At 41.7% G+C, this 57671-nt stretch carries 59 protein-coding genes, 2 tRNA genes, 1 other RNA gene and 1 pseudogene; 27 read left to right on the top strand and 36 right to left on the bottom strand.

The window, feature by feature from the left end; translation table 11 throughout:
• On the top strand, positions 1-176 hold a 176-nt coding region (locus DU53_RS12105), incomplete at its 5' end, for an integrase core domain-containing protein (RefSeq protein WP_153020808.1).
• 168 nt (positions 177-344) lie between these two features.
• On the opposite strand, the gene DU53_RS02915 is transcribed toward DU53_RS12105, so the two are convergent.
• From DU53_RS02915 to DU53_RS02965, 11 genes are all read right to left on the bottom strand, one after another.
• Positions 345-1553 carry a nickel-dependent hydrogenase large subunit gene (locus DU53_RS02915; protein WP_012745069.1) on the bottom strand — a complete coding sequence of 403 codons (1209 nt, stop codon included), beginning with the start codon at positions 1551-1553 and terminating at the stop codon, positions 345-347.
• A complete protein-coding gene (locus DU53_RS02920; RefSeq protein WP_012745070.1) occupies positions 1546-1986 on the bottom strand; it encodes an NADH-quinone oxidoreductase subunit C in 441 nt (146 codons plus the stop codon). The genes DU53_RS02915 and DU53_RS02920 overlap by 8 nt, the downstream gene beginning before the upstream one ends.
• Before the next feature lies 1 nt (position 1987).
• Positions 1988-2401, bottom strand: coding sequence for an NADH-quinone oxidoreductase subunit B family protein (locus tag DU53_RS02925; RefSeq protein ID WP_012745071.1), 414 nt, complete (start codon positions 2399-2401; stop codon positions 1988-1990).
• A 2-nt stretch (positions 2402-2403) separates the two neighbouring features.
• Positions 2404-3315 (bottom strand): complex I subunit 1 family protein, encoded by a 912-nt coding sequence (locus tag DU53_RS02930; protein ID WP_012745072.1) that lies wholly within the window; start codon positions 3313-3315, stop codon positions 2404-2406.
• A complete protein-coding gene (locus DU53_RS02935) occupies positions 3312-3812 on the bottom strand; it encodes a 4Fe-4S dicluster domain-containing protein (RefSeq protein WP_012745073.1) in 501 nt (166 codons plus the stop codon). Before DU53_RS02935 ends, DU53_RS02930 begins: the two co-directional genes overlap by 4 nt.
• Positions 3809-4630, bottom strand: coding sequence for an FAD/NAD(P)-binding protein (locus tag DU53_RS02940; RefSeq protein WP_012745074.1), 822 nt, complete (start codon positions 4628-4630; stop codon positions 3809-3811). The genes DU53_RS02935 and DU53_RS02940 overlap by 4 nt, the downstream gene beginning before the upstream one ends.
• Entirely contained in the window at positions 4627-5634 is a 1008-nt protein-coding gene (locus tag DU53_RS02945) for a 4Fe-4S dicluster domain-containing protein (protein ID WP_012745075.1), read from the bottom strand. The genes DU53_RS02940 and DU53_RS02945 overlap by 4 nt, the downstream gene beginning before the upstream one ends.
• Positions 5635-5717: 83 nt before the next feature.
• Positions 5718-6125, bottom strand: coding sequence for a hypothetical protein (locus DU53_RS02950; RefSeq protein WP_012745076.1), 408 nt, complete (start codon positions 6123-6125; stop codon positions 5718-5720).
• 549 nt (positions 6126-6674) lie between these two features.
• Positions 6675-7328: an HAD family phosphatase gene (locus DU53_RS02955; RefSeq protein WP_012745077.1), complete on the bottom strand. Its 654-nt coding sequence runs from the start codon at positions 7326-7328 to the stop codon at positions 6675-6677.
• 5 nt (positions 7329-7333) lie between these two features.
• The gene (locus tag DU53_RS02960) at positions 7334-8389 is read right to left on the bottom strand and encodes a transcriptional regulator (RefSeq protein WP_063727386.1); all 1056 of its coding nucleotides are present in this window, start codon (positions 8387-8389) and stop codon (positions 7334-7336) included.
• On the bottom strand, positions 8389-9447 hold the full coding sequence (locus DU53_RS02965) for a helix-turn-helix transcriptional regulator (RefSeq protein WP_063727388.1): 1059 nt from the start codon (positions 9445-9447) through the stop codon (positions 8389-8391). The genes DU53_RS02960 and DU53_RS02965 overlap by 1 nt, the downstream gene beginning before the upstream one ends.
• Positions 9448-9958: 511 nt before the next feature.
• On the opposite strand from DU53_RS02965, the gene DU53_RS02970 reads away from it, so the two are divergent.
• Positions 9959-10399: a hypothetical protein gene (locus DU53_RS02970; protein WP_012745081.1), complete on the top strand. Its 441-nt coding sequence runs from the start codon at positions 9959-9961 to the stop codon at positions 10397-10399.
• Positions 10400-10417: 18 nt separating this feature from the next.
• Entirely contained in the window at positions 10418-11194 is a 777-nt protein-coding gene (locus tag DU53_RS02975; RefSeq protein WP_063727389.1) for a PfkB family carbohydrate kinase, read from the top strand.
• A gap of 487 nt (positions 11195-11681) precedes the next feature.
• On the opposite strand, the gene DU53_RS02980 is transcribed toward DU53_RS02975, so the two are convergent.
• The 3 genes from DU53_RS02980 to DU53_RS02990 all read right to left on the bottom strand — a co-directional run bounded on the left by DU53_RS02980 (position 11682) and on the right by DU53_RS02990 (position 13430).
• Positions 11682-12254 (bottom strand): hypothetical protein, encoded by a 573-nt coding sequence (locus DU53_RS02980; protein ID WP_041288847.1) that lies wholly within the window; start codon positions 12252-12254, stop codon positions 11682-11684.
• A 248-nt stretch (positions 12255-12502) separates the two neighbouring features.
• Entirely contained in the window at positions 12503-12772 is a 270-nt protein-coding gene (locus tag DU53_RS02985) for an acylphosphatase (protein WP_063727391.1), read from the bottom strand.
• A 16-nt stretch (positions 12773-12788) separates the two neighbouring features.
• Positions 12789-13430 carry a lactate utilization protein gene (locus tag DU53_RS02990; protein WP_063727394.1) on the bottom strand — a complete coding sequence of 214 codons (642 nt, stop codon included), beginning with the start codon at positions 13428-13430 and terminating at the stop codon, positions 12789-12791.
• A gap of 239 nt (positions 13431-13669) precedes the next feature.
• On the opposite strand from DU53_RS02990, the pseudogene DU53_RS02995 reads away from it, so the two are divergent.
• The 6 genes and pseudogenes from DU53_RS02995 to DU53_RS03015 form a co-directional block, all read left to right on the top strand.
• Positions 13670-15456: pseudogene (locus DU53_RS02995) on the top strand (glycoside hydrolase family 31 protein); the annotation flags it as partial.
• 27 nt (positions 15457-15483) lie between these two features.
• Entirely contained in the window at positions 15484-15834 is a 351-nt protein-coding gene (locus tag DU53_RS12110; RefSeq protein ID WP_161484737.1) for a DUF5110 domain-containing protein, read from the top strand.
• A 46-nt stretch (positions 15835-15880) separates the two neighbouring features.
• Positions 15881-16621: an ABC transporter ATP-binding protein gene (locus DU53_RS03000; protein ID WP_063727395.1), complete on the top strand. Its 741-nt coding sequence runs from the start codon at positions 15881-15883 to the stop codon at positions 16619-16621.
• The gene (locus tag DU53_RS03005) at positions 16618-17574 is read left to right on the top strand and encodes a SufD family Fe-S cluster assembly protein (RefSeq protein WP_012745088.1); all 957 of its coding nucleotides are present in this window, start codon (positions 16618-16620) and stop codon (positions 17572-17574) included. Before DU53_RS03000 ends, DU53_RS03005 begins: the two co-directional genes overlap by 4 nt.
• A gap of 17 nt (positions 17575-17591) precedes the next feature.
• Entirely contained in the window at positions 17592-18626 is a 1035-nt protein-coding gene (locus tag DU53_RS03010) for a M42 family metallopeptidase (RefSeq protein ID WP_012745089.1), read from the top strand.
• 120 nt (positions 18627-18746) lie between these two features.
• Positions 18747-20051: a hypothetical protein gene (locus DU53_RS03015; RefSeq protein ID WP_012745090.1), complete on the top strand. Its 1305-nt coding sequence runs from the start codon at positions 18747-18749 to the stop codon at positions 20049-20051.
• A gap of 50 nt (positions 20052-20101) precedes the next feature.
• On the opposite strand, the gene DU53_RS03020 is transcribed toward DU53_RS03015, so the two are convergent.
• On the bottom strand, positions 20102-21754 hold the full coding sequence (locus DU53_RS03020; RefSeq protein ID WP_063727397.1) for an HD domain-containing phosphohydrolase: 1653 nt from the start codon (positions 21752-21754) through the stop codon (positions 20102-20104).
• A 192-nt stretch (positions 21755-21946) separates the two neighbouring features.
• Between DU53_RS03020 and DU53_RS03025 the strand changes: the two genes are divergently transcribed.
• On the top strand, positions 21947-22546 hold the full coding sequence (locus tag DU53_RS03025; RefSeq protein WP_063727399.1) for a hypothetical protein: 600 nt from the start codon (positions 21947-21949) through the stop codon (positions 22544-22546).
• Here the strand turns inward: DU53_RS03025 and DU53_RS03030 are convergent.
• From DU53_RS03030 to DU53_RS12735, 16 genes are all read right to left on the bottom strand, one after another.
• Positions 22536-22745, bottom strand: coding sequence for a chemotaxis protein CheB (locus DU53_RS03030; RefSeq protein WP_161484738.1), 210 nt, complete (start codon positions 22743-22745; stop codon positions 22536-22538). The two genes, DU53_RS03025 and DU53_RS03030, sit on opposite strands and share 11 nt — an antisense overlap.
• A 17-nt stretch (positions 22746-22762) precedes the next feature.
• Entirely contained in the window at positions 22763-24172 is a 1410-nt protein-coding gene (locus tag DU53_RS03035; RefSeq protein ID WP_012745093.1) for a diguanylate cyclase, read from the bottom strand.
• 188 nt (positions 24173-24360) lie between these two features.
• Complete coding sequence (locus DU53_RS03040) at positions 24361-25203, bottom strand: ATP-dependent Clp protease proteolytic subunit (RefSeq protein ID WP_012745094.1); 843 nt, start codon at positions 25201-25203, stop codon at positions 24361-24363.
• An 18-nt stretch (positions 25204-25221) separates the two neighbouring features.
• Positions 25222-26031 carry an L-serine ammonia-lyase, iron-sulfur-dependent, subunit alpha gene (locus DU53_RS11835; RefSeq protein ID WP_082853779.1) on the bottom strand — a complete coding sequence of 270 codons (810 nt, stop codon included), beginning with the start codon at positions 26029-26031 and terminating at the stop codon, positions 25222-25224.
• The gene (locus DU53_RS11840; protein ID WP_082853780.1) at positions 25982-26491 is read right to left on the bottom strand and encodes a hypothetical protein; all 510 of its coding nucleotides are present in this window, start codon (positions 26489-26491) and stop codon (positions 25982-25984) included. The genes DU53_RS11835 and DU53_RS11840 overlap by 50 nt, the downstream gene beginning before the upstream one ends.
• Before the next feature lie 173 nt (positions 26492-26664).
• Positions 26665-27321, bottom strand: coding sequence for a 3-oxoacid CoA-transferase subunit B (locus DU53_RS03050; RefSeq protein ID WP_063727436.1), 657 nt, complete (start codon positions 27319-27321; stop codon positions 26665-26667).
• Positions 27321-27974 carry a CoA transferase subunit A gene (locus DU53_RS03055; protein ID WP_063727403.1) on the bottom strand — a complete coding sequence of 218 codons (654 nt, stop codon included), beginning with the start codon at positions 27972-27974 and terminating at the stop codon, positions 27321-27323. The genes DU53_RS03050 and DU53_RS03055 overlap by 1 nt, the downstream gene beginning before the upstream one ends.
• Positions 27975-28046: 72 nt before the next feature.
• Entirely contained in the window at positions 28047-29252 is a 1206-nt protein-coding gene (locus DU53_RS03060) for an acetyl-CoA C-acetyltransferase (protein WP_063727404.1), read from the bottom strand.
• A gap of 201 nt (positions 29253-29453) precedes the next feature.
• Positions 29454-29969 (bottom strand): cob(I)yrinic acid a,c-diamide adenosyltransferase, encoded by a 516-nt coding sequence (gene cobO / locus DU53_RS03065; RefSeq protein ID WP_063727406.1) that lies wholly within the window; start codon positions 29967-29969, stop codon positions 29454-29456.
• A 162-nt stretch (positions 29970-30131) separates the two neighbouring features.
• A complete protein-coding gene (rbsD, locus tag DU53_RS03070) occupies positions 30132-30530 on the bottom strand; it encodes a D-ribose pyranase (protein WP_012745100.1) in 399 nt (132 codons plus the stop codon).
• Positions 30527-31429, bottom strand: coding sequence for a ribokinase (gene rbsK / locus DU53_RS03075; protein ID WP_063727408.1), 903 nt, complete (start codon positions 31427-31429; stop codon positions 30527-30529). Before rbsK ends, rbsD begins: the two co-directional genes overlap by 4 nt.
• Positions 31430-31480: 51 nt before the next feature.
• Positions 31481-32359 carry a ribose ABC transporter substrate-binding protein RbsB gene (gene rbsB / locus DU53_RS03080; RefSeq protein ID WP_012745102.1) on the bottom strand — a complete coding sequence of 293 codons (879 nt, stop codon included), beginning with the start codon at positions 32357-32359 and terminating at the stop codon, positions 31481-31483.
• Positions 32360-32400: 41 nt separating this feature from the next.
• Positions 32401-33330, bottom strand: a complete 930-nt coding sequence (locus DU53_RS03085) for an ABC transporter permease (RefSeq protein ID WP_012745103.1) — start codon at positions 33328-33330, stop codon at positions 32401-32403.
• Positions 33331-33335: 5 nt separating this feature from the next.
• Positions 33336-34829 carry a sugar ABC transporter ATP-binding protein gene (locus DU53_RS03090; protein ID WP_153020811.1) on the bottom strand — a complete coding sequence of 498 codons (1494 nt, stop codon included), beginning with the start codon at positions 34827-34829 and terminating at the stop codon, positions 33336-33338.
• The gene (locus DU53_RS12730) at positions 34816-35532 is read right to left on the bottom strand and encodes a LacI family DNA-binding transcriptional regulator (RefSeq protein WP_369816068.1); all 717 of its coding nucleotides are present in this window, start codon (positions 35530-35532) and stop codon (positions 34816-34818) included. The genes DU53_RS03090 and DU53_RS12730 overlap by 14 nt, the downstream gene beginning before the upstream one ends.
• Positions 35426-35812, bottom strand: a complete 387-nt coding sequence (locus tag DU53_RS12735; protein ID WP_235599678.1) for a LacI family DNA-binding transcriptional regulator — start codon at positions 35810-35812, stop codon at positions 35426-35428. Before DU53_RS12735 ends, DU53_RS12730 begins: the two co-directional genes overlap by 107 nt.
• Positions 35813-36249: 437 nt before the next feature.
• On the opposite strand from DU53_RS12735, the gene DU53_RS03100 reads away from it, so the two are divergent.
• Positions 36250-36852, top strand: coding sequence for a DUF2202 domain-containing protein (locus DU53_RS03100; RefSeq protein WP_063727410.1), 603 nt, complete (start codon positions 36250-36252; stop codon positions 36850-36852).
• Positions 36853-36903: 51 nt separating this feature from the next.
• Here DU53_RS03100 and DU53_RS03105 read toward each other — a convergent pair whose 3' ends face one another.
• Positions 36904-37539 carry a hypothetical protein gene (locus DU53_RS03105; RefSeq protein WP_063727412.1) on the bottom strand — a complete coding sequence of 212 codons (636 nt, stop codon included), beginning with the start codon at positions 37537-37539 and terminating at the stop codon, positions 36904-36906.
• On the bottom strand, positions 37530-37739 hold the full coding sequence (locus DU53_RS03110) for a helix-turn-helix transcriptional regulator (RefSeq protein ID WP_063727414.1): 210 nt from the start codon (positions 37737-37739) through the stop codon (positions 37530-37532). Before DU53_RS03110 ends, DU53_RS03105 begins: the two co-directional genes overlap by 10 nt.
• 261 nt (positions 37740-38000) lie before the next feature.
• On the opposite strand from DU53_RS03110, the gene DU53_RS03115 reads away from it, so the two are divergent.
• From DU53_RS03115 to DU53_RS03160, 10 genes are all read left to right on the top strand, one after another.
• A complete protein-coding gene (locus tag DU53_RS03115; protein WP_063727416.1) occupies positions 38001-38423 on the top strand; it encodes an RbsD/FucU family protein in 423 nt (140 codons plus the stop codon).
• Positions 38423-39070 (top strand): transaldolase family protein, encoded by a 648-nt coding sequence (locus tag DU53_RS03120; RefSeq protein WP_063727418.1) that lies wholly within the window; start codon positions 38423-38425, stop codon positions 39068-39070. Before DU53_RS03115 ends, DU53_RS03120 begins: the two co-directional genes overlap by 1 nt.
• Before the next feature lie 9 nt (positions 39071-39079).
• Positions 39080-40054 carry a carbohydrate kinase gene (locus DU53_RS03125; RefSeq protein ID WP_063727420.1) on the top strand — a complete coding sequence of 325 codons (975 nt, stop codon included), beginning with the start codon at positions 39080-39082 and terminating at the stop codon, positions 40052-40054.
• 11 nt (positions 40055-40065) lie between these two features.
• On the top strand, positions 40066-41547 hold the full coding sequence (locus DU53_RS03130; RefSeq protein ID WP_063727422.1) for a rhamnulokinase family protein: 1482 nt from the start codon (positions 40066-40068) through the stop codon (positions 41545-41547).
• 115 nt (positions 41548-41662) lie between these two features.
• Positions 41663-43141 (top strand): FGGY-family carbohydrate kinase, encoded by a 1479-nt coding sequence (locus DU53_RS03135; RefSeq protein ID WP_063727424.1) that lies wholly within the window; start codon positions 41663-41665, stop codon positions 43139-43141.
• A gap of 319 nt (positions 43142-43460) precedes the next feature.
• The gene (locus DU53_RS03140) at positions 43461-43967 is read left to right on the top strand and encodes a transcription repressor NadR (protein WP_063727425.1); all 507 of its coding nucleotides are present in this window, start codon (positions 43461-43463) and stop codon (positions 43965-43967) included.
• A gap of 25 nt (positions 43968-43992) precedes the next feature.
• A complete protein-coding gene (locus DU53_RS03145; protein WP_012744560.1) occupies positions 43993-45270 on the top strand; it encodes an MFS transporter in 1278 nt (425 codons plus the stop codon).
• A 154-nt stretch (positions 45271-45424) separates the two neighbouring features.
• Positions 45425-45997, top strand: a complete 573-nt coding sequence (locus DU53_RS03150) for a pyruvate kinase alpha/beta domain-containing protein (RefSeq protein ID WP_012744561.1) — start codon at positions 45425-45427, stop codon at positions 45995-45997.
• A 4-nt stretch (positions 45998-46001) separates the two neighbouring features.
• Complete coding sequence (locus DU53_RS03155; protein ID WP_012744562.1) at positions 46002-47171, top strand: phosphopentomutase; 1170 nt, start codon at positions 46002-46004, stop codon at positions 47169-47171.
• A gap of 36 nt (positions 47172-47207) precedes the next feature.
• Positions 47208-47283, top strand: a tRNA-Ala gene (locus DU53_RS03160).
• A gap of 64 nt (positions 47284-47347) precedes the next feature.
• Here DU53_RS03160 and uvrA read toward each other — a convergent pair.
• Both uvrA and glmM read right to left on the bottom strand, forming a co-directional pair.
• Positions 47348-50176, bottom strand: coding sequence for an excinuclease ABC subunit UvrA (gene uvrA / locus DU53_RS03165; protein ID WP_012744563.1), 2829 nt, complete (start codon positions 50174-50176; stop codon positions 47348-47350).
• On the bottom strand, positions 50169-51482 hold the full coding sequence (gene glmM / locus DU53_RS03170; RefSeq protein ID WP_012744564.1) for a phosphoglucosamine mutase: 1314 nt from the start codon (positions 51480-51482) through the stop codon (positions 50169-50171). Before glmM ends, uvrA begins: the two co-directional genes overlap by 8 nt.
• A gap of 89 nt (positions 51483-51571) precedes the next feature.
• Between glmM and DU53_RS03175 the strand changes: the two genes are divergently transcribed.
• From DU53_RS03175 to ssrA, 4 genes are all read left to right on the top strand, one after another.
• Positions 51572-51662 (top strand) — tRNA-Ser (locus tag DU53_RS03175).
• A gap of 43 nt (positions 51663-51705) precedes the next feature.
• A complete protein-coding gene (gene rsmA / locus DU53_RS03180) occupies positions 51706-52524 on the top strand; it encodes a 16S rRNA (adenine(1518)-N(6)/adenine(1519)-N(6))-dimethyltransferase RsmA (protein WP_012744565.1) in 819 nt (272 codons plus the stop codon).
• Positions 52517-54229 (top strand): sigma-54-dependent Fis family transcriptional regulator, encoded by a 1713-nt coding sequence (locus DU53_RS03185; protein ID WP_082853783.1) that lies wholly within the window; start codon positions 52517-52519, stop codon positions 54227-54229. The genes rsmA and DU53_RS03185 overlap by 8 nt, the downstream gene beginning before the upstream one ends.
• 25 nt (positions 54230-54254) lie before the next feature.
• Positions 54255-54607: a transfer-messenger RNA gene (gene ssrA / locus DU53_RS03190) on the top strand.
• 56 nt (positions 54608-54663) lie between these two features.
• Here ssrA and fabG read toward each other — a convergent pair.
• Positions 54664-55410, bottom strand: a complete 747-nt coding sequence (gene fabG, locus DU53_RS03195) for a 3-oxoacyl-[acyl-carrier-protein] reductase (protein WP_063727429.1) — start codon at positions 55408-55410, stop codon at positions 54664-54666.
• A gap of 639 nt (positions 55411-56049) precedes the next feature.
• Between fabG and DU53_RS03200 the strand changes: the two genes are divergently transcribed.
• Positions 56050-56979, top strand: coding sequence for a hypothetical protein (locus DU53_RS03200; RefSeq protein ID WP_063727431.1), 930 nt, complete (start codon positions 56050-56052; stop codon positions 56977-56979).
• A 188-nt stretch (positions 56980-57167) separates the two neighbouring features.
• Positions 57168-57563 carry a hypothetical protein gene (locus DU53_RS03205; RefSeq protein ID WP_063727432.1) on the top strand — a complete coding sequence of 132 codons (396 nt, stop codon included), beginning with the start codon at positions 57168-57170 and terminating at the stop codon, positions 57561-57563.
• The last annotated feature ends 108 nt before the right edge of the window (positions 57564-57671 follow it).

Below are 57671 nucleotides of genomic sequence, written 5' to 3' on the forward strand. Positions count from 1 at the left end.
KAACATACAAAGAAGAAGTTGCATGGGTATTGGACAATCCGAGTTACGAAGAGCTAATCGAAAAGACGAAAGCTTTTGAAAAGTTTTATAACGAAGAATATCCCCATAGTGCTTTAGGATACAAAAGCCCAAAAGAGATATTCGAAGAATCCATGAGTCTACACAAAATTGCTTGATTTTTTGTCCAGTTTTTCGGGGAGCATTACAATCTCTGACAAAAAACAGAGTGTTTGCAAAGAGAGAAGCGATAGTTATTATGTTAAGCCACCGCACGATTTTTACCGGAAAAACAAGATCTAATAGAATCACAACTAACGGCAAAAAAAGCATAAAAGAAATCGGAGTCATAAGGATTTCCATAATTTATACTCTCCCATGTTTTTAATGAGTCTATCAGTCTTATCCTGGGATAGTTTCAACAGGTTGCTGGTTATTTCCATCCCTTTTTCGGTCTGAAGTCTGACGGATCTTTCGGTGCAGCAATAACAGGGATCAACAGAAGCGAGGGTAATCAATACGTCGGCAAGATTTTCGCCGATACAGGAAGCTTTGTAAGTCGGGATATTAACGTAACTTGGTGCTCTTATTTTGTGCCTGACAGGGCGGTTAGAACCATCCGTTCTTATATAGTGGAAAACCTCTCCTCTTGGAGCTTCGTGCCGTCCTATCCCCTCGCCGGCAGGTATTTCCTTAACGTCATTGTATATCGGCCCTTTAACCTTCCTCAACTTCTCTATTATTTGCCTGATCATCTTTATGCTTTCAAATACCTCTAAAATCCGTACCACTGTTTTGGCAAAAATATCGCCCTCTTCCCTTACAACAACCCCAAAATCGAGCAGATCATAGGCCGCGTAAGGTTCATCTTTCCTGACATCGATAGCAACACCAGAAGCTCTCGCGGTGGGACCAACAGCGCAATAGCTTATTGCCTCTTCTTTGGTGAGTACTCCAACTCCACACAATCTGCTCCTTACCACCGGATCATTCGCTACGGCTTTGGCAACCATAGTTAGTTTTTTCTCGAGAAAGTCAAGTTTTTCATGAACAACAGAATTCAAAGAAACATCGTAATCTCTTCTCACACCACCGATTTTGAACGTCCCATAATGGTTTCTGTTCCCGGTTATCATCTCAATAACCTCAAGTACCGGCTCCCTGTATTTCCATGCCCACATCCACAAAGTATCGTAACCAATGAAATGTCCCGCGAGTCCCAACCACAGAAGATGACTGTGAACCCTTTCTAACTCACCAATAAGAGATCTTATATAGCGGGCTTTAAGTGGGACTTCAATCTCTCCAATATCCTCAAAAGCGTTTATACAGGCAAAGGGATGGGAAGCGGAGCATATACCGCAAATTCTTTCCACCACAAATATAGATTGGTCAAAGGTGCTTTCTTCAGAGATTTTTTCTATACCCCTGTGCATCCATCCGGTTTCCATCTCAATGTCGACTACCCGCTCTCCGTCGAGTTTTATTTTGAAATATTCTGCTTCTTCGAGTAACGGATGAAAGGGTCCAACCGGTAGATTAAATTCTTTACTCATGTTTTCTTCTCTCCACTCTCAAAGGTTTTTTTGGTATCTTCTCATTATTCTCCGTCAGAAGCGGTTTCAATCCGGGATGGTCTATAAACCCAACACCAAAAAGTTCATGAATTTCCCTTTCGATCCAGCTAGCTCCTTCAATAATTTTTGCAATGGAGGGAACAACTGGTTTTTCGACAGGAACAAAGACCTTAGGACAGTAATAACAGCCCGTAAGGTCATCTGAAAAATGATAAATTAACTCAAAGGTTTCTATATTCTCAATAGCCGTTATCGTTGAGAGCCGCACCCCTCTTGTGAAAAGAATCTTTGCAACATTTGTTATGTTTTTAGCATCAACTTTGAAGTAAATACGCTTTCGCTTTTCAGAAAGAAGCTCAATATTTTCCTGGATCGCCGCAAAAAGCTCTTTTTTTCTTTCAATTGGATTCATTTCACAGCCTCCCAAGCAGTTCTGATAATCCGGCTATCATGGTTTCTGGCTTTGGAGGACAACCTGGTATGTACAAATCAACAGGAACAAATCTATCTAAAGGTCCACACCTCGTATAACTCTCCTTAAAGGTTGCTCCAGCCACCGGGCAGGTTCCTACTGCGATCACAAATACAGGCTTAGGAGCTTGGTTATAAATCCTTATAACCCTTTCAGAAACCTTACATCCCCCCATCCCAGTTACGAGCAGAACGTCAGCATGTCTTACTGAACCGACAAGTTTTATTCCGAAACGCTCGAGGTCATATCTCGGCGTTAACATATCGAGAATCTCTATATCGCAGTTATTACATGGTGACGCGCTGACATGAAACACCCAGAGTGATCTTTTCAGAATCTTCGTGTAAAATCCCATATTCATCCCCCCAAAAGTGCTATGAGAAGCGCTATAAAAGCCATAGGTGCCAGTTTCTTCCAGAAAAAACCGAGCATTTTTTCAATTGTTACCCTTGGGTTTATGTTCTTAACCACCACAACGATCAGGAAAGTGATCAGATAGAAAGCTACTATCCACAGATACCTGACTATCGATATCTCCTGAGGAACACCGAAAAAAAGAACGCTCAACAGCAACGGAACAACCAAAAACTTCATTCCTTTTGAAAGCTTCCATAAACCAAGCAACACGCCCGAATACTCGATTTCTACACCACCCGCAAGTTCCGTTTCTGCTTCAGGTAAATCGAAGGGTTGGATTGCTAACTTAGCTTGAATGCAGACCAATCCCAGGATATATGCGATTACTCCAGAGATAGAAGTTATTGCCGGAGAACCGTAGATCAGTCTTAACAGATTGAAATCAAACCCCGATTTCACAACAGGCACCAGAATGACCATAATAAGAACTAGTTCATCAGCAAGAAGCATCTTCAGTTCTCTGGAAGCACCTATACCGGCGTAAACATTCCTCGAAGCAGCGGCTCCAAGAAACGTAGCCATAGAACAAAGGATAAGCAGGTAAATTATCAGTATCACATCCCCTGCGATTCTTATTCCAAGAAAGACAGCACATCCCAGAACAGTAGAAAGGGTTGTAACAGTTGAAAATGAGACAATCGGGGCAAGGACATACACTACAGAGGCTGAGAGTTCAGGGACAATGCTCTCTTTCCCGAACAACTTGAAAACATCCAGAAAATTCTGATACCATGGTGGCCCCACCCTATGCTGGAAAAGAGCACTAAGCTTGCGTTCCAGCCACCATATTATTAAACCTGCAAAACCGGTAAAGAGAATTCCCGGAAATACAATGGTATAAAAAACAATCAAATTATTCTGCCCTCCTTATAACGCCAATTCGGCGCGCGTATCGCAAGATACTTTCCGGCAAAATAAAATCCATTCTCAGGTTGTTCTCTTTCAACATCTAAAACCCTTATTGTGTTACCACTACAGGTTTCAGCACATAAGGGAACATAATTAGAATCAGCATTCATTTGAGAAAGACAGAAATCACAATGTGTGGTCACGTAACTTATCGTTTCTGGAAATAGTGTTCCAAAAGGACACGCAAGGACACAGGATTTACAACCGACACAAAGCAGGTTGTAACGTTTTACTGTTCCATCCGGTTGTCTCTCTAAAGCATCCTTTGGACATGCTTTCACACAATGAGCGTTCTTGCATTGTCGGCAATAAACCGCAAATTCCGCGACCTCTACAATCGAAAGAACGCCATTATTTTTCCCGTGATACAGGTATTCACATTTGATTCTGCTTATATCGCTCTTAATAAGTTTCTCAATATCTATCAGTAGTTTCTTCATGCCCAGATTTCCCCCGGATTCTCAAATTGGTCATAAGTAAATACTGGCCCATCTTTACAAACGAAATAGTGTTCTATGGTGCAATGTCTGCAAAGTCCAACTCCGCAATACATCTTGCTTTCCATCGATAAATAAAGATTCGACGGTTTTATTTTCTTTTCGAGAAGCATTAAAGATGTGAACTTCATCATTATTGGCGGTCCACAAACAGCGGCAACTGTATTTTTCGCATCGAATTCTAAAGGCTTAAGGAGCGTTGTTACGACGCCTATATTACCTTCCCATTTTTGATTTTCTGGAACCCTATCCACTGAAAGGGTTATTCTGACTTTTCCAGTTTCTTCCCATTCTTTCAGCTGATCTTTGTAGATTAAATCTTCCGGAGTTCTCGCACCAAAGCAAGCGGTGATACTTCTGTAATCATCTATATCGTGCATAAGCGTCAGCAGCAGGGAACGAAGAGGGGCGAGCCCAACACCGCCACCAACAATAAGAACATCCTTTCCTTTGAACCTGTCTAGAGGATATCCATTACCATAGGGGCCTCTCAAAGCCACCGTTGCCCCTGGCTTTATTTCATGCATTTTTTCTGTCATGTAACCAACTTTCATTATCGTTACCTCAATAGGGTTTTTCGCGTACTGAGAGGATGATGGAGTAAATGGCCCCTCACCAATACCGGGTAACCCCACCTCAACAAACTGCCCCGTTTTGAATTCAAAATCCTCACCGCACTCTAAAACAAAGGTTTTAATAACTGAAGACTCCTCTACAATCTCTATACACTTTGTCTTTATCGCTTCAAAAACATTGGTCATTTTTTCACCTTCATTTCTTCTCGCATAACCCTCATTGTATTTCTGATGTCTATACCCGCAGGGCAAACATCGATACATCTTCCACAACCAGTGCAACCACTCATACTAAGCTGCTTCACCATGTAATTGAATTTGCAATTATACCTATGATTAAAACGTTTATAGAGCTCAGGTCGAGGATTCCCGCCGCCAGCAACGCGAGCATACCCCTTCAACTGGCAGCTGTCCCAGGTACGAACCTTTGAGAAGGATTTATTTTTACTCTCATCACTCATAATGAAACAGTAACAGGTAGGACAGACAAAATTACATCCCCCACATTCTATGCAGCTGTCAACAGCACTGGTATCGAAAATATTTAACTTTTCGCCTTTGTCCTTGCTTCCCAACGACCACTGTGAATTTATTTCACATACTAGGGTTCTAATCTTTTCCCTTTGATTTTTGAGAACATCAACGACATCAGGTGTCTCTTCAAATGCCGTTAAATTCTTCGACAGTAATTTGAGAAATCTTTCTCCTTTTTCACTTCCAGAGCGAAGTAATAGACGCTTGCCGATCGATGAAAGCGAAACATCATAGTGTTCCTCCGGATACGGATTTATTCCCTGAAGAATGCAATGACAGCTACTTTTCGCTTCTGTGCAATCTGAAGAGATTATCAAAGTTTTTTCCCGAAACTCTTTATAAACAGGATCAACATAATCCCCTTCAAGAAGTGCGATGTCTAAAAGTTGTATCGCTCGAAGATCGCAGCTTTTAACCCCCAGAAGAATTCGTTCCCCACTCTCAAGATACGTCAAAACATCATTTCTTGGTTGGAACAGCAAAATCTTCAAAGGATCAATGGGGTGATATTTATCGAGCACAGGAATCCCATCGCTATCCATGCTTTTCCAGCATTTTAAGAATATTTCTCCATTTTCCTTGACCGGAGCGAATAGTTCGGTTCTTTCGGCCAATCTCTCGAGAAATTCAACAAACTCCTCAAAAAAGACGAGCATTTTGGTATTCCCCTTTGTGATAAAATTCACAACAATTTTTAAACGATAACCCTACTAAACAATGGTTTCGAAATCAAATAAACTTACTCCTCTGAATCTATATACGGATAATGCTTGTAAGCCTCATCAATTAAAGTTTCACTCTTGTTGTATTCGATATAATGTCCCTTACAGCCCTTTCGAGGACAAAAATGAACGTATCCACCAGCTTCAAGCATTAACCGGACCATTTTTTCTCCGCACTCTGCACACTCAAGTTCACCTAACAGTTCTTCGCTACAATGTGGACAAAAAAATTTAGCAGTAACACCATCTGGTATATTGAAAGTTATTTTGTAGTTGTAGCTTCCGTAAACAGAGCTAAGCCATATTATTCCGTGATGTTTTTCATGTACAACTTCTAATTGAATACTTGGATGTTTATCAATAACTTCAGTGGTATTCATGAGAGAACGCTGACAATAAGGACATTTAATGTCAATGGCAAACATAAAATTGCCCCCAATATTCGGATTGGAAACATCAGCTTTGAAGAAACATCTAAAATAAACGAAAGATTAAAGGAAGGAGATTTTAGGACACAACACATTTCCTATGCTGATAAAAAATCCTATCAACTTTTTGATCTAAATACCAAGGAAAAGATGTGTATGAAAAAATAATTTTTGTGGGCAAAATGAAGTAATGTAATGATGTGGAAACTTTTGAAGTCAATCGAGAACCGAGATCCGAGAGTGCTGCTTCGCGGCAGATACGAATCCCTCCGGGATTGTCACGAACTCCTGCGAAGTTGACCCGAACTGCTTCGCAGTGGCTATGCTGGCTCAAAAGAGAAGCGTTGTTTTTATTCTCGTCTTCTCGGGTTCTCGGCTCTCGGGTTTTATACAGCATGCTGTGCCCTTACAATAATCTTGAATCTAAACTCCAATCTATAACACCCAATCTCACTCTGTAATTTTAAGTCACCAGATCCCGGTTCTCGAATCTCGGATCTCTGTCTTTAACACCGTCTACAAGCCTTTTGGGCGTAGCCCAGCACTTCAGTTGCTTTGCAACTTCTCAACCATAAACCCTTTAAGCTGTCTTAACCCATCAAAAACCTTATCAGCCTGACTCAGGTCTAAACCTTGGTTTTCTTTGTGTCTTATAGCATAAACAATCATTCCAGAAGTTTTCGCACTTTTTATTCCAACTGGTGAATCTTCTATGGCAATACAGTTTTCTGGCTCTACTTTGAGATGCTCAGCACATTTAAGATATATGTCGGGAGCTGGTTTGGCATTTTCTACCATATCTCCCCCGATGACGTAATCGAAATAATTAAGGACATCGATGGTTCTTAAAATATCGTAGACAACATTACTCACAGTTGATGAAGCAACACCTAATTTAACTTTGCTGTACAAAAAGTCCAGCAATTCCAGAAGGCCATCGTTTGGTTTCAGCTTGCTTTTTGCTCTTTTCAGAAACTCCTCCATGTATTCTTTTCCGAAATCCTCAGGAGCCAATGGAAGTTTCGCAAGCTCCACAACGATCTTTTGTGCTTCTTTCATTCTCAGTCCCATCTGACGAATAAACAGTTCTTCTGTAATGATTCCACCGTATCTCCTGACAACCTCTTTGCAGGCTTCTCTATACAATCCTTCCGTATCAACGATAACCCCATCCATGTCAAATATCACTGCATCGATCAAGAAAATCACCTCAGATTGAGAATGGATTTGAGATTCTTCACAAGTTTTTTTATCGTTTCTCTTCTAAGCATAACGATGTTATTGAACACATCGATGTCTACAAGAGAGGCTTTGAAAAGAAGACTGATATGATATGAAATAGTGGATTTGCTTAATCCTGTCACTTCTGCCAATTCCTTCTGTGTCGCCGGTTTGTCAAAAAGGTACTGTATTATTTTGAATCTTGTCTCATCTCCTATAACCTTCAAAACATTTCTAACACGATCCTCTAGAGGTATGCTCTCTGAAAAATCTTTTGTTATCTCTCCAAGTCCCATTATGAGCAGATGAAAACTCGGATAAGTCATAAGACCAGAGTTTGTATGGGGTACAGAGTTCTGAAGTGCTACATAAAGCGGTTTGGATTCATCAGGATGTATATCATAGTACTCAAAATAATTCCGTATCGAGTTGTTTATCATTTCAGACTGATAGCTCTTCATAAACTTCCCGATTTCAGAAAAATTGACCGATCTGAGGCCACTTTCTTCGTATATTTTCAACATCTTCCATGTGTTCGATTCAAGAAAGTCCAGTGCCGTTCGCGGGAAAAACAGAAGCTGATTTATGAACCATTTGGAATCTCTGCTGATACCTTCGATTTCTTCTACTCTTCTTGTAAGCTCACCGGGTTTTTCTTCTATCATCTTTTTTACATCATCTGGAGGAATCTTTAAACGTCTTACAGAAAGAACCTGTATGAATCTTTCACGTATGATTTTCAACGTTTCATCATTGAAGTCAAGCGAATCTTCTATCTTCACAATCGTTTTATCAACCATTTTTACTCTGACAGGGAAAAGTATAGGAGCTATGACTCCCAGTTCGTTCATAAAAGTAGTATATATCCTTGTTGACCAATCAAGGGATTTTAGCAGTTTGTCTCTGAATGACAGCATTTCTTTTGACGGAGTATATTCAACTCCAAGTATTTTGAGAACACGCGTAACATCCGTGTTGAAAGAAAAATATATAGCCATCGTAAGATCGTATATTTCAAAATATCCGGTAATGATTTCCATCAATCCTCACCATCCTCATGGAACATGCTTTCCAGAAGGGCTAACAGATTAGAAATGGCATCTTTTTTGAGGGAATAATACATCTTTTTACTCTCCCTCTTTTTCTCCAGCAAACCAAGAGATTGTAAATATGAAAGATGGTGGGAAATTGTGGCCTTTGATAACCCACAAAAAGCTGCCAGTTCATCTACATATTTCGGGCGTTCTGATAGCGCCTTTATTATCATAAATCTGGTAGGGTCAGATAATCCCTTCAAAAGTTCCTTGACAGTGTTTACTGAAAACTCAGAAAATCCTTTTCTGGTGACACTTTCGATATCACCGTATAGCACGACGTAGCGCTTCCCAAATATCTTTATCGGCAATGTACCAAAATCAGGTAAAGCAAACTGAAGGTAAATGTAAAACTCTTCCTCACTGTCAAAATTTAAAACATGTGAACCATAAAAGTAATTGAGAACTTTATTCAAACTATTCTCAGTTATATTTGAAACCTCTCTCCGGCACATCTCATTAATATAGCTTCTCAAACCGGATGATTCGAAATACCTCTTCAGCTCATTCAAGGCGCTCAATGTAATCTCTCGCAGGTGTTCTGGAAAAAGCACAAATTGTGAAAGAAACCAGATGGAATTTTTGGAAAGTTTGTCGGTGTTCTGTAAAGCGCTTAACAGTGTCTTACCGTCCTTCAGGAGTTCTTTTGCTTTGTCCTCAGAAACAGCTAATTTATTCGTTAAAACCACAAACAACAGCATCTCAAAGCGTTTAACAAATTCTTTGTCCAGCTCATCTATGGTTTCCTCGAGTTCGACGAACTTCGAACTGAGGGGAAACCCCGAAAGCACCGGAATTTCTTCCCTAAGATCGGCAAAAACACTGGCAACCGTTCTGACATCCCAGCTTGCTTTGCTTTCAACTTGTTCAACAAAGGAGAAAAGCTCATCCAAATTGCGTGGTTCGGAGCGTAGTTGAGCCTTTTCTGCTTGTTTATCGGAATTCACAGCTGTACACGCCAAAACCAAATCCACAAATTCAACCTGTCCTATAACCAATCTCATTCTGAACCTCCTCGGTTCGAACTTTATCGAATTATAGCATATAACATTTACGATTATTTTCCATAAAGTGACGCTCAATCTGTCTTCTTAAAACTCCTTAAAACACCTGTTTACCATCATCAAGTTAGACCGTCATCGAATAGTAACAGACAATATTTGACAACCATCGAACTCAGTGTTAATATATTGATGGACATCGAAATAAAATCTAAAGCGAGGAGGGGGATGGATATGAAGAAAAATATGAAAAGAGAACCGGTTAATTTGAAAAGTGTCTTTGAAGAAATTGAAAAAATGAAAGTATCTGTTATGTCAAAGAACGGCGCGTTGAACATATAAATTAACACCCCTTCGGCAACAAGTGAGAAACCGCAACCCCCATATGCAACACCCCCCCTTTCCCCACGGAAGAAATGGGATGACACTGGGCCTGAAAAGGCCCCTTTTTTTTTAATAATGTTATTGGTGATAATGTTATAATCTTTCTAGTATTTTTCAAGGAGGGGATTTGGTGAAGACTCTTAAACGGCTTGAACTTTATCTCTTGACAATAGCTGTCCTCCTTGGGATCATAGCATCGTTATTAGCCTACGATATTGTAATAAATCCCATGATAAAGAGTTATCAGATAAATAGACAAAAAAAACAGGAAATGAAAGAGAGAACATATGACGTTCTTGAAGAAATTTCTAGAATAATATTCGCTATTAAAGGCTATTATTATCTTAACCGCTCTCTGCCAGATCCGAACGAAATTCTTAATGATACTGAGCATACCTACAACTATTCCATCGATTTCGAAGAAATGGATGCTGCTTATCGTATAAGCATCCGGGGAAACTTCCCGCTCCTGACTAACCAAAAATATCTCGATGAATTCAGACTTGAGGGAAAGCTTTATTCTACTGAAAATAGCTTTTTGTATGTTGTTTATCTGGACAAGTTTATGTAACACTTGAGAGTGAAGGATATGAATGTAGTCGTTTTTGGTGGAACATTTTGGGATGTTTTCATATATGGTAACAGACCTCATGATGTTGAGATATTAGAACTACCCGGTGGATCCGGTTTGAATATAGCTTTCGGCCTTTATAAACTAGGTCACAGTGTCTGCTTTTTCTCCAATATAGGTAGTGATTGGCGGGGTACAGAGCTTCTTAAGAAACTTTCAGAAAACGGACTCTCCACCTATGGATTAACAATAAGAGAAGGAAAAACAGGTCATCATATCGCTCTCAACGATACCCCAATCGGAGTCGATAGGGGAGTGAACCGTTTGAATATAGAATTTGATAATGACACCTTAAAAAATGCTGATATAGTAGTAATAAACTCCGAAATTCCTGTAGAATCTATCTATAAAATCTGCTCTAAAGCTGAAAAACTTTGTTTTATCGATCTTGGTCCCCGATTTGTCATAGATACCAGCAAACTCAGAAAGTTGTCAAAAGCGAAACTGATCCTCATAGGCAACGAAAAAGAATGTGAAAAAGAGGGTTGTGATGTTATAAAAATGGGATCAAAGGGTGCTTCATGGAAAGGGGTAACTGTTGAAGGAGACCTCCAAAACTATCCTTTTAAAGTGGGTGCCGGTGACATTTTCGATGTAGTTCTCATAGATAGTTTCCTTAAAGGCCTGGACAAAAGAACCTGCCTTGAAAGGGCTGTAACTATATCCCAAACAGCAGCAAAAGAAATAAAGGGCGCTTTTTCGAAGATGATGATATTGGAACAGCAGAGCGGCTGAAGTGCTGAGCTGCGCTCCGGACACTTGCAAAGGTTGATCTGTCATCCTGAACTTGATTCAGGATCTCGTACTTAAAAAAAACAGATTCTGGATTGAACATCTCCAGAATGACAGTGGGGGGTTAAGATTCTGGATTAAACATTTCCAGAATGACGGTTTTTACAACCGCGAAGCGGTTCGGGTCGACCACGCAGTGGTTCGAGGCAACTCCGCGGAGTTCGTAACACCGGCACAGCCGGTCGAATCGACGATTTTTTGTACACCCGTCATCCTGAACTTGATTCAGGATCCCGTACTTAAACCCAGATTCCAGATCAAGTCCAGAATGACAATCCTTTGTCTGTGGTCTTATTTCAAGTAACGTCAACTGCGAAGCAGTTCGTGACAACTCTGAAAGAGTTCGCAACAATCCCGAAGGGATTCGTATCGCTGCGAAGCAGCGCACAGCGTGCTTACCCGCCGTGCAGCGGTCCTTTCAAATCTCAATTCAATACAAAAAAGAATACTCAACCTCCGCATCATAGCGGGTTCCTTCCGATACTTCATAATCCTTAATCAACAACATTTCTTCTAATTCGAAGGAGGGATCAATTCCAAACATATGATTCCATGTGTTTACGCATATTACTGGTCTTCCATCTCTGAATACAACTTCATTGAAAGGAATAATCGCATCACCATGCAAATCTTTCGTATCCTTGAAATGATGCTTGCCGGAAAAAGTACCGAAAAATCTTAATTCTAAAAGCTTTCCATTTTTATCAGTTATGATATGAAAAGTCTCGATATCTTCGATTCGCCCATATTTAAAGAATCTGTAAATGTCATAAATCACATTTATGAAACAATCGGGGTGATCTTCATCCTTAAAGACCACTGTTATCTCGTAATCTATTCCCCTGACACATTCCTTTTGAGACACGAACACCTCTACAATTCCGTTGCTTTTATCGTATTCAGGGATAGCAAATATAGGAAGAATTTCTTCAGGTATGCCCTCCGCTAAGGCAAACCTCAACAATAACACCATTAAAAACATCACGGCAATAAACTTTTTCATACCATTTATCACCCCTTATTACAATAATCGTTGTAGGTTGTTCGAAAAACATCGAGAATCCGAGAAGGCGAGAACCCGAGAAGATGAGAATAAAAACAACGCTTCTCTTTTGAGCCCGCATAACCACTGCGAAGCAGTTCGGAACAACTCTGAAAGAGTTCGCACCACTGGCGCAGCCAGTCGTACCAATCCCGAAGGGATTCGTACCCACGACAAAGTCGTGCTTACCAAATCTTGGACTCTCAATTCTAATACCGTATTTCAAAAGAATCGAAATGCACCGGTGATAGTTCTTCAAGTTCGACTTTACTAACATACGCAAATGGTGGTCCATTCTCAATCTCATTGATAAAATCCTTGAGAACAGAATCCTCAGCCTCGGCTACAACCTCAACACGGCCATCAGCAAGATTTCTTACATAACCAGTGACTCCCATCTTTTTCGCTTTTCTATAAGCAAAATAACGAAATCCAACACCTTGAACAATCCCTGAAAGAAGTATCCTGACTGTTTTCATTGTGTGTTCCACCTCTTCAAAGCCCCAGGTCTTCTCCTACCAGCAAAACGGTGTATCTGCCTTTGCGAGCCGAGCTATCGGTTATCACAACATATGTTTCACATATACGTTGAGTCGAATGACAATCCATACAAATTCCGGTAGAAGTACATGGGGTATGAAGGTTCAATCTTTTAGCGTTCATCGGAGATATATATTTTATGCGTTTTATTGCCTCATCCATATCGGAAACGATTTTGTTCATACCAGCAATGATTATTACTTTATCCGGTCCGAAAATCATCGGTGCTACCCTTGTGCCATGACCATCTAACTGGACAATCTCTCCTCTTATGGTAATCGCATTAGCACTACACAGAAAATAGTCAACTTCGAACATCTCTTTGAATATTTTCCTTTTTTCTTCGGGCGTTTTAGCAGCATATCTGTCTTTAAAATCGTATCTTCCATTTCTGAGAAAATCAAGAACGCCACATTGAGAAAGAGTTATAGATCCACCAACAGCGGCACTGGAACCAGCTGGCATCAGTTCTTCTAATTTAGGAACCACTTCTTCCGGGGTTGAGAGATACACCGCATTGATCCCTCTTTTTGCAAAGTTCTTTACGACAATACTTGCAAGATTATCGTATTTCCATTTCAGAAGTTCTTTTCTCATACACACCCTCCCATAAAATGTTGTTAAATGCTGGTTGTTATAACTTCCCGGAGGAAAACCGAAATCTGATTTAAGTCTACCATCATAGGTGTTACAATGTGAAATGTAGCACACAATGTATTGGAGGGGTACTAATGTTCACAACATATAGAAAATTTCCCAGCAGGATCCTGGAGATAACGTTCAAAAAAGATGGGGAGTCTGTTTTGCCAGAAAGCCCTGCTGTTGTCATGAAACCCATGGCTACTGTGAATAACCTTATTTCTTTCAACTTTTTCAATTCCTGGTTGAAGAAAGATTCGGAAAATCATTATTCCTTCAGTAGTACAAACGGATTATGGAGCGAAATGGAAATTCGAGAGAAACCGAAAGGATTTGAAATAAAAATAAGAATTGATCCGGAAGACGGCATCTTTGGTTTCGGTGAGGAAATCGGAGCTTTGAACAAACGGGGTAAGGTGTATGAGATGTACAATACAGACGAACCAGACCATTCACCAACCAAAACTCGTCTCTACTCATCTTTTCCGGTTTTCATGATCCTGTCACCAAAGAAATCTCTCGGATTCTTCCTCGACCACCCTGGTTACAGCAGATTTGATCTGGCTTTCACCAAAGAAAACGAAATAATCATCGACGTTGAGGGTGAAGGGTTCAAACTTTATCTCCAGGGAACAACTCCTGATGAGATTATTAAAGCTTTTACTGAACTTACAGGAAAACCTCACTTCTTCCCGGTATGGATACTCGGATACCAACAGTCACGCTGGTCTTATCCTAACGAAGAAACTATAACTGATCTCGCGGAAAAGTTCAGGGAGAAGAAAATCCCCTGTGATGTTCTTTATCTTGATATAGATTATATGGAGGATTTCAAGGTCTTCACATGGAATAAAAGAAGCTTCCCAAATCCAGAGAAACTGCTGGAAAAATTAGAAAATCAGGGATTCAAGGTCATAACAATAATCGACCCCGGGGTAAAGATTCAAAAAGGTTACGAAATTTATGAGCAGGGGATTAAAAGAGATTATTTCTGCAAAAAACCGGATGGTTCACTGTTTGTCCCGTACGTATGGCCAGGACCATCTCACTTCCCTGATTTCATGAATTCTAAAGTTCGTGAATGGTGGGGAAAGCTATGCAGTGATTTTACAAAAACGGGGATAGCGGGCATCTGGAATGACATGAATGAACCATCTATTTTTATGACAGCAGAATCTCTTCGTGAATTAAAAACGATTGTGAATAACATCGAAGAAGATATGGGAATAGAAGCAGGATTTATTTTAAGCCAGCTTGATGGTCGAAAACGTTATAGAGACTACGGTGTGGAATTTCAACATACCGATGACACAGGCAAAAAATTTCTGAACAGACAGGTTCATAACCTCTTTGGATTCAACATGTCACGCGCAACTTACGAAGGTTTTCAAAAAAGCGATCCCGATAGAAGGCCAGTTGTGATAACCCGTTCCGCTTATCCGGGAATTCAACGGTATGCGATTTTGTGGACGGGTGACAATGCCAGCCTATGGGAACATCTGTTAATGGAAATTCAAATGGCTCAGTCTCTTGCACTCGCTGGGGTGAATTTTATCGGTTGTGATGTTGGAGGATTTGGCGGTAATTCTTATGGGGAGCTTTTGGTAAGATGGACCCAGTTTGGTGCGTTTCTGCCTTTCTTTAGAAATCACAGTGCCATAGGCACACGAAATCAGGAGCCATGGGTTTTCGGCGAAGATGTTGAAGAGATTGTACGTAATTATATTGAACTCAGATATTCTCTAATGCCATACATTTATTCGATACTCAGAACAGCAACAGTAACGGGAATACCGATGGTCAGGCCTCTATTGCTTGAATGGCCTGACAACCCCCAGACTTATGAAACCGATGACGAATATCTATTTGGTCCAGCGCTTCTGGTGGCTCCTGTTTATCGTCCCAACGTCAGGGTAGGTATGTTTACCTACCAGATGGAAAATGGATGGACTTTTTCAATGAAAAAATTTTGGATAGCGGCCATCACTACGTTGAAGCGCCTCTAGATAAAATGCCTCTATTTATACGTGAAAATTCGTTGATCCTGACAACAGAAGTCAACCAGTATCTTTCTAATGCAGTATGGAAGACAGTAAAAATAAAGGGATTTGTTACCACAGCTGCAAGTTTCGAGCTTTATGAAGATGATGGAATCAGCAGGAAATATCTTGAAGGTGAATATTCGCTGAAAAAAATAGAAGTCTGGAAGTCTGAAAACAAATACCTTGCAAGGATATATCCTCAGGAGGGAAAACTTGAGATTCCAGCAAGAAAACTGAGTATAGAGATTTTTGATGGGAAGAGGTTCTGGAAAGGTGAAATCGAAGACAGTAAAGAGGGGTTGTGCATAGAATTGCATTAAAAAACTAAGAAAAACGATAAAAGATAGATGGATTGGAGGTATCAGGGTGCTGGAGTTGAAAAATGTTTTTTTAGAAAGAGAGAATAGGGTTATTATCAAAAACATGTCAGTAGCTTTTGAAGATAACAAAGTGTACTCTATTCTTGGAAACAATGGTGTTGGAAAATCCACTCTGGCATACATAATCATGGGTCTGGAGAATTATCGTGATCACAAAGGCGATATTATATTCAACTCAAAAAAAATCAATGATCTCTCCGTTTCGGAAAGATCCAAACTTGGCATCACCTTGGTCTGGCAGGAGCCTGTTCGTTTTGAAGGAATAACAACAAGAGAGTATCTAACTTTAGGTGGAAAATTAAAACTATCAAATAAGGAGCTCCTGAAGATATTGAATCTGGTAGGCTTATCCGAAGCCTATCTCGACAGGGTTGTTGACTCTTCACTAAGCGGCGGAGAAAGAAAACGAATCGAACTGGCTTCTGCACTTATCCTCAAACCAAAACTTGTTATACTTGATGAACCTGACTCTGGAATAGACATAATGTCAACAGATATGATAGAAGCCGTCCTCAACCATTTCAAGTCCAATGGTGCAACAGTGTTGGTAATAACCCACCGTGAGGAAATAGCACGGATGACCGATGAGGCTTATCTCATGTGTGGCGGTAGAATGCTTGCTAGCGGAACCCCAGATGAAATAATAGCATTCTACAAAAGGCTGTGTGATAAATGTTCACACACAAATCAACCTGTTGAGGAAGAGAAAAGGGGAGTCGGAAGATGAAAGGGAACCTATATGAAAAGGAATTTGAAACTATTGCCAAATATTATGAGCAAAGTGGTGGAGACGCGTCAAAATTCCTAAGAAAGGATATTGTCTCAATCATTGTAAGTGGTGACAAGGTGATTGGGAGAAATACAGTCTCAGGAGTTGAGCTAAAAGCAAAAGAACTCGAAAACGGTGTGGAACTCTGGATAAACGTTGCAGACAACGTTCAACTCAACAATCCGATACATCTGTGCACTGGTTACCTCAAACCTGAAGGAACTCAGCGGGTATTTATACACACCAAGATCGGAAAAAACGCAAAGGTAGATTTTATCTCTCATTGCGTCTTTCCAAAAGGCACAAACTTCACACATAAAATGATCGCAGATACTGAGATAGGAGAGAATTCAAAAGTGTCTTACAATGACACTCATTTTCATAGTCCAGACGGAGGTGTAACGGTCGAAGCTGTCTACAATACCAGAGTAGCAAAAAATGGGCTATTTGAAAATGTATTTCACTTAACAAAAACTCGTGTCGGTAAGCTATTTGTGCAGATGAAAGTGGTTCTTGAAAAAAAGGCAAGTGCCTTTTTAGAATCTAAGGTTTTCGAGAAAGAAGATGATGAAGTCGAAATAATCGAGGAACTTAACCTGGACGGAGAAAGCTCATCAGGTATTGCAAAGACGGTAGTTTTCGCAACTGACAGAAGCAGAGCAAAAATCATCAACAGAGCTTTCGGGAACGCTCCCTTTGCTAAAGGACACATAGAATGCAAGGAAGTTGTCAAAGGAGATAACGTAAACGTCGGAACTATACCGGAATTATACGTTAAAGACGAAAAAGCTGAATTAACTCACGAAGCCTCAATAGGAAGAGTCAACGTGAAACAATTAGAAACACTTATGTCAAAAGGCCTCACAGAGGATGAAGCCACGGAACTGATTGTTAGAGGAATGCTCAAATAGATTTAGGGGGGACTAAAGTGGATTACAAAGAAAAATACGTTGTCAAGAAACTCGTGGATCTTGTCAAAATTCCCAGCCCTTCGGGTTTCACTCATAGGGCCATTGAATATGTTCGCAAGGAACTCGAAACACTTGGTTTCGAACCTAAACTAACGAAAAAAGGCGCATGTTACGTGTGCCTCGGCGGTGAAGGTAATCCAGTCGCTTTCACAGCACATGTCGATACTCTCGGTGCCATGGTTAAATCCTTGAAGTCAAATGGGAGACTGGAAATCACCCCCATAGGCGGCTATATGATGAACAGTGTTGAGGGTGAAAACTGTGTGGTTCATACAAAAGATGGAAGAGAGTACACGGGAACGATTCAAACTATCGCACCATCTGTTCATGTGTTTGAGAACGCAAGAACTCTAGAAAGAAAACCTATAAATATGGAAGTACGGATCGATGAAAAAGTGAAAACCAGAGATGACCTCGAAAAACTCGGTATCGAACCGGGCGATTTCATTTCTTTTGACCCGAGGATAGTCGTTACCGAGAAAGGGTTCATAAAGAGCCGCCATCTGGATGATAAAGCAGGCGTAGCTATACTATTGACAGTAGCAAAAGACTTAAGCGAGAAAAAATTCTCGCTCAACAGAAAAGTCTACCTTTTCTTTTCAAACTATGAAGAGGTTGGACACGGCGCTTCAAGTGGTATTCCCCAAGATGTTGAAGAACTGATATCCGTTGATATGGGAGCTGTTGGTGGCACCCTTTCTACCAATGAATTCGTGGTTTCAATATGTGCTAAAGATTCCGGTGGACCCTATGACGCTCGATTGGTAAGGAATCTAGTTGAAACTGCTAAAAAGTCTGATGTAAATTACAGCGTAGATATCTATCCCTTCTACGGCTCTGATGCCGATGCTTCTCTCAGAGCAGGTTACGACATTGTTCACGGCCTCTTAGGACCAGGTGTTGAAGCTTCACATGGATATGAGAGAACTCACTACGATGGTTTAAAGAATACGATTAAATTGATTGAAAAATATCTCAAAAAAATAGTCTAAAATACGTTTAACCAACAACACCGTGTTTTTTTGGTTGAAAGACCGTGATTTTTTCTTTTGGAAAATTGAGTTATCAGCGTATAATTATATTGAAGCATTACAAAAACAGGAGGTGAAAGTATGAGAAAAGTGATCGTTTTGAGTTTGCTCCTTCTTACCACTTCATTGTTCTTTGCGTTCGGCCCAGAACTTAGTTTTGGCACAGTAACGCTTGGAGCTACCGATAGCTATTTCGTTTACATGTTCCATTATCCTGTCACAGACATAATACCTGGAATCGATCTGGATTTTGGCTTTGACATGTATCAAACCGAGATAGGCGGTCAGATGTATTTTGGTAAACCTTCACTGGACGCCACACCATCTACAAATGTTCTCAACGGGTTCTCAATCTACGCTGTAAGTCTCCGCACCAAATTGCTAGATTTGCGCTATGGCAAAATGGGATTCTACTCAAAAGGTATAGGCCTTCTTCTCAATTCTTACACAAAACCAAGAGCATGGGCTTTTGACGCTAACATTAAATTCTTCCAGCCCGGGTTGTCTTTACACGTTCCATTTGAAATTGTCTCACTAAATCCGTTTGTAGTCGACAAGACCTCTTCACTCTGGTTCGGAGGCGTTTTCTTCGATCTTCCTCTGAACCTCAAACTGGATACAACCTTCGTATGGGAATCAAATTCGGCTATAACAGACAGTGGTGAAATACCTGCTTATGGATTGACAGCTTCACTCGATTTCCCGATAGTTAACTGGAAGCTTATACGGTTGATCCCTTCTGCTGAGACAGCGATACTCGCTACCAAAGATTTCAGTCATATTGGATTCGGTGCTGGTGTTGGAGCCAGAGCTGCTATTCTCGATCTGCTGCGCATAAGGGGAGGGCTCGTTTACTATTCAGAAAACTTCATACCCGGTTATTACAACGCAGACTATGAATACAAGAAAATGATGGAACTGTATGAAGGTCAATCATGGCTTCCGAGAATCACCGATGCAGCAACTCCTGCTCTCGGCTGGTTCATAAGAGGTGACGTTGGAATAGGTGATATGCTTATTCTCAAGGTCAACGTGGATAGCTACAATACACTGCCAAATTCTCCTGTTGTTAAAGGATATTTGCGGGTAAGAATTCCTGAGGTTAACCTTGGCAAATTCGGTGGAGTTCCAGAATTCTTTGCTGAAGCTGGTTACTACCAGGATAATTTCCCGGTAGCTGAATTGTTTGGCGAGAATTGGAAAAACGCTCTTCTAAACGAAAACACCAGACTCAGCTTTGGTGCTATATATCCTCTCGCAGGAAATATGGCAGCCCACTTCATCGTGAATTACAACCCCGCAGCCAAAGATTTCGATTACCTCATAATGTTCGAATCACTCTCAGATAGAATGCCCGGAGCATGGCTCGATCCTAGCGAAGATTAATCTTTAATACTATATAGAAGACAGGGCTCCAATGATATGGAGCCCTGTCTTCATTCTACAACTTCAAACAAATCTTCTATCGTTTCTCTCCAGATTTCTTCAAAAGCGATACGATAGTTCCTTGGTTGGATCATCTCCGCCATCTTAGCAAAATTATTCAGCAAGTGATCTTCAACCAGTTGCCCGCGAAGGCTCAATAGATACTTTACAGCCTCTTCTTTGGATAACGCCTTCCTGTAAGGCCTATCTGTGGTCAGAGCATCAAAAATGTCGGCAATGGCCACTATCTGAGCAACTTCAGGTATCTCCCCATTCTTCAGGCCAAGTGGGTATCCTTTGCCATCTATCCGCTCATGATGCATCAAAACTACGTGGCGTATTAAATCCGGAAATTTCAACCCTTCAAGGAATTCTGCCCCATAAACCGGGTGCTTCCGTATCGCTTTCAATTCTTCAGGGTCAAGCTTTCCTTTCTTGTTGAGTATTTCAAGAGGAACTTTAATCTTTCCATAATCGTGAAGCATTCCGCCAATTATCAGATAGAACAAATCGGTTGTAGAATAATTCATATGACGCGCTAACGAGTAAGCAAAATACGAAACTCTGAGAGTATGGCTGGCTGTATAATCATCTCTTTGTCTCAACTCATTTACCAATTTCTTGAAAATGTCCCATAGTCTGAACAAAGCGGATTTAAGATATTTTCTAACGTGGGGAGATAATATCTTCTCTTTCCGAAGTATTTCGAAAGCTTCTATCATTACCTCTATCGCCTTAAAGCTCTCTCCTTGAGCGTTAAGGATCTCAGCTTTTAGCGCCTGACTCTCTCCATAGAGATAAGGAGTGTATTCTCTCTCCAGTATGCGATCTATCCACCGAACATACTCTTCGGCTTTGTCAATATCTCCCCGACTAACATAGTAATAACCGAGAAAGACCAGAGATATTCCCATATCCAAACGCTCAGGATTCTCAGAGTTCATTTTTTCGAGTTCTTTAACGACATTCTCAGCTTTTTCTATCTCAGAGAGAGCAAGAAAACATTTTAACTCCATAACAGCACATTTGGAAAGAAGATAGTCAAAGGCCTTCTTTTTAAGAGAGGTAACAAGGTTAAGCGCTTTTTCAAAGTCACCACGATAATAGTAATACTCCGTAAGGTTGTAGGGAGCAAGCAATGAACCGGCAAAATCTTCCGGGTACTTCATTGCCTTTTCAAGAAGTTCAACAGGGTCTTCTCCGATTTCAAAATAAGATGCCACCAGACCAAGATCATTATAATACGTAGCTCTGAGGTCCTCCGGTACAAACTTTTCTATGCCGAGTAATTCCTTCGCCTGTTTTATGACCTCCGTTCTTTTATTGAGCTCGTAACTGATCATCATATAAAAAAGCCTGAAAGAAATCTTCTCCCGGCTGTTTTCAGGAAACTTTTCGGCTATTTCCATAACTCTCTTCACAATATCATAGGCTCTTGTCAACTTTCCACGTTTCGCATTGAAAGCAGCAAGTTTTCTAAACCATTCTAAATCATAGCTACTGAGAGTATCCCTTCCCTCTGCAGTGGTACAAAGTTTTTTCAAAGCGTCAAGGTAATCTCGCTCTTTTTTATCTTCAATCTTTTTAAGAATCTCACATATTTTAGGAATACTTTTCTCAGAAATTTCTAAACCTAAAAGTAACTCCTCAACGTCCTTTTTCATAAAAACCTCCAGAATCTGCGGTTGAACAGTTAATTTCTTGCTTAATTATATCATTCAAAGCTGTTATAAAGTCTGAGAAAGACTCACAAAAAACCTTGTCCAATTTGGATTTTAATAATACAATATCTCTGTAGTCAATTAAATTCCGTTCTTATTTTTTTATTGACTAAACATTCCGCGGAGGTGTTGCAAATGCTGAGGAATATTTTTATCGTCATTTTTGTTATTCTTTCTTCAATTCTACTTGCCGAAGTATCAGAAACTACCAGTGCTACTGAAGTTACTGTTCCATCTGTTGAAGAGGAGGTTGCAACTGCTACAGTTGTGGGAGAAGAAAAAGCTACGACACCTGAAGAACTTTTGGCACGTAAAGCAGCATTAGAGGAAGAGTTGAACAGAATAAATCTACAGCTCATGGATCTTCTGACAGAATCGGTTAGTGCGGGAATGAACTTAAAAGAAAATCTCGAAAAACTGCAAACCGAGCTACAGCAATTGAAAACCCAATTATTAGGTCTTTCCAATAACTTATCGAGTTTTAAAGGTGATCAGGAAAGCTTTAACAAAGAGGTTTCCACGGCTCTCACCAGAATTGATGCACTCGTTTCACAGGTTGATCAACTCAATTCATCAATTGATCAGCTCAAAGAATCCCTGCAAAAAATCGAAACAGAGAGTATCAACATCTTTCTGGCTATCCATTGTAGCAATACTTGTCTCAGTGACCATTGCTGTACTAATTGCTTTTCAGATTATCTGAAAATGTTTTCTCAAGATCTTCCTATTTCCTGATGACACCAACCTTTTTGATTATCTTCTCAACAACGCTGTAAGATGGGAGAACAATGGAGGCACATTCGCGCTCAATAACTTTTGCTAGCATTCCATAAATGATATCTGTATCTTCAGACTCAGTAATGGTATAACCTCCGGGGTTTTTGATTTTTACAATTGCATTCGCTCGATCGTCACCCACAAGAACCCTGATCATCACCGCACGTCTATCTCCTAATTCTCCCTGTAGACACTTATTCTATCTTTTCCAGAACGTTTAGCTTTGTAGAGCTCGTTATCAGCCTTATTTACCAGTTCCCTCAAAGTCGTATCATCGGAAAATTCGGCGACTCCCGCGCTGACAGTTACCTTTATCGGCTTGCCCGTTACCGCTCTCCAATCGTAGTTTCTCAATTCATCAAGAACTCTTTCAAGAGCTTCAACTGCCTCTGCTGCTTTTATGCCCGGAAAAATTATCAAAAATTCTTCCCCGCCATATCTACCCACAATATCACTTTTTCTCATAGAATTTCTGAAAATCTTTCCTATCTCCTTCAGAACCGTATCTCCAAAGAGATGCCCATAAGTATCGTTGATTTCCTTGAAGTCATCTACGTCCAGCATAGCTACAGTTAAGGAAAGCATTCTTCTCTTTGCCAGCTCTATGTACTCCTTCAAACGACTAAGTGTAGCTTTTCGATTGAAAAGGGAAGTTAGAAAGTCGATTTCCGTAGCAATTCTTTGATCACAAAAATTGTTTACGGTTTTTGCAATTATTCCAAGCGTCTCTCCTATGCTATCCATGAAATAATAAAGGCTTTCTGCGTTCCGCGGCCTTTTGAAAGACATAACACCCAATTCCTGATCTCCAAATGATATGACAAAATTTTTGACATTATTCGTATCAAATCCATCTTCTGAAGCATCCGAATCAAACTTCAAAAGCCACTCAGATGGAGTAACAGGTTTTTCCATAGCCCTCAATAAATTGCTTTTAACATATTCATGAGGCGTAGTATCAGAATAAAATCCAAAGGAATATACTCTTCCTATACTTGAAGAGATTAATAAAATACACAATCCATCAGCGCGTACAAAGTCAAGGATCAAGCTTTTTAGTTTTCTCATCATGTATTCTTCATCATCCACGTACTGAACCAGCGAAAGAAGTTCTTTATTTATGACCTCGGTTTTCAGGGTTTCTTCTATTACATCCACAAGTTCGCCAAATGGTTCAGTGCGGGTTTTATATACCTCTTTTGACCAACCCGAAATATAATTCCCTTTCAAAAAGTTAAGAATCTCTTTTGTGATCGATTCCACATCTCCTGATTTCTTCAGGAATTTATTTGCACCACTCTTTTTGGCCCAAAAATCATTTATCGCCTCATCCGCTCCGGTTAAAATTAGGATACCAACATTCTTAAAGCTGGTATAGCTTCTTATTAGCCGGCAAAGATGTACTCCATTCATCCTGGGCATAACGTAGTCAGTTATTACCACATCTGGAAGAAAATCAAAAAACTTATTAAGACCGTCTATTCCATCGGCTGCAGTTTCAACAGTAAACCCGTATTCTATCAGTACTTTTTCCAGCAAAGTTCTCCAAGTATCACTGTCATCAACCACTAACACTTTATCCATAAACTTTCCTCACTTTCGTATTCTCATTACTCTAAAAGAATCCCCCTTCCCAGCAAACATCGTATATCAACTAAGCTCTGATTCCTCAATTAACCAGTATTAAAAACATCGCCTCTATTAAGGTAAGTTTAACTCACTTTAACTCTAGCGCCGCAGTATCACAAATCTCTACTATCATTTCTTTTGGATCATTTTTCACGCTCAGACTTCCTGTAAGAGATGGGTATATACTGCACCGACGGTCTTCTTTGCTCGGTTTGTTTATAAAGGTTCATGAGGGTGTATATCTCATCCGGTACTTCCGTGCTAACATTCAACCCGAATTTTTTAACCTCTTCTACGGTAAGGGGATAATCATGTGTCCAGTATCCTGAACAAAGTTTATCAGCAAGCTCCTGAGCTTTTTCAAACCCGAATTTATCCTTCAAAAGTTCCGTAACAAATTCCTTCATCTGGGCTATCGCTTTCTTCGAAATATCTGCCAGAATCAGTGTTTGGTCGTCAACTTTATTTATGTCCTTCTCCTTGACAACATTGAGGATTGAAGCTGCTGGATACTGTCCAATCTGAGGATCGAGCGGACCAAGAACAGCGTTTTCATCCATTACTATCTCATCAGCTGCTATGGCTATAAGTGTTCCACCAGACATAGCATAATGAGGAACGAAAACGGTGACCTTTCCCTTGTGCTTTTTTAATGCTCTGGCTATCTGTTCAGCAGCAAGCACTAAACCTCCAGGGGTGTGAATTATAAAATCAATCGGCATATCGTCGGGGGTCATTTTAATGGCCCTAAGAACCTCTTCTGAATCTTCGATGTCTATAAATCTTCTCATACTCAAACCGAAAAAGTTAACGGCCTCCTGGCGATGAATGAGGGTTATTACCCTGCTACCTCTTTTCTTTTCAATACTTCTCAGCAATGCTTCCCGGGAACTTTTGACTGATGCTGATCTCATAAATGGAATGAACATTGAGAATATCAGTATCATCCAAAAGAGCTGAAATATAAATGTTGCTGGATCGAACATTCTTTCATCCTCCTTTCGCTATTTGTTATACTTCTCTAAAATATCGATTATAGTATTTTCCAATTCTAACGCTGTTCTTGTACTGATCTCTCTAATATTTTCTATTGTTTCCTCAATGGTTTTACCAACAACACCCTGAGGACCAGCGACACAAGATTTATCCAGAGCGAGCATAGCTGAATTATACGCTACTTCACCTGAAAAACCCACTTTGTAAGCACAGGCTTCTTTCGCACCGTCACAGATCATTCCAAGGGTGCTCGAGAAAACAGTGCTCATTGCTTGAGAGATCTGCTCTGTTGAGCCGTTGAGCATATACACAATTCCCGCCGCAGCCGACGGACCCGCCGCATTTGCCGCGCCGCAAGTCGGAGTAACCTTCCCTAGCCTGCTTTTAATATACCCTAAAACCAGATGACTCAATGCAATGGCTTTGGCGATTTCTTCTCGAGTCTTCCCATACGATTTCCCGGTAATTGCGACAGGCAATATCGTAACTATTCCTTGGTTGCCGCTTCCTCCACTGCTCATTACTGGCAATGGAACCCCAGCCATTCTTGCATATGAAGCCGCTGCACAGAAGCGTTTTATCCTTATAGCAAGCTCTTCCTCTGAATTGTTGTTTTCTTTAACTGGCTTGCACAGTGATATTCCCTCATTCATAGAATACGTGGCTATTTCGAGGTTCATTTTTACTCCTTCGAATATAAAATCTACATCCTTGGCGTCTATGCGTTCGACAGTCTCTATTATTTCATCTATTGGAAATTTTTCCCCTTCAAAAAAAAACCGGCTCTTCCCGTTCCCTTTGTGAACCTTTGAAAACAATCACACCATCTCTTGCAACCAGAGAGATAGCGGTGTGATCGCCGTCTATAACACACCTTGCAGCATGATTCCTTGTTTTAACCGTTACGTCTATATAAACTCCGGGTTTATCCCTGAGACATGATAGCTTCACTTTACCTGAAGCTATCATTCTTTTCGCTTTTTCTATATGACTATCATTGCATGATTTCAACGCTCGGAGCTTCAATGAAGGATCACCACAAATAGCCCCAAGTGCCGCGGCAATCTTGTTTCCCCTTGCTCCATTAGTTCCCGGGATTACCACATACATTCCATTCTTATAAATGTTTATGCTGGTCTTAACTTCTATGCTCTCCAAAATCTCATCTTCAGGCAAATCTTTACAAGCTCTTGAAACAGCAAAGGCTATCGCACCGGGTTCCGTACATCCTAGAGCAGGCTTTACACCAGACTGTAAATACTGTGTCAATCTGATCACCGTTATTCTCCCCTCTATACTTTCTGTTTTTATGGATTAGCGTCATCTATCTATAAGAAACCCGACTTTGGTATCATTCTAACACGTAGAACCAGGTTAAAATGAACTTTTCTTTCAGTGAAAGCCTATATAATAAAAAAGGGCCTGGAGGCCCCTTTTCATTCTTGACGCGTTTAAACTTTTATTGGCATCTCACTGACGTTATCCGGAATGATCAATTTTGCCTCTGTCTGTTCAAGCACCTGATCAACTGTAACACCGGGAGCAACTTCTTTCAATAACAGTCCATCTTCTGTAGGTTCGATAACTGCTAGATCCGTTACCACAAGATCGACGGGTCTAACGGAAGTTAACGGCAGAATGCATCTCTTAACCAATTTTGGCCTTCCTTTAGCTGTGTGTGTCATAGCGACGATAACACGTTTGGCCCCGGTAACGAGATCCATTGCTCCCCCCATACCGGGAACCATTTTGCCAGGAATCATCCAGTTGGCGAGCATACCCTTTTCATCTACTTGGAGAGCACCAAGGACAGTCACGTCAAGATGACCTCCCCGTATAAGCCCAAAAGACATTGCACTATCGAAAGTCATAGCCCCGGGGAGGGCTGTTACGTATTGTCCGCCCGCGTCGGTAAGATCTTGGTTTTCCATACCCGGTTCTGGAACGGGCCCCATCCCAATAATTCCGTTCTCAGATTGGAAAAAAACCTGTATTCCTTCAGGAATATAATTCGCAACCAGTGTTGGAATGCCTATACCAAGATTAGCGAGATTTCCATCTTTCAATTCAAGTGCCACACGCCTTGCTATTAATTCCTTAGGATTCATCATTTACACCCCCCAACGACAATATAATCTACAAGTACCCCAGGGATGTGCACTTCATCAGGCGGAATAGCACCTACAGGAACAACTTCCTCCACTTCCACTATGACAACACCCCCTGCCATTACCATGAGAGGATTGAAATTTTTAGCCGTGAGAGAGAAAACGAGATTGCCAAAATAATCAGCTTTTTTTGCCTTTATAAGCGCAACATCCGCCCTAAGTGGAAGCTCGAGCAGATACTTTTTGCCATCGAGTTCGATGATCTGTTTGCCTTCTTCCACAACCGTTCCGACACCGGTTGGAGTTAAAATGCCCCCCAGTCCAACTCCACCGGCGCGAACTCTTTCTGCAAGCGTCCCCTGTGGGATGAGTTCTACTTCCAATTCCTTTTCTATCATTTGCCGCTGGGTTTCAGGGTTTGTGCCGATATGCGAAGCAATAACCTTTTTCACAAGCTTGTTAACGATGAGTTTTCCGATTCCTTTGTCTGGAAACGCTGTATCGTTGGCTATAACGGTAAGACCACCCTTTTTCGCTTTGATTATTTCATCTATCAAAGTTTCCGGACTGCCGCAACCAAGAAATCCCCCTATCATCACAGTCGCACCCTCTGGAATTAAATCAACCACTTCCTTACTTTTGATGACCTTCACCTTAGATCCTCCCTTCGGATTCCAAGTCATGGTTAGGACTACTTAGATCCTTATCAGGAACAACGGACTAACTCAGATTCTCTTTATAATAATGGCTGTTCCCATTCCACCACCAATACACAGCGTGGCAAGGCCGAGTTCAACTCCGCGTTTCATCATTTCGTAAAGCAAGGTCACAACTATTCTGTTTCCACTACAACCTATCGGGTGTCCAAGAGCTATGGCACCTCCATTGACGTTTGCTCTTTCAATTACATAATCTTTGCTGACTCCATACATTTCATTCCATTTACGGATAACCCCGAGTGTTTGCACAGCAAAAGCTTCATTTGCCTCGATAAGATCGATATCTGTGAACTTTAGACCTGCATATTTGAGGGCATTATCGGTTGCGGGAACCGGCCCAAGCCCCATAACCATCGGATCGACTCCACCCTGTCCCCAGGCAATAACTTCCGCCAGAGGTTTCAAACCGTGAGCTTTTACGTAATCCTCGCTTGCGAGAATAACTGCACTGGCTCCATCGTTAATGGTAGAGGAATTTCCAGCGGTTACTGTTCCATCTTTCTTGAAAGCAGGTCTTAACCTTGCAAGTTTTTCAATGCTGGTTTCTCTGGGACCTTCGTCGGTATCAAAAATCCTGGTCTGTTTTTTCTCAACAACCTCAACGGGTACTATCTCGTCTTTGAATTTCCCTGCAGCAATTGCCGCACGAGCGCAATTCTGGCTTTCAAGGGCATATTCATCCTGTTCTTCACGAGATATTTCGAACCGGGAAGCGATTTCTTCGGCGGTTATACCCATGTGAACCTGGTTAAAAATATCAGTAAGACCGTCAAACACCATGTGGTCAGTCATCTTCATATCGCCAAATTTAGCTCCAAACCTCGCCTTATAATCGACCAGATACGGTGCCTGAGACATGTTTTCCATACCGCCTGCTACCACAAGATCGGCCTCACCATAAGCGATATCTTTAGCACCAATAATGATAGACTTCATACCGCTCCCACAAACCATATGAACTGTGTAAGCTGGAACTTCCACAGGAATTCCCGCATAAATAGAAGACTGTCTGGCCGGACCCATACCCTGACCTGCCATAAGAACATTACCAACGATAACTTCATTAATATCTGAAGGTTCAACACCGGCCTGGTCGATAGCCGCCTTAATCGCTATAGAACCAAGTTTTGGTGCAGAAATACTCTTAAGGCTTCCACCGAATACACCAATAGCCGTTCTTTTAGCTCCAACAATAAAAACTCTTCTTTTCACGTGTACCCCTCCATTTGTTATAGATACTTGAAAAGTTTTATTCAATTTATTCTATCAGGGCGTTTTTGTACATGACAAAATCAGGTTTACGGAATGAGAAACCGTTAATTGTGTAAATCTTGAAAAAACAGGTTTTTGTTACCGAATTTACACGAATACAAAAACGAGAAGACTACATAAAAGATCTTTTGGTTCTAAAAACTAAAATTCAATCCCTTTTCGAGCAATAATCCCCTTCTGGTAGTAATGCTTCACTTCTTTCATTTCGGTAACCAGGTCTGCAATCTCAATAATCTCCTGAGGAGCGTATCTTCCCGTAAGAACCACTTCTACATGTTCGGCACGGTTATTTACAGCTTCAATAACCTCAGAAGAGGTTATCAGTTTGAAATAGAGCGCTATATTAACCTCATCCATTACCACCAGATCGAAATTCCCTTCTTCCAGCATATTCTTAAGTTTTCTTAGGCCATCTTTGGCGGCTTTTACATCTTCGTCGCTGGGCTCACCGTGTATGAAACATCCTCTCCCAAATTGCTCTATAACAAAGTTTGGGAGAAAGTCAGCAGCCTTTAGTTCACTGTAATCCATTCCTTTAACAAATTGCCCAAAGAAAACCTTTTTCCCGGCGCATACCGCCCTTAAAGCTAATCCCAATGCCGCAGTAGTTTTACCCTTTCCATTTCCTGTATAAACATGAACATATCCTTTACCCATCTTTAAGCCCCCTAACCAGGTAAGTATCTCTCTCTCAAATATATCATTAACGATGGTATAAAAATCATAAGCTTTAAAATGAGGATTAAAGAAAGCAAAAAGAAAGGTTCGTCTGAACCTTGGGGAAGTTGCTCAAATTTTGAAGATATGATTTATGTGTATCTAAAAGTCCACGCCTGAAGACAATATAACGTTGGAATATGGAGTAGCTTCTCCCGTTCTAATATACGCTTTCGAACTCACAGCAGCGATTTTCTTAAACTCCGAATGTTCAACGTAATCAACTGCCGCGTCCGAAAAAAGCTTTAATATAGCATTGTGCATTTCCGGGTTTTTATCCACGATTTCTTTCGCTAAAATTATTTTCTCTATAATAAGTTCCTCTCGCAACGCTTTGAGAACATCGATCAACCTGGGAAAACCTTTGATAATCGACAAATCTACGACTTTAGCGCCGTCAGGTATTGGGAAACCACAGTCACAAACTGTTATTCTGTCCATATGCCCCATTTCCGCAGCTATTCTGGCAATCTCCCTGTTTATAATTCCGCTGCGCTTCATATCTTCACCCCGCGTTCATCAAGGAAGAACCTGACCTCTTCAAGTGTTGGACAGGACGGTTGTGCCCCCATCCGTGTAACTGAAATTGCAGCAGCGGCACTCGCAAATTTAACTGCTTCAATCATGTCGAGCCCATTTTCGATAGCCACCGCGAGAGCTCCATTAAACGTATCGCCAGCAGCGGTTGTATCCACTGCATCAACCTTGAAAGCATCAAGAGAGAATTCACCAAGTTCTCCAGAGAAGATAGTTCCTTTCTCACCAAGTTTCAACAGTACATTTTTACAGCCAAGTTTCTTCAATTCCTTAATCAGCATTTCTGGCGGCAAATCACCTACCAGTGAAACTGCTTCCGACTCGTTCGGAGTGATTATGTCAACGTACTGAAAAATCTCTTTCGTTATACCTTTCGAAGGTGCTGGATCGAAAATAACGAGTTTTCCCGCTTCATGAAACAAACGAGCAACATGAAAAGTTGCAGAGAATGGAATCTCATTCTGCAACAAAAGCACGTCTGCTTTCAAAAGCTCATCTCTCGCAGCTTCTACAACACTTTCAGTAAGATAATCGTTTGCACCGGGATAGATTACTATCCGGTTGTTACCCGAAGCTTCAACTTCAATTATCGCCATGCCATTGGAAGAATCAACTCTCTTAATTCCTTTCTCTAAGCCTGCTTTTTTCAAGCTTCCAACGGCAAACTGCGCATTTCCATCATTGCCTACACATGTCAGGAAATAAACCTCTGCTCCTAACTTTTTAGCAGCTACTGCTTGATTGGCTCCTTTTCCACCAGGAAAATAATTCAGTGTTGTGCACTTTTGAGTTTCACCAGCGCGCGTGAAATGGTCAACCGTGAGAACTACATCAACATTGTTGCTTCCGACTACTGCTATCATACGAATCCCTCCACAAAAAACGGAGGGGGGGACATTCCCCCTCCTTTTTCATTATTCATTCACAACAAGTTTTAGATCAACAGGGATATAAATAGAGCCTGTTGTTAAGTACTCGAAGGCTTTGAGAACTGCAAGCTCTCCCATCTTGTAAGGTTGCTGGGCAATGGTCGCAGCCATTTCGCCTTTTTTGACTGCTTCAACAGCATCATCGATGGCATCAAAACCAACTACGTAGATCTTTCCAAGCAGTCCGGCTGCTTTGATCGCCTCAATCGCTCCAAGTGCCATTTCATCGTTCTGGGCAAAAACGGCGTCGATGTCTGGATGTGCCTGAAGAATGTTTTCCATAACTATTAACCCTTCCGCTCTGTTGAAGTTAGCGGTCTGTTTTGCTACCAGCTTTATCCCGGGGTATTTTGCTATAGCTTCTTCAAAACCTTTTCCGCGATCTCTCGCAGCGGAAGTTCCAACTATACCTTCCAGTTCAACGACCTTACCTTTTCCACCAAGAAGTTTCGCCACAAATTCACCGGCCATCCTTCCACCGGCAACGTTATCAGAAGCGATGTGGCAAACAACCTTTCCACCATTGGAAGCTCTGTCAACTGTTATCACAGGAATGCCGGCATCGTTTGCTTCCTCAACTGCCGTTACGATTGCATCACTGTCAGTTGGGTTGATGATTATCAGATCTAGACGTTGTTGAATGAAGTCTTCGATATCGCTGAGCTGTTTCGCCGGGTTGTCCTGAGCATCTGCAACGATAACTTCTACCCCCAATTTACCTGCCATGTCCAGCGCACCGTCTCTCAACGTAACAAAGAACGGGTTGTTGAGTGTCGAAAGAGACAGACCTATTCTGTAAGTTGCTCCCAATGCGAAGACTGACACCAAAAGCAATAAACTGAATAACACCAGTACCTTTTTCATACTTAACCCTCCCCTATCAGAATAGGGGCATATAGCCCCTTTTATTTCTGACCCGCACGTTCAGCCATAACGGCGAGCAGTATTACTGCACCTTTTACAGCTTGCTGGTAGAATGGTGAAACATTCACCAGGTTCATCCCGTTGTTTATAATCCCCATTACCAGAGCCCCAAATAGTGTTCCAATTATCGAACCCTTACCACCTGAAAGGCTTGTTCCTCCCAAAACGACCGCCGCTATCGCATCGAGTTCGTACCCCATTCCGAATATCGGTTGAGCACTATTCAACCTTGCTGTTAAAATCAGTGCACTCAATGCTGAAAGAAGACCGCTAATCATATAAATAATTACCTTGTAACGGTCAACCTTGACGCCGCTCAGCCTTGTGGCTTCTTCATTCCCACCTATTGAATACGTATATAACCCGAGTTTTGTATTTGTCAAAATGTAGAATCCCGCGACGAAAACCCCTGCCATTATATAAATTGGAATCGGTACTTGGAGCCATTCACCTCTACCAAATTCTCTGAAAGCAGCGGGTAACCCGGTTATTGGTCTACCCTGCGTGTAAACCTGTGTGAAACTTCTCGCAATTGCCATTGTGGAAAGTGTTACAATGAAAGGCTGAAGCTTCATTCGTGCGATTATAAAACCGTTGAATGTTCCCATAGCGGCTCCGACACCGAGGGCGGCAAGCACACCCCAAAGTATCGAACCGCCCTTCAAAATCGAAGCTCCCACAACTGCCGAAAGGGCAAAAACAGAGCCTACCGAAAGGTCTATCCCACCAGACAATATCACGAAGGTCATACCAAAAGCCATGATTGCATTTATGGAAATCTGCCTGAGAACATTCAGAAAGTTTGACAGCGTCAGGAATCGGTCAGACAAAATGCTGAATAAAATCACGATTCCTAGAAAACCTACTATTATGGGGAATTTTCTGAAAAAGTCAATGATTTTCTTCAACATTCTCTTCAGCCTCCCATAGCAGCAGCTATAATTTTTTCCTGACTCATTTCTGAACGTTCAAAAACTTCCCTTTGCTTTCCCCGGTGCATAACAAGCACCCTATCACTCATTCCCATAATTTCTGGAAGTTCTGAGGAAATCATTATAATACCAACCCCCTGGTTTGCCAGTTCATTCATGAGCTTATAAACCTCGACTTTGGCTCCAACATCTATTCCTCTAGTGGGTTCAACAAAAATGGCCAATTTTGGTTTCCTTAAAAGTCCTTTTGCGAGAACAACCTTTTGCTGGTTACCACCCGAAAGATTCGATACTCTTTGCTTAATAGAAGGCGTCTTCACTTCAAGTCGATTTACCATATCATTCGTGATCCTCTTACCCTCTTTCCAATTCAAATGCCCTAACTTGGAGATAAACTTTGTATTCTGGAGGACAACATTCTCCAGTATATTCAGGACGAGCACCAAACCCTGACTTTTTCTATCTTCCGGTACGAGGATCACTCCTTTTTCGAGAGCGATATCCGGTCTGCTTGGAATCGGATAATCTTTTCCAAGAAGTTTACATTCTTTCGCAGTTGCCTTTAAGCCCCCATAGATCCCCATTGCGATCCCGCTTTTACCGCTCCCGACAAGCCCGGCGATCCCGAATATTTCACCTTTCCTGACATTGAAACTCACATTATGTACATAACCCGGTACATTGAGCTCCCGAACCTCAAAAATGATTTCATCAGAAACTTTGTTTTCTTTGGGGAACATATTTTCAATCTTTCGTCCTACGACATCCGTAATGAGACGTTCTCTGGTGTAATTGGAGATTTCGTCGGAAGAGATCCTCTGACCATCTCTTAAAACAGTAACCGTATCAGCAATTTCAAACACTTCTTCCAATCTATGGGATATAAAAATTATCGAAACGCCTCTCTTTTTAAGATTCCTCACATGATCAAAGAGCATTTTTGTTTCATGGTCAGTAAGCGTTGCCGTGGGTTCATCCATAACTATGATACGTGCGTTGGTTGCGAGGGCTTTTGCGATTTCAACTAACTGTTTTTCCGAAACATTTAGGTCTTTAACAAATTCCGTTGCGGATATAGAAAAACCAAGCTTTTTTAGTAACTCGGAAGCCCGTCTGTAAATATTTTTCTTCCGTAAATTGAACCAGCTTCCTCCTTCATTCCCAAGATATATATTTTCCGCAACCGTAAGATCCTCAACGAGATTCAATTCCTGATAGATCACCGAAATTCCCGCCCTGATAGCCTGAATTGGGCTGGTAAAATTGATAGGCTTTCCATCAAGAATTATTTCCCCTTCATCTGGAGTGTGCACTCCACTTAAAATCTTTATTAAGGTAGATTTCCCCGCTCCATTTTCACCAACAAGAGCGTGTATTTCCCCATGTTTTAACCGGAAATCTACCTTATTTAGAGCAAGTACACCAGGGAAACGCTTTGTAATTCCTTTCATTATCAGGATGGGCTCATTTTCTTTCACGGGTACTCCCCCTAATCTCAAGGGTTGTTTCCAAAAGAACTACATCATTCTTAATCTCCTCGTTGATCGCGCTGATTAATAATTCAGCCCCGACACGCCCCATTGAATAAGCGTCCTGCCTGACTGTTGTCAAAGGCGGCCGACTCATCCTTGAAAACAGTATGTCATCAAATCCCGTAACAGAAACGTCTTGCGGTATCCGAAATCCCCGCCTTTCAAGTTCAACCATTGCCCCAAAAGCTATCATGTCATTTCCGCAGACAACAGCATCTGGAATATGTTTTAGCTTTTTAACCATTTCAACGCCGCTTTCATAAGTGTACTCTCCAAAAACAATTTCAAAATTGAGGTCGTTTCTGCCTTCAACAGTATCTTTAAACGCTTTGAGCCTTTCTTTGGCTGAATGAATGATTGGATCACCACTTAAAAAGACGAAGGAACGATGCCCGGTCTCTATAAGGTAATTCATTAATTTCTTGATACCGCCATAGTTATCAGAAGCAACGCATGAAATAGTTGGACGATTTACAATGTTATCCATCAAAATAGTTGGGATCTTTTTGGAGATCGCAGAATCTATCAGTGGATTGTTCTCTTCAAGGGTTATTGCGATTAACCCATCTATCTTCCTTGAATAGAATGTGGCAAGAAGCTCGTTTTCTTTTTCTCTCGTCCCCGGAAGAACTGCAGAGTAAAATAATATACCCGAGAGACTTCAAAAAATCTTCTGCCCCTTTCACCATAGAGGAAAAGAAAGGATTAACAATATCCGGAATCAAAAACCCTATTGTTTTTGTTTGGCCTTTTCTAAGGCTTTGAGCAACTCTATTGGGATGATATCCGAGCTCTCTGGCGGATGTTAGAACTTTTTCTACCAACTCTTCGCTAACAAAGGAAGTTTTGTTGAAAACCCTTGAAACGGTGGCTATCGATACTCCTGCATGCTTTGCAACATCCCTGATACTCACATGTTTTGACTTCATTTTCCCCTCCTGAAAACGTTTACGTAAACGTTTACATGAAGTATTTAAGCATACCCATGGATTCAAAATCAACTTTGTTCATCTTCATTAGTAGCTAATTTTTTCTATCCTGGGAGATTTATCCTTAATTAAATGAACCATCCTCATTATCTCAAATTAAAAGAAGAGTACCATTGTTGACTGTATTCACAAGTTGCTGTGCTATATTTATATTGATAATAACAATGTTTTAATCGTCTGCTGATATGTATCGGTTTTACACTTTCTAAAAACCATTATTTGTTAACCTGAAATACACATGTTGAATGTTGAAACTATAAGAATATCTCTCAATTCTAAGGAAGTTCTAAGCTCTTTATAAAGCTGTTCTAAGTTTTAATCTGTAATCTATAAGTGTAGCAAGGAATTACAAACTTTAACCCAGGGAGGTTGATAGTATGAAAAAAAGTATTCTAGTTTTGTCACTTGTGATAATAGTTGTAGGAGTAAGTTTTGCAGGAATTACTCTTAATGCTTCTGAAGTAGACAGTGTTTTATTCATGGTTGAAGAAGAGAAATTAGCTAGAGACGTTTATCTAACACTCTACGACAAATGGGGGCTTATAACCTTTTCCAACATTGCCAGAAGCGAACAACGCCACGTAGATGCTGTTAAATACATCATTGAAAAATACGGCCTTGAAGATCCAACTATTGACGAGATAGGCGTCTTCAAAAATGAAGAACTGCAGGCACTTTACACCCAGCTGGTAGAAACAGGAAGCAAATCACTCGTAGATGCAATAAAAATTGGACTTCTCATCGAGGAACTGGATATAAAAGACTTGAAGGAAAGAATCGAAGCCACAGACAATGGAGATATAATCACTGTGTTTAACCTTCTCATGGATGGATCAGAAAATCATTTCAGAGCTTTCTACTCACTGTTGCAGAGATTCTCAACTGAAGATTACACGCCTCAGTACATAACGATTGAAGAAATGCAGGAAATCCTCTCCGGCACAAATGAAAGAGGAGGAATGGGGTATCGCCCGTTCTGAGAGCAGGTAAATAAAAAACGGGAACGCTAAAGGCGTTCCCGTTTTTTCATTTTACTCTACCTTTAGACTTCTTAACCCTAAAATTAAAAGCGGTATTGAAAACAAAACGTACGTTACAAGAATACCCGGATTTTCCATTCTTTGAACATAAAAATACGTCACGACACCAAGAAAAACGAAGAAAAAGATTCCAGGCCAACGCCACTTTCTTGATAACTCAGTAAACAGAAGAATCAACAAACCCGGAATCGATTCCATCAGGGTTTCGAACGAAAAACCATGCGAAATCAAAGCAAAGAGTACGAGTATAAGTCCCATTATCCTTCCTACATACGTTATTACCCCTTCTCGCGAAAACGTCAGGGAAGCAAACAATGCGGCTTTGGTTACCAGCGGGACAATCACAAAAATTATTAACAAATCCCAGCTCAGATCTATTTTCATCGTAAACAACAGCATCGCAAGGAGTACCGTTATTATAAGCGTTATTGTAGAAGACAAACCATCGTTAGCTAGTTCCCGTTCATCGAGATCTTTAAGAACACCAAAGAATCTCAGAATGGGACGGATAAAAATTCCAACTCCCAGGAAAACGAACCACGGATTCACTTCCAGCGCCAACCAGAGCATCAAAACAAGAACCCCAATATTGAAGAGAAGGGTATAAACCTTTGTTCTCATATCCAATCACCTTCCTCCAATTCAAATAACTCCTCAACGGAACAGCCAAGAACCTTCGCTATCTTCAGAGCCAGTTTAACCGAAGGATTAAACTTTCCTTTTTCGATATAAATGATCGTCTGTCTGGTTACCCCTACCCTTCTGGCAAGTTCCTCTTGAGTTATTTTCCCTTTTGTAATCCTGACTTTCTTGATATAGTTCACCATAATATCCCTCCCGTATCATCGTACATTTTTCTTTACTTTAAGTCAAGTATTGTTTACACAACAATCATTGTCTAGACTGTACAAAATTGTTTCTTTTGATGATATGACAGCAGATTACAAAATTTTCTCTTTATCTCGTAGAATTTTTATTTTGCTGTACTCTTATCGTATAATTTCTTTATATTTAACAGCAATGGTTTAAAGAAGAATGAAGTTAGACACGAATTTCTTATTCTAAATGAACTGTTGGAGGTGTGAGCTATGTTGAAGAACATCCCAAGAGTAATTTCTCCAGATCTAATGACTGTACTCATGAAAATGGGACATGGCGATGAGATCGTTTTGGTAGATGCGAATTTTCCGGCTGAATCTTTAGGCCCACAAGTTGTTAGAGCCGATGGTCTTGGCATTCCAGAACTCCTTGAAGCAATTCTAACCTTTCTCCCATTAGATACCTTTGCAGATATAAACGTTGTTTTTATGGACAATGGAAAAGAGGAAAAACCACCCATATGGAAAGAGTTCACGAAAGTTCTTGAAGCTTCTGGCGAAAAGGTAAAACTGAAAGCAGTAGATAGATTCGAATTTTATGACCTGGCAAGAAAAGCATATTGCATAGTGGCCACTGGTGAAACTGCATTGTATGCAAATATCATTCTCAAAAAAGGAGTAGTAATATTTTAATGCTGTTTATCGATGACTTCAGCGAAGAAGCTGTAAAACTGGTAGAAAATCCTGTCTTTTCCGGTTTGACCACGAATCCAACGATTTTGAAAAGGGACAGGCCAAATCTTACCATGCTGGAAGTCGTGGTTCTACTGGAAAAAATCCCGGGAACAATGCACTTCGTTCAGGGAAGCGTAAAAAACACTGAATGGATACAGTTTTTAGCAGAACTGATTGAAACCGGAAAGATAACCGCTTCCAAGTTTGTAATTAAACTTCCATGGGAGCCGAGTATCGCAGCACCTATCTCCAAACAGTTGAAGAAGATGGGATTGAAAACCTGTGCCACTGCCGTTTACTCTCTCAGACAGTACTACACAGCTTTAGCCGCTGGTGTGGATTATGTCGCGGTTTATTTTGACAGGATGAAACGCTCCGGAATAGATCCTGTAAAATGGATTCAGGAAATGTTGAAAATAGGTGCTAACACCAATAGTTCTCCAAAGATTCTCGCAGCGAGTATCAAGGAACTTCAGAGTGCTTATGAACTCATTACTATCGGGGTCGATTCACTCACCATACCTTTGAAGCTTGCTAAAGAATTCATCAAAGGTGATTTCCCGATGAACGATCTTGAGATCTTTGAAAATGAATTCAGGATGTGAGGCTGGGCTATGGTGAATCCTGTATTATGCGCTGGAGAAGTTTTGCTTGACTTCTTATCCAAGAACCCCGGAGCCGGTCTTGGTGAAACCACACTCTTTGAAAAAAGGCCCGGAGGTTCTCCCTTCAACATCGCGGTGGGATTGCGAAGACTCGGGGTACCCGTGGCATTTCTTGGAAAGGTGGGAACAGACGAATTCGGAGACGCGCTTTTCTCATACCTTGCTTCTGAGGGAATCGAAACCCGTTTCGTTGTCAGAAGCCCCGGTACAAAAACCTCTCTTGCCTTCGCTGCGATAGACAAGCACGGAAAACCCGTATTCAGATTTTACCGTGACAACGCCGCGGATGTGAGCTTAAAGATAACGGAAATCCCGGATATCAATCCACAAGATTTCTCTCTGTACCACTGCGGATCAATATCCTTACTGGAGGAACCTTCAGCGAGTACTTACCTGGAAATCTTCAGGCGATTCGTAAAATCCGACGTAAAAACATCTTTTGATCCAAATATAAGAAGAAGCCTTATAAAGAACGAAAAGAACTACCGAATGTTATTGAATGAAATTATTTCCAATGCCGATATTATCAAATTGAGCGATGAGGATCTGGAATACATAACAGGCGAAAATAACCCGGAAAAAGCTGTCAATAAACTTCTTACAAAAAACGATGCCGTTATATTCGTGACCCTCGGAAGTAAGGGTTCGTTGGTTTGCAAGGACAAAGAGATTTCCCATGTTCCCGGTTATAACGTCAAGGTTTTAGAAACAACAGGATGCGGGGATTCATTCATGGCAGCTGTTTTATCCCATATATACAAACTAAACAGTGAAGAATTTGTGCGGTTATCTATCATGGAGCTTGAAAAAATAGCAAAGTTTGCCAATGCCGAAGCTGCCATTGTAGCTACCAGATATGGTGCCGCAAATTCAATGCCGTATAAACAGGAGGTCGAAACATTCCTTTTTGAACAAAAAAGCTGAGGTGGAAATTTATGAAGGGCTTTCTCGCGATAGACATAGGAGCGTCCGGTGGAAAAAGTCTCCTTGGTGTCTTTCATCGGAAAAAATTAGAGTTGATAGAAATTCATAGGTTTCCCAACATTCCTGTCGAGATAAATGGTTATACATACTGGGATGTACTTTATTTATACAATAATGTACTTGAAAGCATAAAAAAAGCAGCAAAAGTTTCGGAGGTGGAACTTGAAACTGTTGGTATCGATACATGGGGAGTTGATTTTGGCCTTTTGGATAAAGCCGGTTTTTTAGTGGGTAATCCCTTTCATTATCGTAATATGTTCAAAACCGATGTCATGGAACGTGTTATAGATGAAGTGGGAAAAGAATGGATTTTCAAGCGTGCACCTGCACAGTTCAAGCCATTCAATACGCTTTATCAGTTGATAGCATTAAAAGAAATGTCGTCTCCTTATTTGAAGAGTGCACACACATTACTTATGATTCCATCTTTGTTGAGTTATTTTCTTACCGGGAAAAAAGTCATAGAATTTACCATTGCAACAACAACTCAGTTATACAATCCGCATCACAACACCTGGGATAAAGAAATCATGGAGGTTTTTGGAATTCCAGATATTTTACCCCGGGTTGTTTCATCAGGAACAATCCTCGAAATCATCAACTCGAAAAACTTCAAATGGCTGAAAAACAATGTAAAAATAGTTCTTCCGGCTTCTCACGATACTGGTTCTGCGGTTGCTTCAATACCGGATGATAAATACAGAATGATGTTTATCAGTATCGGTACCTGGGCTGTAGAAGGGGTTTTTCTTGACAAACCTATGATAACCGAAAAGGTAATCCAGTTAAATTTTGCAAATGAAGGATGTTATGATGGGCGTTATAGGTTGTTGCAAAATATAACAGGATTGTGGTTAATTCAGAGATTATTGAGAAAATGGAAGGAAAAAAGGCACAATCTAAATTATAAAACTCTAGAGGAATTAGCGAGAAACGCATCTCCGTTTCAAGGTATGATTGATCCTGATTCTCATGAATTTCAAAATCCAGATGATATGGAAGCAGCGATTATAAAAAATTCCAGGAGATTTTCAGGCAAGACTCTTCAGAGTGATGGTGAGGTAGTTAGAACAGCTCTGGAAGGAATCGCATTAAAAACGAGACTAATAAAGGACCAGCTTGAAATGCTTACGGGTAAGAATTTAGATAAGGTCCACATGATAGGAGGTGGAGTAAGAAATAGATTGTTGTGTCAGTTAATCGCCAATGCAACAAACTTACCTGTTGAAACTGGTCCGATTGAAGGTACAGCTACTGGAAGCATAATTGTTCAAATGATTGCTGCTGGTCATCTTAAAAACCTGGAAGAAGGTCATGAAATAATTCGTAGATCCTTTGATTTCGAAATCTTTGAACCACAGCAAGAGCAATATTGGAATGATATGTATGAAAAATGGAGGGAACTAAGAGCGGCTTCGAAACAGATTCTTTAGTATACAAAAGACACTATGGTTCAGCTTAAATGAGTCCTTTAAATAAAGACAATCCAGGTTTTTCGATCATCGAAGGCCTTCAAGAACGAAGTTTTCCATAAATGGGAGGGATTGTATGGATCTTTTAATGGGGATAGATATAGGAACCAGCTCAACAAAAGCCATTGTGACCGACTCTAATGGAAAAGAAATTGCCTCTGCAAGTACAGGGTATTCTATAAGAACGCCAAAACCTTTATGGGCAGAATGTGACGCAGAAACCTGGTTTGAAGCAGTTATAAAAGTAATGAAGAAAATAGGAGAAACGATTGATGCCGGAACTATTAAGGCAATTGCGATAAGTGGTTTATATGGCGGAGCGGGAGTACCGCTTGACCATGAAATAAATCCCGTTTATCCAACCCTTATCTGGATGGATAAACGTGCCGTCGAACAAACGAAGTGGGTTAAGGCAAACATAGACAATAACAAACTATTCGAAATTACCGGTAATACAGTCGACCCATACTATGGCTTCACGAAAATCATGTGGATACGAGACAACGAGCCAGATGTATGGAAAAAAATTGCTTTATTTTTGCCACCAAAAGATTACGTGATTTACAAACTTACAAACCAGATTTCGACAGATTTTTCTTCTGCGGGTAATATTGGCGGCATTTTCGATTTAAAAAAGCGAGCCTGGTCAAAAGAACTTTTGGAAGAGCTGGATATCCCGGAAAATATAATGCCGGAGAGAATTGAGTCCTCTGAAACAACTGTAGGTAGACTCACAAAGGAAATGGCACAGGTAACAGGTTTTAAAGAAGGAACTCCAATTGTATCTGGTGGTGTTGATGCAGCTGTGGCTACGCTGGCGTCTGGAGTTTGCAAAACAGGTGAGAATACCGCGATGATAGGAACATCTATGTGCTGGGGCACAATTCATAACGGCGACCATCTTGATTGGCATTTTGTGAATTTTCCTTATGTTGTTAGAGGTAAAGAGCTCGTGTATACCTTCGGGGGTGCTACAACCGCTGGTGCGATAATAGAATGGCTCAAAAAGAGTTTTAGCGGGAAAGATTTAAAAGAACTTGAAGCGATGGCTGAAAAAATTGAACCAGGTTCGGAAGGCCTAACCGTATTACCATTCTTCATGGGTGAAAGGGCCCCACTGTGGGATATGGACATTCGTGGGTGTCTCTACGGACTCAGCTTGAGCCACGGTGAAGGTCACCTTTATAGAGCGTTCTTAGAGGCGATTGCCTATATATTAAGGCTCAATATTGAAGTGGCAAAAACCGCTAAAATACCGATAAACAACAAAACGGGAGTAGTCGGTGGAGTTGCCAGCAGCTCTCTGTGGTTGAAAATAGCCGCCTCCGTGTTGAATCGCGAGGTTCTTTCATACCCCATATCTTTCGATGCTCCTTATGGAGATTGTTTCCTGGCAGGATTAGCTATAGGTCTTTTTGAAGATATGAAAGAGATAAAGAAATGGTTGCCAGAAGAAAAAATAACGAAACCTGAATCAAATTGGGTACCCATGTACGATGAAGCATACAACAAATTCAAAAGACTTTACGACGGTATAAAAACAAGTGTTTTATGAAAAGATAGGTACTTCATTTATTCCATATCGTAGTTTTTTAGAACAAAAAACGGAGGATTTTTACGATTAAATCGAAAATGTTCCTGACAACAGGAACATGTTCTTTGTTTGTGTACTCCAGTTACTTCTCCAATGTAGTAAAAGTCTCCGGGTATATCTGAACTTTTTTATATTCTCCAGAATTGGATCCATCTTCTCAAATAGTTTTACTTTCTATATATGATGATAATGATGATTTTTTCTTATTCCCACTGTAAAGTTCAACTTCTTGATTTTCTGTAAATTTACTGCTATTATCAGATACGAAGAGGTGATACGAATGCGCGAAAAAAGGCTGGAGGGAATTCTCGAAATACTGTCAAGTGCCGAACAACCAATAAGTGGATTGGAACTCGCAGAAAAACTCAATGTGAGTAGGCAGATGATCGTCAGAGATATTGCAACCCTCAGAAATGCAGGGCATGAAATCCTTTCAACCGCTCATGGATATCTCTTAAAAAAACAGAAAACCGTTAAGAAACTGGTTGCCGTTGCACACGGTAGTGAGAACATCATGGATGAACTTTTAACCATTGTGAGAAACGGCGGAAGTGTTGTGGATGTGATCGTTGAACATCCTGTTTATGGCGAATTGAAGGGAAATATAGGTGTGAGTACAGAAGAAGATGTCATCAGATTCATTTCACTACTCAAAGGTAGCAGTGCATCACCACTTCTGGCAGTCTCGAAAGACGGAATACATCTTCATACGATTGAGGCTCCAAATCAAAAAATCATGGATACAATCATAAAAAATCTGGATGAGAAGGGTTATCTGCTCAAATAACGTAACAATTTTGGAGGTGGTATGGATGATCATCGATAAAGTTGTGGAAAAATACGTGTCCCGCGCCAGGCAATTGAGAATTCTTCTTGTGACATCGCTTGAATGGATGCTTGTAGCGGCTGGTGTGATGGTGTTGTCATTAACACTCCCGTCGATACTCAAAGAACTTCCAGGCGCTGCAGAGCTCAAAGGTACCATAGCGAGCTCCGTCTTCATGGGGATGCTTGTGGGAGCTTTGAGTTCCGGTTTTATCTCCGATATTTTTGGAAGAAAAGTGGGCAATATCATGTTTCTGGTTTTAGCAGGGCTATTTTCCGGTTTAACGGGGGCTTCTTCCGATGGGACGAATTTCATCATCAACCGTTTTTTAGCAGGGGTTGGTTACGGCGGGCTCTTACCGGTTGTCAACGCCTATCTGACTGAATTCACGGCCATAAAAATACGGGGGCTTTATCTGACACTGCTTGAAGCCAGCTGGGCTATTGGAAGTATTCTGCTGGGGGTTTATACCATTTTGACACTGGGCGTGTTTGGTTGGAGAGCGTCCTACTACCTCCTCACTCTGGTTTCTTTGCCGCTTCTCGCTGTGGTCTCCCTTCTTCCCGAAAGCCCAAAGTTCGCCTATATGAGAGGGGGCAGGAGAGCTCTAGAAAAAGCTCTCGGAACAAAGATAGATGAGAAAGTAGAAATGCACAAAATAAAGAAAGTTCCTTTTCTCGAGATCCTGTCGAAGCGCTTTGCACCTCGTACACTGATGGTCTGGTTTAGCTGGTTCACCGTTAGTTTTATTTACTACGGCCTCTTCATCTGGGCCCCGAAGATCTTCCGTTCCAAGGGAATCGCTCCGGGGAATGCCCTCATGTACACATTCTTTATGTTGATGATGCAGCTTCCTGGTTATTTGCTTGCTGCATACCTTATTGAAAGAATAGGACGAAAGAAGAGCATCATGTTCTTCTTTAGCGGAACCGCTGTATCCGCACTGCTTCTTGCAGCTGTCAATAGCCAGGGAATGCTCCTGTTTTCAAGTGTCGTAATGTCCGTTTTCTGTCTTGGCGCCTGGGGAATGGTTTATGCCTACACACCGGAACTCTATCCTACCGAGATGCGCGGCCTGGGAAATGGTTCGGCCGGAGTGATGGCAAGAATCGCTGGAATCATAGCTCCCTATTATACCGCCTTCATGATGGATAAAACCGGTTCTATTACCTGGGTCATGATCCCCATGTCACTGCTGGCTATAACGACTGTTATCCTGAACGCCACTTTTGGAATCGAAACCCGGGGAAAACCCGTAGAATAACACCTCCAATTAAAAAAAGGAAATGGGGACAATACTGTCCCCGTTTTTTATTGATGAAAACCTGATTGCTTCTTTTTGAAGGAGGTGCTCTTCCTCCATGCAATTCTGTGAAATCATGGTATCATTTTATGAGAGATATGAGAGGAGGGATAGAATGCTCTACTTCTCAGAACCCGGTGAACATAATACTGATGCTGTACTCGATCTGGTATTTGAAACGGCTGTTAAAGAAGGCATAAGACACGTGGTCCTTCCTTCTACCCGGGGAAAAGTAGCAACAAAGGCACTTGAAATGGTACCGGAAGATATCGATCTGGTTATCGTTACCCATAGCGTTGGATTCAGAAAGTCCGGAGTTGACGAATTTGATCCTGAGGTAAGGAAGCTATACGAAAACACCAGACACAAAATACTCACAACAACACATCTTTTCAGAGGACTGGAAGGCTATTTTTATAAGAAGTTTGGAGGAGTTTATCCTCCGCAGTTTTTCGCTGCTGCTTTGAGACTTTTCGGCGAAGGAACAAAGGTAGCTGTGGAAATCGCTCTTATGGCTGCTGATGCAGGATTGATACCGATAGATCAGTGGGTTATCTCTGCTGGTGGTACCGGAAAAGGGCTCGATACCGCATACATTCTAAAAGCTTGTAACACCAGAGACCTTTCTGAATTCCGTTTTGGAAGGTTGCTGGCTATTCCATCAGAATTTTATTCACGAAGGAGTTGATTAAATGAGAGCAATAATAATTGTTCTTGACAGTGCAGGTATTGGTGAAATGCCTGATGCTGAAAAATACGGAGACAAAGGCTCAAATACCTTTGGCAACACAGCCAAAGCGGTTGGCGGGCTTCACATGCCCAACTCACAAAGGCTTGGCCTCGGGAATCTAACGGATATTCTCGGCGTACCACCAACAGACCACGCACTTGGAGCTTACGGTAGAATGCTTGAGAAGAGCCCCGGGAAGGATACAACCACGGGACACTGGGAATTCATGGGTATCATTTTAGAAAAGCCCTTTGACATGTTTCCAAATGGATTCCCGCCTGAAATTATAGAGCCCTTCGAAAAAGAGACTGGAAGAAAGGTCATAGGTAACAAGCCCGCTTCGGGGACAGAGATAATCAAGGAACTCGGTCGGGAACACGAGAAAACCGGAGCGCTCATCGTTTACACATCCGCCGACAGTGTTTTCCAGATAGCCGCTCATGAGGAAATTGTTCCTGTTCCTGAGCTCTACAAATACTGTGAAATTGCGAGAAAGATCTTGAATGAGAGTGGATACAAGGTCGCCCGTGTCATTGCGAGACCTTTCATAGGTGAGTGGCCAAATTATACGAGGACTCCAAGAAGGCACGACTATTCCCTCCCACCTGAAGGAAAGATCGCACTCGAATATCTCGTTGAAAACGGGGTTCCCGTTTACGCGGTGGGAAAAATAAACGACATCTATGATGGCCACGGAATTACCGAATATGTTAAGACAAAGGATAACATGGACGGAGTGGACAAAACCCTCGATTACATAAGGAAAGTTGATAAAGGCCTCATATTCACTAACCTGGTTGACTTTGATATGAAATACGGCCACAGAAACAACCCTGAAGGCTATGCTAAAGCACTGGAAGAATTCGATGCGCGGCTTCCAGAAATTATTGGAACGATGAGGCCAGATGACGTTCTCTTCATCACAGCTGATCATGGCTGTGACCCAACGACCCCTTCCACGGATCATTCGAGAGAAAAGGTTCCTCTACTAGTCTATGGAAGGCATGTGAAAGAAAATGTATTCCTTGGAGAGCGCGAAACCTTCGCGGACCTTGGACAAACCATTCTCGATCTCTTCGGAGTCGAGCCAATGGAAAACGGTACCAGTTTCAAAAAAGAAATTCTCGATTGACCTTTTTCTTGCTTCACGTTATAATATCCATCGTGTGGGGTCGTAGCGCAGTCGGGAGCGCGTCGCCTTCGCAAGGCGAAAGTCGTGGGTTCGAATCCCATCGACTCCACCAATGATAAAAGGGGGAGCGAAAGCTCCCCCCTCTTTATGTTCTCCATTTTTCCTTCTAATAGCCTCTATTTAAGGTTCAAATGTTTCCGTAGATAATAGCCTGTGTAGCTCTTTTTACAGGCCGCTACCTCTTCAGGGGTTCCCGCAACAACGATCTGCCCGCCACCATCTCCGCCTTCGGGGCCAAGATCGATTATGTAATCGGCATTTTTTACCACGTCCATGTTGTGCTCAACGACAACAACGGTGTTTCCTTTTTCCACAAGCCTTCCCAGAACCTTAACAAGTTTTGAAACGTCATCGAAGTGCAGCCCGGTTGTCGGTTCGTCGAGGATATAGAAAGTCCTGCCAGTTGAGCGTTTCTTCAACTCCGCGGCGAGCTTTATCCTCTGCGCTTCCCCACCGGAAAGGGTTGTAGCCGGCTGTCCAAGCGCTATATAGCCAAGCCCGACATCGTTCAGAAGCGAAAGAATTCTTTGCAAAGGCGGTATCCTTTCAAAGAATTCAAGCGCCTCTTCAACCGTCATGTTCAACACATCGGCGATGTTCTTTCCCTTATACTCGATTTCAAGGGTCTCCTTGTTGTACCTTTTACCTTTACAGACATCACACTCCACATAGACATCCGGGAGGAACTGCATCTCAATCTTCAGCAATCCGTGCCCCTGACAGGCTTCACACCGGCCGCCTTTGACATTGAATGAAAATCGGCCTTTCTTGTAACCCCTTGCGCGAGCCTCCGGTGTTTTCGCAAAGAGATCCCTGACATGGTCAAAAAGACCGGTGTAGGTTGCCGGATTGGATCTCGGGGTTCTCCCGATGGGGCTCTGATCTATCACGATGACATTATCGAGTTCCTCTACACCTATAATATCGTCATATTTACCTTCGGGAAGCCGCGACCTGTTCAACCGATTGCTCAGTGCGGGATAAAGGGTATCCATTACGAGGGAGCTTTTTCCGCTTCCGGAAACACCGGTCACGCAGATGAACTTTCCAAGCGGGAACTCAACGTCTATGGACTTCAAATTGTTTTGTCTTGCGCCTTTCAAGATCAATTTCTTTTTGGCCTTAACGTTTCTACTGTCAAATCTGGGGATTTTAAGCTCGCCCCTTAAATATTTTCCCGTCAATGAATTTTCTGGCGGGTTGTCCAGCAATTTTTTGGTTGGGCCCTGAAAGACAACCTCTCCTCCATGAATCCCGGCTTTAGGGCCTACATCGACTATGTAGTCTGAGTTTCTAATGACCTCTTCATCGTGTTCAACAACTATCACCGTGTTCCCGAGATCCCGGAGATTTTTCAGGGTCTTAATCAATCTCGCGTTATCCCTGGAATGCAAGCCTATGGTTGGCTCATCCAGCACATAGGTTACGCCGGTCAATCCTGAACCTATCTGCGTGGCAAGCCGGATTCGCTGCGCTTCCCCACCGGAAAGGGTAGTAGCCGAACGGGACAGCGTTATATAATCCAGCCCCACATCTATAAGAAACTTCAAGCGCCTTTTGATCTCCCTGAGCAATTCACCGACGATCTTTTCCTGATGCTCCGTTAACTTTAATTCCCCAAGAAAATCGTATATCTCGCGGATAGTTAGGTCAGATAGCTCGGAGATATTTTTGCCGTCTATTTTTACAGCAAGCGCTTCTGCCCTCAAACGCTGACCGTGACAGCGGGGGCATTCCTGAGTCACCATAAATTTGCTTTCCATCCATTCGCGAATATCCCCGGATTGGGTTTCCCTGTACCGTCTCTTGAGGTTGTTCATAACCCCTTCAAAGGGTTTTCTTATCTTGTATGAGAGCCTTTCAGACTGGAATGAGAAGCTGAGCTCTTCTCTCGTGCCGTAGAGAATGACCCTTTGAGCTTCTTCGGAAAGATCCTTGAAGGGTTTATCGGGGCTCTCCCCGAGCCATTCCAGAACCCGCATGATCATCCTCATGGTAAAACTATCGAAGGAATTAGAAAAGGCACGGATAGCTCCATCTCTTATACTAAGCTCCCTGTCGATTACAAGCTCTTCGGAAAACTCCCTTGTGAACCCGAGACCGTGACACTCCGGACAGGCTCCATAGGGATTGTTGAAAGAGAAAATCTTTGGGTTGATTTCCGGGAGACTTATCCCGCATACGGGACAGGCAAAATGTTCGCTGAATATCTTCTTCTGAAGATTGTCGAGATTCACTATCTCGACGAATCCGTTACCCTCATGGAGCGCCATCTCTATACTGTCAGCGAGCCTCGATTTATTCTCTTCCCTGACCTTCAACCTATCCACCACCAGATTGATGGTGTGGCGCTTGTTTTTATCCAGAGAGAGCTCATCTTCGAGGTCGTATATGATCCCGTCTATCTCTATTCGTACATACCCTTTTTTCTTGAGGAGATCCAGTTCCTTTTTGAACTCCCCTTTCTTTTCCTTAGCAATGGGAGCATAAACAGCTATTCTGGTGCCTTCAGGAAAATCCCTGGAAACATGTTCAAGAATTTCATCCAGCGATTGCTTTTCAACGGGCCTTCCGCATTTTGGACAGTGGGGTTGGCCGATTCTCGCGTAGAGAATACGCAGATAGTCGTGAATCTCCGTAACCGTTCCCACCGTCGAACGCGGGTTGTGGCTCACCGTTTTCTGTTCTATAGCAATCGCCGGCGAAAGGCCTTCGATGCTCTCAACATCCGGCTTCTTCAGCTCTCCAAGGAACTGCCTGGCGTAGTTTGAGAGGGATTCCAGGTAGCGCCTCTGCCCCTCAGCGTAAATTGTGTCCAGAGCAAGGGAAGACTTCCCGGAACCCGAAAGCCCAGTGATAACCGTCAGTGAATTCTTCGGAATTTTAACGTCTATGTTTTTAAGGTTATGTACCCTTGCACCTTTCACATAGATAAAGTCATTCATTGCTACAGTCCTCCAGCACCTCCACGATCCTTTCTACTATTTCAGAAACCTTTCCTTCGTCCATGCCTTCCACCATAACCCTTATATAAGGCTCCGTACCGGAAGGCCTTACCACAATCCTCAAGGTTCTGTCCTCTTTCAGCTCTTCAAGAAGCTTATGTAAATCCTCGCATTCCATAACCGCTTTTTTATCTACAACGGGAACGTTTTTAAGCAGCTGGGGAAATTTGGGGAAGTTCTCGTAGAATTCCCTTAGATCCGTCCCCAGAACGGCAAGAGAATTCAAGGTCTCAAGAGAGGTAATCAGACCGTCTCCTGTAGTGCTTCTATCGAAAAAGATTATATGCCCGGATTGTTCGCCGCCAAGCGTGGAACCGGTTTCTATCATCTTTTCCAGCACGTATTTATCTCCAACACGGGTTCTCAGAAGCTTCATTCCCCTGCTTTCAAGGAACTTCTCGAAACCCAGGTTCGACATCACGGTGGCAACCACCGTGTTGTTTTTCAAACGGCCTTCCCTGTGCAACTTGTCGGCATTCAACGCCATGAGCATATCACCATCTATGAGCGTTCCACCCGGAAGAACAAAGAGACACCTGTCGGCATCACCGTCGAAAAGGACACCGATATGATCGTCATCCAGCTTTTTCCCCAGGGTCTTCGGATGGAGAGAACCACAACCGTCGTTTATATTTATGCCGTTTGGTTCAAAGAAGGTATAATCGGCCACAATCCCGAGCCGGGAATATACCTCCTTGAGCACCGTCGTTATGGCACCGTTAGCACCATCGACTATAAGGGAGTTGTTTCGAAACGCCTTCCCGGAGAACATGCTGACGACATGTTCTATGTATTCTTCCCTGTAAGAATCCTTTGAGCATATCTTTCCCACTTCAGAATAAACCGTGTAGTTCATAGGCATGGCCATAAGATTTTCCAGTTCAACCTCAACCTCGTCAGGGATTTTCATTCCCCTTTCCAGAACCTTTATGCCGTTATAAACAGCGGGGTTATGCGAAGCGGATATCATTACTCCTATCGTGTCGTATTTCCTCGTTATATATGCCAACGCCGGTGTGGGCATTACGCCGGCATATTCCACGTTGATCCCGGCAGAACTTGCGCCAGCAGCCAGGGCACTCTCCAGAAGATCCGCGGAGCTCCGTGTGTCTTTAGCGATTATCAAGACGTCGTATTTACCGGCAAAATACCTACCGATCGCGTTCCCTAATTTAAGCGCCAGTTCCACGGTGAGCTCTTCATTAACGATTCCTCTTATCCCGTCAGTTCCAAAGAGTTTCTTCACAAAAATCACCCCCGTCTTCGACTAATTCAAAGTTTAACACGAAATAAGATTGACAACTTTAACCACGACTTATATAATTGGAACGTAACGGAGAGATGGCCGAGCGGTCGAAGGCGCACGCCTGGAGAGCGTGTGACGGGCACAACCCGTCCGTGGGTTCAAATCCCACTCTCTCCGCCAGGAACGGGGTAGAAATACCCCGCTTTTTTCTGTTGGAGGAGATATGAATATCACCGATATTCTGAGAAAATATGGAATACACCTAAAAGACTCGCTGGGTCAGAATTTCATCAAAGATGAGAGAATCCTTTCGAGAATCGTAAAAGATTCTGGAATAACTGACGAGGCAACGGTTATAGAAATCGGGATCGGACTCGGTACCCTGACGCTGAAACTCGCCAAAAAAGCGAAAAAAGTAATTGGCTTTGAGATCGACAAACGCTTTGAACAGATTCACAAAGAACTATTAAGCGATAAGAACATCCAGATCATTTACGAGGATTTTCTCAAAGCAGATCTTAAAGACTATGATTCCCGGCCGCTTTTTTACGTCGCCAACATTCCTTATTACATAACCTCGCCTATTCTGGAAAAAATTCTATTCGAAGGGCCGGCCTTTGAAGCCGCCATACTGATGGTTCAAAAAGAATATGCTGAGCGTTTGCTTGCAAAACCGTCGTCCAAATCCTACGGGGCACTTACGGTTACAATAGGGGCTTTTACGATGGTTAGAAGGTTGTTCAACGTTTCCAGGAAAGCTTTTATCCCTGCTCCCGCAGTTGACTCCAGCGTGGTAAAGTTAATAATGAGGGAACAAACCCTTGTACCTTTAAATGAAAAAAGAAGGTTCAGGAACTTTGTAAAGCTTGCTTTCTCACACAGACGAAAAAAACTAAAGAACAATTTGAAACCCATCATAGATAATCCGGAGGAATTTCTAAGATCGCTGGGTTTTTCTGTCAACGTGAGGGCGGAGGAATTGACCATCGAAAGCTTTGTGAAACTCTATGAAGCTTCGAAAAGGTGGAATAAGAATGAGTGAAAAACTTCTTGAAACCATTGTTAACGCCTTGATAGAAGCCGTAATAGTTATAGACGATTCAGAGAAAATAATCCTCATTAACAACGAAGCGTGCAACATTCTGAACCTCAAAAAGGATGAAGCTCTTGGAAAGCCTGTTGTTGGAACGATACCCAACACCAGGCTGCATATAGTCTTGAAAACCGGAAAACCTGAATACAACAGAATCCAAAAACTCGGCGATAAAACTATTGTTACTTCACGAATACCGCTAAAAGACGAAGAAGGAAATGTTTACGCCGTCATGGCGGTTTTCAGGGATATAACCAGTATTAAAAAATTGGCTGAAGAGGTTACGAACCTGCGAGAAATAGAAGCCCTCCTTTCGGCCGTTATCGATTCGACCCATGATGCCATATCCGTCGCGGATGAAGAAGGAAAAATCGTTCTGGTGAACCGCGCTTACACGAGAATAACCGGGATGAGCGCAAAATACGTCATAGGAAAACTCGCGACCGTTGACATAGCTGAAGGTTCCTCTTTACATCTTGAGGTAGCAAGGCGGAAGGAACCCATACTCAACGCCCGGTTGAAAGTAGGACCCGCGAAGAAAGACGTCGCGGTCAACGTTACCCCGTTGTTCGTAAACAACGAATTCAAAGGAAGTGTTGCTGTTATTCACGACCTCTCCGAAATAGAAAAACTGGCAAGAGAGCTGGAACAGACAAGACGCTTGCTGAGATACGTGAAGGCCAAATACACTTTCGATGATATAGCCGGCAACTCTCAAAAAATGCGTGTCGCTATCGAACAGGCAAAACGCGTTGCGAAAACACCCATGACCGTTTTGCTGAGAGGACCGAGTGGAACGGGTAAAGAGCTCTTTGCCCATGCCATCCATAACGCCAGCGATAGGGCCGATAAGAATTTTATTAGCGTGAACTGTGCCGCGCTACCGGAATCCATACTCGAGTCGGAACTTTTTGGTTACGCCGACGGTGCTTTCACCGGAGCAAAAAAAGGCGGCAAACGAGGTCTTCTTGAAGAAGCGAACAGGGGAACCCTCTTCCTCGATGAAATCGGCAAGATGAGTATCTCCGTACAGTCAAAATTCCTGCGATTCTTGCAGGATAAAGAGATAATCCCTGTTGGCGGGACAAAACCACAAAAACTCGATGTCAGGATTATAGCCGCGACCAACTTGAATTTAGAACAATTGGTTGCCGAAGGGAAGTTCCTCGCCGACCTCTATTACCGTCTCAATGTCGTTCCAATAGTTATCCCGCCATTAAAAGATCATATAGAAGATCTTCCTGAAATTGCCAGGGTAATTTTGATAAGACTGAACCAGGAATACGGCAGGCTCGTCGAGGATATAGACGATGAAGCCCTCGAGGTCCTGATGAACTATCCCTGGCCCGGAAACGTGCGAGAACTTGAAAACGTTCTCGGGCGTTCCATGATAAACATGGAACCGGATGAACGAGTCATCAGAAAGCACCACCTACCTAAATTAGAACTGGAGAATCTTCACCGCGAAGCCGCCCAAATAGGGAAGCTCCCGAATCTCCTGGCTGACTACGAAAAAAAGATCATTGAAGACACCTTGAAGGCAACCGGAGGCAACAAAACAGCCGCCGCGAAGATTCTCGGCATAAGTATTAGATCCCTTTACTACAAACTCGAAAGATACGGCATAGATACTGCCAGAAACTTCGAACCGTGATAAAATATAACTGTCTAATAAATACGGGGGCGAAACGGTCTCGACGGGGCCGTTGAACCCGTGGGAGCGAGTCGAGGTTTCCGGTACCGCGTTAAAAAGCCGGACAAAGAAAAGTGCCAACACTGAATTTGCTCTCGCTGCTTAATTAGAGTAAGCAGCCGCCCCTGTGAGGTTGTGGTTCGGGACCTCGCAGAAGGGTGTCATAGCTCCGAACCTTGCTCGGGATTGAGCTCCGCAATCCCGGGGACTTTATAGGAGCTCGGGGAAGTGCACCTTGCCTGTGTGGTGTAACTTCCCGACAATGAACACAGGCTGCACTCGGAGAGCCCACGGGGGATACGGCTTCGGACGCGGGTTCGACTCCCGCCGCCTCCACCAGATAAAAACAAAGGGGAGCTAAAACAGCTCCCCTTTATTATTTGATCTCAAAAACGTTAGATAACAAGACCACCATCAACGCCGATGACCTGTCCGGTTATGTAGCTCGATTCATCGGAAATGAGAAAGAGGTAAACATTGGCGATTTCTTCAGGCGTTCCCATTCTCTTCAACGGAATCCTCTCTTCAACCATCTTAACGATCTTCTCCGGGATCTTTTCAGTCATAGGGGTTTTTATAAATCCCGGTGCCACAGCATTAACCCTTATATTCGCACCTTTTCTGGTAAATTCCTTTGCCCAGGTCTTCGTCATAGCTATAACGCCGCCCTTTGTAGCAGCGTAGTTCGTTTGCCCGATGTTCCCGTAAATCCCGACGATAGATGATGTGTTTACAATCGAACCATAGCCCTGCTTCAGCATAACCGGTGCAACAAACTGAGTCATATTGAAAACACCCTTCAAGTTTACATTGATAACCATATCCCAATTCTCTTCAGTCATTCTCTGCAACAGGGCATCCCTTGTTATTCCCGCATTGTTAACGAGACCATCGATCTTCCCGAACTTTTCTTTGATTTCCTCAACAAGCTCCTTAATGGCTTCCCTATCTGTTACATTCAGTTTCTTGGGGTAAATCTCACCAGCAAAATCCTTCGTCTCATCTTTTAATGCCTGCAGGAGTTCTTCATTCAGGTCGCATGCAACAACCGTTGCCCCCTCTTTACAGAATAGCTTCGCCGCTGCCTTACCGATACCGCTCGCAGCTCCCGTAATAATTACAACTTTCTCTTTCAATCTCACATTCATCCCTCCGCTTCATTATTGCTCTCTTAAGATTGTAATTTCCACCTGACTTTTTGATTCTCCACAGCCATATTATAACGTGAAAGACCATTATTTTTTCTGTTCGATTTTTCAGAAAAGCTGTATAAACCCCTCATCACTCTTAATTCATAACTCATAATTTTCTATTCATAACTCCAAACTCATAACTCTTAATTCATAATTCATCATTTTAAGCTCCTGACTCATAACTCATCACTCTTAATTCCTAACTCATAATTCCTATAACCTATACCGTCATAATTCTATCATCACGATGACCACAGAAGAAATGTTCTTTAAAAAAAGCAAACAACAGTATTGAGCAACGGCTGATTTTGTTATTGCTATAACCAGATGGTAAAATAATAACGGTGATTTTTACTAAAAGTAATATTGTTGAACGTACGTGTTGATATTGATCAATTTGTTCAGGATAGCATGATAATCCTATTGCTGATATGTAAAATAGGAAAAAGAGAATATGATAGGACAAATCCTTATATTGTTGGTAGAGGTGAAACCTAACTACAAATTTCAGTTCACAAACAATCCAAATCATGTTCTTTCATAACTTTGATTTAACAACAAACTTAAGTTTTAGGAGGGAGGGGGATTGTGATAATCAAAAAAAGAAGAGTTTTGAGTTTGAACGACTTGAGAATCTTGAAAGAAGGACAATTGATTAGATTTGGTGTTTCTAACTTAAACAGATTTAAAGACCAACTCAATATGGTAGGTTTTTCTTCGAGACTTGAGCCGGGTGAGACAGTTCTACCGAGTCCAGAATTTGGTCCTGTTTCCAAAAGAAATGCTGAAGGTTCATATATAATTCATAGAGATCGACCTATGGAAACAGTGTATAGAACTGTTAAATGGACATGGAAACAGTGGGCGGGTCGTGGAAAAACGATTGAGGTCAGTGATTTTGTTGATGTACCCTATAAACGATATCCAAGAACTTTTATTCCACCTTATAGTATTGAATTAACCTTAATGATAACCGAAAAGGGAGAAAAATATGTAGTTACTCCTTTATTGGAATATTCAATGGAAAACAAGAGCATGCTTATTCATGCTATTAATTTAGTTTTGGAATTGTTTGGGGAATGCGAAATATTAGATGATGAATTGAAGACTATCTTGAAGCCGAAGATTATACGGTTAAATTGGGAAATGTTACCGCCAGGAAAAAGACCATGGGAGAAGTTAAGGGAAGAAATTGATCCCTTTATTAAGAATGCCAAAAAAGGCAATAGAGAAGTTGTGCTGCATAGAATCGAAATAATTAATAGTTATAAACCCGATTTTGTTGCAATTGGAAAAGCGGGATTTCGTGGGTACATTGTATTTGGATTTACGATGAAAAACACATTTGTACTGGAAAGCATCTTTACTAACAATGCTACATATATATTCGATAGCAACTGGGAGGAATTATCCAAATTAACCAAAGCTGAAATATTAAATGAAAACTTGCAAAAAGCAAGGATTATACATTTTAAAGGTTGGGATGAAAAAATTGATGCACTACTGAACGAATCATAATGGCGTTTATATACTATTTCGCCTTTCAATCTAAACTTATACATTTCAAGTTAACAGAATAAATAATGGAAAAATAGGCCATTGAAAAGAGTACGGAATTATCCTTAGTTCTTTGTTGTTCAAATAAGTTTATTGCGTTCTCCCATTAAAATATCGTGATATCAAAAGTTCCTAACGGAAGTGAAGTTATGTGGTATAGAGCTACTGATATTGCTAAAGAAATCGGAACCAATGCAAAATGCGTGGGAAAAATATTATCTTCTGTTAAAGTAAAAGCAGACGATCGCGAGTATAACCTTGGTTTGAAGATCAAATCGACTTCTAGGGATGTGATGAATCCCCAATTTGTTAAGAAAGTGGGAAATACCTGGTTCTATACCGAAGAAGTGCTAAATTTGGTTAAAGAATATGCAGCAAAATTCCCTGGAATTGTAAAAGCTATTGAGAAAAGCGACAATGCATATATAGATTATCCAGACTATCAAGAAATAAAAAGGTGTTATGAATGGGTAAAAACATTCAGAGATTCTACATACAAACGAATAGACGTTAAAACAGGCAAAGATTACACGGGTATAAAGTGAGTAAATATCTATAAACTCGTTATTTAAAAATCAAACAAAAAGCGCTAGCGAAAGTAAAAAAGTTCTACACTTACATATTTCCGCCTTATACCAAGAGTGAAAAACTTC

Source organism: Kosmotoga sp. DU53, assembly GCF_001639905.1.
Classification (GTDB): domain Bacteria; phylum Thermotogota; class Thermotogae; order Petrotogales; family Kosmotogaceae; genus Kosmotoga; species Kosmotoga olearia.

Bases quoted from the DNA above. Each gene is read 5' to 3' on its own strand.
- DU53_RS02915 (WP_012745069.1), bottom strand. From the start codon at position 1,553: ATGAGTAAAGAATTTAATCTACCGGTTGGACCCTTTCATCCGTTACTC.
- DU53_RS02920 (WP_012745070.1), bottom strand. From the start codon at position 1,986: ATGAATCCAATTGAAAGAAAAAAAGAGCTTTTTGCGGCGATCCAGGAA.
- DU53_RS02925 (WP_012745071.1), bottom strand. From the start codon at position 2,401: ATGGGATTTTACACGAAGATTCTGAAAAGATCACTCTGGGTGTTTCAT.
- DU53_RS02935 (WP_012745073.1), bottom strand. From the start codon at position 3,812: ATGAAGAAACTACTGATAGATATTGAGAAACTTATTAAGAGCGATATA.
- DU53_RS02940 (WP_012745074.1), bottom strand. From the start codon at position 4,630: ATGACCAATGTTTTTGAAGCGATAAAGACAAAGTGTATAGAGATTGTA.
- DU53_RS02945 (WP_012745075.1), bottom strand. From the start codon at position 5,634: ATGCTCGTCTTTTTTGAGGAGTTTGTTGAATTTCTCGAGAGATTGGCC.
- DU53_RS02950 (WP_012745076.1), bottom strand. From the start codon at position 6,125: ATGTTTGCCATTGACATTAAATGTCCTTATTGTCAGCGTTCTCTCATG.
- DU53_RS02960 (WP_063727386.1), bottom strand. From the start codon at position 8,389: ATGGAAATCATTACCGGATATTTTGAAATATACGATCTTACGATGGCT.
- DU53_RS02965 (WP_063727388.1), bottom strand. From the start codon at position 9,447: ATGAGATTGGTTATAGGACAGGTTGAATTTGTGGATTTGGTTTTGGCG.
- DU53_RS02975 (WP_063727389.1), top strand. From the start codon at position 10,418: ATGAATGTAGTCGTTTTTGGTGGAACATTTTGGGATGTTTTCATATAT.
- DU53_RS02980 (WP_041288847.1), bottom strand. From the start codon at position 12,254: ATGAAAAAGTTTATTGCCGTGATGTTTTTAATGGTGTTATTGTTGAGG.
- DU53_RS02985 (WP_063727391.1), bottom strand. From the start codon at position 12,772: ATGAAAACAGTCAGGATACTTCTTTCAGGGATTGTTCAAGGTGTTGGA.
- DU53_RS02990 (WP_063727394.1), bottom strand. From the start codon at position 13,430: ATGAGAAAAGAACTTCTGAAATGGAAATACGATAATCTTGCAAGTATT.
- DU53_RS12110 (WP_161484737.1), top strand. From the start codon at position 15,484: ATGCCTCTATTTATACGTGAAAATTCGTTGATCCTGACAACAGAAGTC.
- DU53_RS03005 (WP_012745088.1), top strand. From the start codon at position 16,618: ATGAAAGGGAACCTATATGAAAAGGAATTTGAAACTATTGCCAAATAT.
- DU53_RS03015 (WP_012745090.1), top strand. From the start codon at position 18,747: ATGAGAAAAGTGATCGTTTTGAGTTTGCTCCTTCTTACCACTTCATTG.
- DU53_RS03020 (WP_063727397.1), bottom strand. From the start codon at position 21,754: ATGAAAAAGGACGTTGAGGAGTTACTTTTAGGTTTAGAAATTTCTGAG.
- DU53_RS03025 (WP_063727399.1), top strand. From the start codon at position 21,947: ATGCTGAGGAATATTTTTATCGTCATTTTTGTTATTCTTTCTTCAATT.
- DU53_RS03030 (WP_161484738.1), bottom strand. From the start codon at position 22,745: ATGATCAGGGTTCTTGTGGGTGACGATCGAGCGAATGCAATTGTAAAA.
- DU53_RS03035 (WP_012745093.1), bottom strand. From the start codon at position 24,172: ATGGATAAAGTGTTAGTGGTTGATGACAGTGATACTTGGAGAACTTTG.
- DU53_RS03040 (WP_012745094.1), bottom strand. From the start codon at position 25,203: ATGTTCGATCCAGCAACATTTATATTTCAGCTCTTTTGGATGATACTG.
- DU53_RS03050 (WP_063727436.1), bottom strand. From the start codon at position 27,321: ATGAATCCTAAGGAATTAATAGCAAGGCGTGTGGCACTTGAATTGAAA.
- cobO (WP_063727406.1), bottom strand. From the start codon at position 29,969: ATGGGTAAAGGATATGTTCATGTTTATACAGGAAATGGAAAGGGTAAA.
- rbsD (WP_012745100.1), bottom strand. From the start codon at position 30,530: ATGAAGCGCAGCGGAATTATAAACAGGGAGATTGCCAGAATAGCTGCG.
- rbsK (WP_063727408.1), bottom strand. From the start codon at position 31,429: ATGATAGCAGTAGTCGGAAGCAACAATGTTGATGTAGTTCTCACGGTT.
- rbsB (WP_012745102.1), bottom strand. From the start codon at position 32,359: ATGAAAAAGGTACTGGTGTTATTCAGTTTATTGCTTTTGGTGTCAGTC.
- DU53_RS03085 (WP_012745103.1), bottom strand. From the start codon at position 33,330: ATGTTGAAGAAAATCATTGACTTTTTCAGAAAATTCCCCATAATAGTA.
- DU53_RS12735 (WP_235599678.1), bottom strand. From the start codon at position 35,812: ATGAAGTCAAAACATGTGAGTATCAGGGATGTTGCAAAGCATGCAGGA.
- DU53_RS03100 (WP_063727410.1), top strand. From the start codon at position 36,250: ATGAAAAAAAGTATTCTAGTTTTGTCACTTGTGATAATAGTTGTAGGA.
- DU53_RS03110 (WP_063727414.1), bottom strand. From the start codon at position 37,739: ATGGTGAACTATATCAAGAAAGTCAGGATTACAAAAGGGAAAATAACT.
- DU53_RS03115 (WP_063727416.1), top strand. From the start codon at position 38,001: ATGTTGAAGAACATCCCAAGAGTAATTTCTCCAGATCTAATGACTGTA.
- DU53_RS03120 (WP_063727418.1), top strand. From the start codon at position 38,423: ATGCTGTTTATCGATGACTTCAGCGAAGAAGCTGTAAAACTGGTAGAA.
- DU53_RS03125 (WP_063727420.1), top strand. From the start codon at position 39,080: ATGGTGAATCCTGTATTATGCGCTGGAGAAGTTTTGCTTGACTTCTTA.
- DU53_RS03130 (WP_063727422.1), top strand. From the start codon at position 40,066: ATGAAGGGCTTTCTCGCGATAGACATAGGAGCGTCCGGTGGAAAAAGT.
- DU53_RS03135 (WP_063727424.1), top strand. From the start codon at position 41,663: ATGGATCTTTTAATGGGGATAGATATAGGAACCAGCTCAACAAAAGCC.
- DU53_RS03140 (WP_063727425.1), top strand. From the start codon at position 43,461: ATGCGCGAAAAAAGGCTGGAGGGAATTCTCGAAATACTGTCAAGTGCC.
- DU53_RS03145 (WP_012744560.1), top strand. From the start codon at position 43,993: ATGATCATCGATAAAGTTGTGGAAAAATACGTGTCCCGCGCCAGGCAA.
- DU53_RS03150 (WP_012744561.1), top strand. From the start codon at position 45,425: ATGCTCTACTTCTCAGAACCCGGTGAACATAATACTGATGCTGTACTC.
- DU53_RS03155 (WP_012744562.1), top strand. From the start codon at position 46,002: ATGAGAGCAATAATAATTGTTCTTGACAGTGCAGGTATTGGTGAAATG.
- uvrA (WP_012744563.1), bottom strand. From the start codon at position 50,176: ATGAATGACTTTATCTATGTGAAAGGTGCAAGGGTACATAACCTTAAA.
- rsmA (WP_012744565.1), top strand. From the start codon at position 51,706: ATGAATATCACCGATATTCTGAGAAAATATGGAATACACCTAAAAGAC.
- DU53_RS03185 (WP_082853783.1), top strand. From the start codon at position 52,517: ATGAGTGAAAAACTTCTTGAAACCATTGTTAACGCCTTGATAGAAGCC.
- DU53_RS03205 (WP_063727432.1), top strand. From the start codon at position 57,168: ATGTGGTATAGAGCTACTGATATTGCTAAAGAAATCGGAACCAATGCA.